Source organism: Nonomuraea sp. NPDC050153 (genome assembly GCF_044460125.1).
Classification (GTDB): Bacteria; Actinomycetota; Actinomycetes; order Streptosporangiales; family Streptosporangiaceae; genus Nonomuraea.
Window position 1 is genome coordinate 278,327 of the sequence record NZ_JBITJQ010000008.1, and the last position, 53,852, is coordinate 332,178.

Annotated in this window: 56 protein-coding genes, 3 tRNA genes and 1 riboswitch (2 of these 60 running past the window's edge); of the genes, 32 read left to right on the forward strand and 27 right to left on the reverse strand. The window is 70.6% G+C overall.

Annotated features, from left to right (window positions below):
- The 5 genes in view from ACIBQ1_RS22525 to ACIBQ1_RS22545 are tightly spaced (at most 4 nt apart) and all read right to left on the reverse strand, a layout consistent with a single transcriptional unit that may run on beyond the window.
- Nucleotides 1-73, reverse strand: partial view of a class I SAM-dependent methyltransferase gene (locus tag ACIBQ1_RS22525; protein ID WP_397280196.1) — the beginning only. It extends 743 nt beyond the left edge of the window; the window shows 73 of its 816 coding nt (coding positions 1-73); the start codon lies at nucleotides 71-73; its stop codon lies beyond the left edge, outside the window.
- 4 nt (nucleotides 74-77) lie between these two features.
- Nucleotides 78-929: an ROK family protein gene (locus ACIBQ1_RS22530; protein ID WP_397280198.1), complete on the reverse strand. Its 852-nt coding sequence runs from the start codon at nucleotides 927-929 to the stop codon at nucleotides 78-80.
- Nucleotides 926-2,110 carry a sugar ABC transporter permease gene (locus tag ACIBQ1_RS22535; protein WP_397280200.1) on the reverse strand — a complete coding sequence of 395 codons (1,185 nt, stop codon included), beginning with the start codon at nucleotides 2,108-2,110 and terminating at the stop codon, nucleotides 926-928. Before ACIBQ1_RS22535 ends, ACIBQ1_RS22530 begins: the two co-directional genes overlap by 4 nt.
- Entirely contained in the window at nucleotides 2,107-2,826 is a 720-nt protein-coding gene (locus tag ACIBQ1_RS22540; protein ID WP_397280201.1) for an ATP-binding cassette domain-containing protein, read from the reverse strand. Before ACIBQ1_RS22540 ends, ACIBQ1_RS22535 begins: the two co-directional genes overlap by 4 nt.
- A complete protein-coding gene (locus tag ACIBQ1_RS22545; protein WP_397280203.1) occupies nucleotides 2,827-3,930 on the reverse strand; it encodes a sugar ABC transporter substrate-binding protein in 1,104 nt (367 codons plus the stop codon).
- 101 nt (nucleotides 3,931-4,031) lie between these two features.
- Between ACIBQ1_RS22545 and ACIBQ1_RS22550 the strand changes: the two genes are divergently transcribed.
- Entirely contained in the window at nucleotides 4,032-5,198 is a 1,167-nt protein-coding gene (locus tag ACIBQ1_RS22550) for an ROK family protein (RefSeq protein WP_397280204.1), read from the forward strand.
- Between the two features lie 31 nt (nucleotides 5,199-5,229).
- Here the strand turns inward: ACIBQ1_RS22550 and ACIBQ1_RS22555 are convergent, their stop codons facing one another.
- Nucleotides 5,230-5,631 carry a C40 family peptidase gene (locus tag ACIBQ1_RS22555; RefSeq protein ID WP_397280205.1) on the reverse strand — a complete coding sequence of 134 codons (402 nt, stop codon included), beginning with the start codon at nucleotides 5,629-5,631 and terminating at the stop codon, nucleotides 5,230-5,232.
- A gap of 177 nt (nucleotides 5,632-5,808) precedes the next feature.
- A riboswitch (cyclic di-AMP (ydaO/yuaA leader) is annotated at nucleotides 5,809-5,952 on the reverse strand.
- A gap of 100 nt (nucleotides 5,953-6,052) precedes the next feature.
- Between ACIBQ1_RS22555 and ACIBQ1_RS22560 the strand changes: the two genes are divergently transcribed.
- Entirely contained in the window at nucleotides 6,053-7,099 is a 1,047-nt protein-coding gene (locus ACIBQ1_RS22560; RefSeq protein WP_397280206.1) for a 3-isopropylmalate dehydrogenase, read from the forward strand.
- A 214-nt stretch (nucleotides 7,100-7,313) separates the two neighbouring features.
- A complete protein-coding gene (locus ACIBQ1_RS22565) occupies nucleotides 7,314-8,411 on the forward strand; it encodes a branched-chain amino acid aminotransferase (protein ID WP_397280208.1) in 1,098 nt (365 codons plus the stop codon).
- Between the two features lie 38 nt (nucleotides 8,412-8,449).
- Here the strand turns inward: ACIBQ1_RS22565 and ACIBQ1_RS22570 are convergent, their stop codons facing one another.
- Nucleotides 8,450-9,094 carry an O-methyltransferase gene (locus ACIBQ1_RS22570; protein ID WP_397280210.1) on the reverse strand — a complete coding sequence of 215 codons (645 nt, stop codon included), beginning with the start codon at nucleotides 9,092-9,094 and terminating at the stop codon, nucleotides 8,450-8,452.
- Nucleotides 9,095-9,153: 59 nt separating this feature from the next.
- Here ACIBQ1_RS22570 and ACIBQ1_RS22575 point away from each other — a divergent pair, with 59 nt between their 5' ends.
- Nucleotides 9,154-9,798: a DsbA family protein gene (locus tag ACIBQ1_RS22575; RefSeq protein ID WP_397280212.1), complete on the forward strand. Its 645-nt coding sequence runs from the start codon at nucleotides 9,154-9,156 to the stop codon at nucleotides 9,796-9,798.
- Between the two features lie 193 nt (nucleotides 9,799-9,991).
- Nucleotides 9,992-11,569, forward strand: coding sequence for a citramalate synthase (gene cimA / locus ACIBQ1_RS22580; RefSeq protein ID WP_397280214.1), 1,578 nt, complete (start codon nucleotides 9,992-9,994; stop codon nucleotides 11,567-11,569).
- Nucleotides 11,570-11,701: 132 nt separating this feature from the next.
- On the opposite strand, the gene ACIBQ1_RS22585 is transcribed toward cimA, so the two are convergent.
- The 7 genes from ACIBQ1_RS22585 to ACIBQ1_RS22615 all read right to left on the reverse strand — a co-directional run bounded on the left by ACIBQ1_RS22585 (nucleotide 11,702) and on the right by ACIBQ1_RS22615 (nucleotide 17,747).
- Nucleotides 11,702-12,154, reverse strand: a complete 453-nt coding sequence (locus ACIBQ1_RS22585) for a hypothetical protein (RefSeq protein ID WP_397280216.1) — start codon at nucleotides 12,152-12,154, stop codon at nucleotides 11,702-11,704.
- A gap of 31 nt (nucleotides 12,155-12,185) precedes the next feature.
- On the reverse strand, nucleotides 12,186-12,728 hold the full coding sequence (locus ACIBQ1_RS22590) for a helix-turn-helix domain-containing protein (RefSeq protein ID WP_397280217.1): 543 nt from the start codon (nucleotides 12,726-12,728) through the stop codon (nucleotides 12,186-12,188).
- 96 nt (nucleotides 12,729-12,824) lie between these two features.
- Nucleotides 12,825-13,979, reverse strand: coding sequence for an alpha/beta hydrolase family protein (locus ACIBQ1_RS22595; RefSeq protein ID WP_397280218.1), 1,155 nt, complete (start codon nucleotides 13,977-13,979; stop codon nucleotides 12,825-12,827).
- 12 nt (nucleotides 13,980-13,991) lie between these two features.
- On the reverse strand, nucleotides 13,992-15,410 hold the full coding sequence (locus tag ACIBQ1_RS22600; RefSeq protein WP_397280219.1) for a S41 family peptidase: 1,419 nt from the start codon (nucleotides 15,408-15,410) through the stop codon (nucleotides 13,992-13,994).
- Complete coding sequence (locus ACIBQ1_RS22605) at nucleotides 15,407-16,459, reverse strand: ABC transporter permease (protein ID WP_397280220.1); 1,053 nt, start codon at nucleotides 16,457-16,459, stop codon at nucleotides 15,407-15,409. The genes ACIBQ1_RS22600 and ACIBQ1_RS22605 overlap by 4 nt, the downstream gene beginning before the upstream one ends.
- A complete protein-coding gene (locus tag ACIBQ1_RS22610; protein WP_397280222.1) occupies nucleotides 16,456-17,346 on the reverse strand; it encodes an ABC transporter ATP-binding protein in 891 nt (296 codons plus the stop codon). Before ACIBQ1_RS22610 ends, ACIBQ1_RS22605 begins: the two co-directional genes overlap by 4 nt.
- Nucleotides 17,343-17,747, reverse strand: coding sequence for a GntR family transcriptional regulator (locus ACIBQ1_RS22615; protein WP_397280224.1), 405 nt, complete (start codon nucleotides 17,745-17,747; stop codon nucleotides 17,343-17,345). The genes ACIBQ1_RS22610 and ACIBQ1_RS22615 overlap by 4 nt, the downstream gene beginning before the upstream one ends.
- A gap of 292 nt (nucleotides 17,748-18,039) precedes the next feature.
- On the opposite strand from ACIBQ1_RS22615, the gene ACIBQ1_RS22620 reads away from it, so the two are divergent.
- The 4 genes from ACIBQ1_RS22620 to ACIBQ1_RS22635 all read left to right on the forward strand — a co-directional run bounded on the left by ACIBQ1_RS22620 (nucleotide 18,040) and on the right by ACIBQ1_RS22635 (nucleotide 22,343).
- Complete coding sequence (locus ACIBQ1_RS22620; protein ID WP_397280226.1) at nucleotides 18,040-19,629, forward strand: DHA2 family efflux MFS transporter permease subunit; 1,590 nt, start codon at nucleotides 18,040-18,042, stop codon at nucleotides 19,627-19,629.
- A gap of 100 nt (nucleotides 19,630-19,729) precedes the next feature.
- Nucleotides 19,730-20,863 (forward strand): sensor histidine kinase, encoded by a 1,134-nt coding sequence (locus ACIBQ1_RS22625; RefSeq protein ID WP_397280228.1) that lies wholly within the window; start codon nucleotides 19,730-19,732, stop codon nucleotides 20,861-20,863.
- Nucleotides 20,864-20,891: 28 nt separating this feature from the next.
- Nucleotides 20,892-21,587 carry a response regulator gene (locus tag ACIBQ1_RS22630; RefSeq protein WP_397280229.1) on the forward strand — a complete coding sequence of 232 codons (696 nt, stop codon included), beginning with the start codon at nucleotides 20,892-20,894 and terminating at the stop codon, nucleotides 21,585-21,587.
- A gap of 42 nt (nucleotides 21,588-21,629) precedes the next feature.
- Complete coding sequence (locus tag ACIBQ1_RS22635) at nucleotides 21,630-22,343, forward strand: FkbM family methyltransferase (protein WP_397280231.1); 714 nt, start codon at nucleotides 21,630-21,632, stop codon at nucleotides 22,341-22,343.
- Here ACIBQ1_RS22635 and ACIBQ1_RS22640 read toward each other — a convergent pair.
- Entirely contained in the window at nucleotides 22,325-23,131 is an 807-nt protein-coding gene (locus ACIBQ1_RS22640) for a helix-turn-helix domain-containing protein (RefSeq protein WP_397280233.1), read from the reverse strand. The genes ACIBQ1_RS22635 and ACIBQ1_RS22640 overlap by 19 nt on opposite strands.
- Nucleotides 23,132-23,206: 75 nt before the next feature.
- On the opposite strand from ACIBQ1_RS22640, the gene ACIBQ1_RS22645 reads away from it, so the two are divergent.
- Both ACIBQ1_RS22645 and ACIBQ1_RS22650 read left to right on the forward strand, forming a co-directional pair.
- Entirely contained in the window at nucleotides 23,207-23,587 is a 381-nt protein-coding gene (locus ACIBQ1_RS22645; RefSeq protein ID WP_397280237.1) for a nuclear transport factor 2 family protein, read from the forward strand.
- A gap of 42 nt (nucleotides 23,588-23,629) precedes the next feature.
- On the forward strand, nucleotides 23,630-24,154 hold the full coding sequence (locus ACIBQ1_RS22650) for a hypothetical protein (protein WP_397280239.1): 525 nt from the start codon (nucleotides 23,630-23,632) through the stop codon (nucleotides 24,152-24,154).
- Between the two features lie 13 nt (nucleotides 24,155-24,167).
- Here the strand turns inward: ACIBQ1_RS22650 and ACIBQ1_RS22655 are convergent, their stop codons facing one another.
- A complete protein-coding gene (locus ACIBQ1_RS22655; RefSeq protein ID WP_397280241.1) occupies nucleotides 24,168-24,788 on the reverse strand; it encodes a TetR-like C-terminal domain-containing protein in 621 nt (206 codons plus the stop codon).
- A 71-nt stretch (nucleotides 24,789-24,859) separates the two neighbouring features.
- On the opposite strand from ACIBQ1_RS22655, the gene ACIBQ1_RS22660 reads away from it, so the two are divergent.
- Nucleotides 24,860-25,615, forward strand: coding sequence for an SDR family NAD(P)-dependent oxidoreductase (locus ACIBQ1_RS22660; RefSeq protein ID WP_397280242.1), 756 nt, complete (start codon nucleotides 24,860-24,862; stop codon nucleotides 25,613-25,615).
- 64 nt (nucleotides 25,616-25,679) lie between these two features.
- On the opposite strand, the gene ACIBQ1_RS22665 is transcribed toward ACIBQ1_RS22660, so the two are convergent.
- Complete coding sequence (locus tag ACIBQ1_RS22665) at nucleotides 25,680-27,236, reverse strand: heparinase II/III family protein (RefSeq protein ID WP_397280244.1); 1,557 nt, start codon at nucleotides 27,234-27,236, stop codon at nucleotides 25,680-25,682.
- Nucleotides 27,237-27,461: 225 nt separating this feature from the next.
- Here ACIBQ1_RS22665 and ACIBQ1_RS22670 point away from each other — a divergent pair, with 225 nt between their 5' ends.
- Complete coding sequence (locus ACIBQ1_RS22670) at nucleotides 27,462-28,058, forward strand: HD domain-containing protein (protein WP_397280246.1); 597 nt, start codon at nucleotides 27,462-27,464, stop codon at nucleotides 28,056-28,058.
- A gap of 105 nt (nucleotides 28,059-28,163) precedes the next feature.
- On the opposite strand, the gene ACIBQ1_RS22675 is transcribed toward ACIBQ1_RS22670, so the two are convergent.
- Entirely contained in the window at nucleotides 28,164-28,508 is a 345-nt protein-coding gene (locus ACIBQ1_RS22675) for an antibiotic biosynthesis monooxygenase family protein (protein ID WP_397280248.1), read from the reverse strand.
- Nucleotides 28,509-28,643: 135 nt separating this feature from the next.
- Here ACIBQ1_RS22675 and ACIBQ1_RS22680 point away from each other — a divergent pair, with 135 nt between their 5' ends.
- Both ACIBQ1_RS22680 and gltX read left to right on the forward strand, forming a co-directional pair.
- Nucleotides 28,644-29,420, forward strand: a complete 777-nt coding sequence (locus ACIBQ1_RS22680) for a fumarylacetoacetate hydrolase family protein (protein ID WP_397280250.1) — start codon at nucleotides 28,644-28,646, stop codon at nucleotides 29,418-29,420.
- The gene (gene gltX / locus ACIBQ1_RS22685; RefSeq protein ID WP_397280252.1) at nucleotides 29,413-30,786 is read left to right on the forward strand and encodes a glutamate--tRNA ligase; all 1,374 of its coding nucleotides are present in this window, start codon (nucleotides 29,413-29,415) and stop codon (nucleotides 30,784-30,786) included. Before ACIBQ1_RS22680 ends, gltX begins: the two co-directional genes overlap by 8 nt.
- A gap of 44 nt (nucleotides 30,787-30,830) precedes the next feature.
- Here the strand turns inward: gltX and ACIBQ1_RS22690 are convergent, their stop codons facing one another.
- Nucleotides 30,831-32,798, reverse strand: coding sequence for a M3 family metallopeptidase (locus ACIBQ1_RS22690; RefSeq protein ID WP_397280254.1), 1,968 nt, complete (start codon nucleotides 32,796-32,798; stop codon nucleotides 30,831-30,833).
- A gap of 166 nt (nucleotides 32,799-32,964) precedes the next feature.
- Here ACIBQ1_RS22690 and ACIBQ1_RS22695 point away from each other — a divergent pair.
- Nucleotides 32,965-33,036, forward strand: a tRNA-Gln gene (locus ACIBQ1_RS22695).
- Between the two features lie 5 nt (nucleotides 33,037-33,041).
- Here ACIBQ1_RS22695 and ACIBQ1_RS22700 read toward each other — a convergent pair.
- On the reverse strand, nucleotides 33,042-33,968 hold the full coding sequence (locus ACIBQ1_RS22700; RefSeq protein WP_397280256.1) for an alpha/beta fold hydrolase: 927 nt from the start codon (nucleotides 33,966-33,968) through the stop codon (nucleotides 33,042-33,044).
- A 110-nt stretch (nucleotides 33,969-34,078) separates the two neighbouring features.
- On the opposite strand from ACIBQ1_RS22700, the gene ACIBQ1_RS22705 reads away from it, so the two are divergent.
- The 4 genes from ACIBQ1_RS22705 (at nucleotide 34,079) to ACIBQ1_RS22720 (ending at nucleotide 37,091) form a co-directional block, all read left to right on the forward strand.
- On the forward strand, nucleotides 34,079-35,512 hold the full coding sequence (locus ACIBQ1_RS22705; protein ID WP_397280258.1) for a histidine kinase: 1,434 nt from the start codon (nucleotides 34,079-34,081) through the stop codon (nucleotides 35,510-35,512).
- 138 nt (nucleotides 35,513-35,650) lie between these two features.
- Nucleotides 35,651-36,316, forward strand: coding sequence for a response regulator (locus tag ACIBQ1_RS22710; protein ID WP_397280260.1), 666 nt, complete (start codon nucleotides 35,651-35,653; stop codon nucleotides 36,314-36,316).
- 608 nt (nucleotides 36,317-36,924) lie between these two features.
- Nucleotides 36,925-37,000, forward strand: a tRNA-Glu gene (locus ACIBQ1_RS22715).
- An 18-nt stretch (nucleotides 37,001-37,018) separates the two neighbouring features.
- Nucleotides 37,019-37,091, forward strand: a tRNA-Glu gene (locus ACIBQ1_RS22720).
- Between the two features lie 622 nt (nucleotides 37,092-37,713).
- On the opposite strand, the gene ACIBQ1_RS22725 is transcribed toward ACIBQ1_RS22720, so the two are convergent.
- Both ACIBQ1_RS22725 and ACIBQ1_RS22730 read right to left on the reverse strand, forming a co-directional pair.
- The gene (locus ACIBQ1_RS22725; RefSeq protein ID WP_397280262.1) at nucleotides 37,714-39,423 is read right to left on the reverse strand and encodes a hypothetical protein; all 1,710 of its coding nucleotides are present in this window, start codon (nucleotides 39,421-39,423) and stop codon (nucleotides 37,714-37,716) included.
- 58 nt (nucleotides 39,424-39,481) lie between these two features.
- Nucleotides 39,482-40,198, reverse strand: a complete 717-nt coding sequence (locus ACIBQ1_RS22730; protein WP_139632184.1) for an IclR family transcriptional regulator — start codon at nucleotides 40,196-40,198, stop codon at nucleotides 39,482-39,484.
- A 209-nt stretch (nucleotides 40,199-40,407) separates the two neighbouring features.
- On the opposite strand from ACIBQ1_RS22730, the gene leuC reads away from it, so the two are divergent.
- From leuC to ACIBQ1_RS22750, 4 genes are all read left to right on the forward strand, one after another.
- Entirely contained in the window at nucleotides 40,408-41,793 is a 1,386-nt protein-coding gene (leuC, locus tag ACIBQ1_RS22735; protein ID WP_397280264.1) for a 3-isopropylmalate dehydratase large subunit, read from the forward strand.
- Nucleotides 41,794-41,807: 14 nt separating this feature from the next.
- Complete coding sequence (gene leuD, locus ACIBQ1_RS22740; protein WP_397280266.1) at nucleotides 41,808-42,395, forward strand: 3-isopropylmalate dehydratase small subunit; 588 nt, start codon at nucleotides 41,808-41,810, stop codon at nucleotides 42,393-42,395.
- Complete coding sequence (locus tag ACIBQ1_RS22745) at nucleotides 42,374-42,601, forward strand: hypothetical protein (protein WP_355380484.1); 228 nt, start codon at nucleotides 42,374-42,376, stop codon at nucleotides 42,599-42,601. The genes leuD and ACIBQ1_RS22745 overlap by 22 nt, the downstream gene beginning before the upstream one ends.
- 100 nt (nucleotides 42,602-42,701) lie before the next feature.
- Nucleotides 42,702-43,001 (forward strand): HU family DNA-binding protein, encoded by a 300-nt coding sequence (locus ACIBQ1_RS22750; RefSeq protein WP_397280268.1) that lies wholly within the window; start codon nucleotides 42,702-42,704, stop codon nucleotides 42,999-43,001.
- A gap of 65 nt (nucleotides 43,002-43,066) precedes the next feature.
- Here ACIBQ1_RS22750 and ACIBQ1_RS22755 read toward each other — a convergent pair whose 3' ends face one another.
- On the reverse strand, nucleotides 43,067-43,357 hold the full coding sequence (locus tag ACIBQ1_RS22755; RefSeq protein ID WP_397280271.1) for a hypothetical protein: 291 nt from the start codon (nucleotides 43,355-43,357) through the stop codon (nucleotides 43,067-43,069).
- A 42-nt stretch (nucleotides 43,358-43,399) separates the two neighbouring features.
- Nucleotides 43,400-44,035: a 2-phospho-L-lactate guanylyltransferase gene (gene cofC, locus ACIBQ1_RS22760; protein ID WP_397280272.1), complete on the reverse strand. Its 636-nt coding sequence runs from the start codon at nucleotides 44,033-44,035 to the stop codon at nucleotides 43,400-43,402.
- 80 nt (nucleotides 44,036-44,115) lie between these two features.
- Here cofC and ACIBQ1_RS22765 point away from each other — a divergent pair, with 80 nt between their 5' ends.
- The 3 genes from ACIBQ1_RS22765 (at nucleotide 44,116) to ACIBQ1_RS22775 (ending at nucleotide 47,011) form a co-directional block, all read left to right on the forward strand.
- Nucleotides 44,116-44,826, forward strand: a complete 711-nt coding sequence (locus tag ACIBQ1_RS22765) for a lysophospholipid acyltransferase family protein (protein ID WP_397280274.1) — start codon at nucleotides 44,116-44,118, stop codon at nucleotides 44,824-44,826.
- Nucleotides 44,827-44,830: 4 nt separating this feature from the next.
- Complete coding sequence (locus tag ACIBQ1_RS22770; RefSeq protein ID WP_397280276.1) at nucleotides 44,831-45,841, forward strand: NAD(P)H-dependent glycerol-3-phosphate dehydrogenase; 1,011 nt, start codon at nucleotides 44,831-44,833, stop codon at nucleotides 45,839-45,841.
- Nucleotides 45,842-45,916: 75 nt separating this feature from the next.
- Entirely contained in the window at nucleotides 45,917-47,011 is a 1,095-nt protein-coding gene (locus tag ACIBQ1_RS22775; protein WP_397280278.1) for a D-alanine--D-alanine ligase family protein, read from the forward strand.
- Between the two features lie 7 nt (nucleotides 47,012-47,018).
- Here ACIBQ1_RS22775 and ACIBQ1_RS22780 read toward each other — a convergent pair whose 3' ends face one another.
- Both ACIBQ1_RS22780 and ACIBQ1_RS22785 read right to left on the reverse strand, forming a co-directional pair.
- Nucleotides 47,019-47,450, reverse strand: coding sequence for a DUF3515 family protein (locus ACIBQ1_RS22780; RefSeq protein ID WP_397280279.1), 432 nt, complete (start codon nucleotides 47,448-47,450; stop codon nucleotides 47,019-47,021).
- A gap of 13 nt (nucleotides 47,451-47,463) precedes the next feature.
- Nucleotides 47,464-47,697: an Lrp/AsnC family transcriptional regulator gene (locus tag ACIBQ1_RS22785; protein WP_106249262.1), complete on the reverse strand. Its 234-nt coding sequence runs from the start codon at nucleotides 47,695-47,697 to the stop codon at nucleotides 47,464-47,466.
- 47 nt (nucleotides 47,698-47,744) lie between these two features.
- Here ACIBQ1_RS22785 and ACIBQ1_RS22790 point away from each other — a divergent pair, with 47 nt between their 5' ends.
- The 3 genes from ACIBQ1_RS22790 (at nucleotide 47,745) to thiD (ending at nucleotide 51,440) form a co-directional block, all read left to right on the forward strand.
- Complete coding sequence (locus ACIBQ1_RS22790; RefSeq protein ID WP_397280280.1) at nucleotides 47,745-48,710, forward strand: thiamine-phosphate kinase; 966 nt, start codon at nucleotides 47,745-47,747, stop codon at nucleotides 48,708-48,710.
- A 269-nt stretch (nucleotides 48,711-48,979) separates the two neighbouring features.
- Nucleotides 48,980-50,638 carry a hypothetical protein gene (locus tag ACIBQ1_RS22795; protein ID WP_397280282.1) on the forward strand — a complete coding sequence of 553 codons (1,659 nt, stop codon included), beginning with the start codon at nucleotides 48,980-48,982 and terminating at the stop codon, nucleotides 50,636-50,638.
- A 16-nt stretch (nucleotides 50,639-50,654) separates the two neighbouring features.
- On the forward strand, nucleotides 50,655-51,440 hold the full coding sequence (thiD, locus tag ACIBQ1_RS22800; protein ID WP_397280283.1) for a bifunctional hydroxymethylpyrimidine kinase/phosphomethylpyrimidine kinase: 786 nt from the start codon (nucleotides 50,655-50,657) through the stop codon (nucleotides 51,438-51,440).
- Nucleotides 51,441-51,528: 88 nt separating this feature from the next.
- Here thiD and rpmB read toward each other — a convergent pair whose 3' ends face one another.
- Entirely contained in the window at nucleotides 51,529-51,714 is a 186-nt protein-coding gene (gene rpmB, locus ACIBQ1_RS22805; protein ID WP_043618345.1) for a 50S ribosomal protein L28, read from the reverse strand.
- A gap of 282 nt (nucleotides 51,715-51,996) precedes the next feature.
- Here rpmB and ACIBQ1_RS22810 point away from each other — a divergent pair, with 282 nt between their 5' ends.
- Together ACIBQ1_RS22810 and recG are read left to right on the forward strand one after the other, a co-directional pair.
- Entirely contained in the window at nucleotides 51,997-53,544 is a 1,548-nt protein-coding gene (locus ACIBQ1_RS22810; RefSeq protein ID WP_397280360.1) for a DAK2 domain-containing protein, read from the forward strand.
- Nucleotides 53,545-53,595: 51 nt separating this feature from the next.
- Nucleotides 53,596-53,852, forward strand: partial view of an ATP-dependent DNA helicase RecG gene (recG, locus tag ACIBQ1_RS22815; protein WP_397280284.1) — the 5' portion only. The gene runs 1,918 nt beyond the window's last position; the window shows 257 of its 2,175 coding nt (coding positions 1-257); it begins with the start codon at nucleotides 53,596-53,598; the stop codon falls past the right edge of the window.

Genomic DNA, 53,852 nt, shown 5'->3' on the forward strand with positions numbered 1-53,852 from the left:
CCAGCGCCCGCCCGTACAGGGTGGCGAGCAGCGTGGCCCTCTCCCCGGTGAGGTGCACCTTCTCCGGTGCCATACCCCTACGCTACCGCCGCGCGGGCCAGCGCCAGCGCCCCCAGCAGCGGCGCGTCGGCCGCGAAGTGGGCCGGGCGCACCTCCGGCGGGAACGGCACCGCCCGGCCGACCTCGGCCGCCAGCCTCGGCAGGATCAGGTCCGCCGCGCCCATCATGCCGCCGCCGACCACCAGGCGCTCGGGGTCGAGCATCACGCACAGGTTCGCCACGCTCATGGCCAGCGTCCGCAGTGCCTCGTCCACCAGTTCCCGTGCCTGGCCCTCGCCCAGGAGCTCGGCCGCCGTGACGGGGCGACCCAGGGCGGCGGCGCCGCGGGCGGCCAGCGCGCCGCCCGAGACGCGCTCCTCCAGGGGCACCCGGCCGTCGGCGAAGGCGGGCTCACCCGGCGTCACCTGCAGGTAACCGATCTCCCCGGCCGCGCCGTGGGCGCCCGGCACCACCCGGCCGTCCACCACCAGGGCCGCCGCCAGGCCGGTGCCCAGGTTCAGGTAGACGCCCGTGGTGACCCCGCGCAGGGCGCCCCAGCGCAGCTCGGCCGCCGCCGCCGCGTTCACGTCGTTGTCGATGGCCACCGGAGTGGCGCCGTACGCCTCCTCCAGCAGCCGCGGCAGTTCGAGGCCCTCCCAGCCGGGGACGTTCGGTGCGAGCCTGACCACGCCGTCGCGGATCACCCCGCACGTCGAGAAGCCCACCGCGGCGGGCGCGCCGTCCAGGGCCCGCGCCGCCGCGAGCGCCCGCGCCAGCGTGTCGGGACCGGTGTCCAGGCGGAGGTGGGCGGACAGCGAGGGGCCGTCGGCCGTGGACACCCCGATGGCCACCTTCGTCCCACCCACGTCGATGCCCAGGACCCGGGTCATCGGGCCGCGCCCCTGCGGGCGAGCGAGTCGATGGCCACGGCCAGCGCCAGCACCGCGGCGGTCACCATGAACCGCACCGAGGAGTCCACGCTGAGCAGGTACATGCCGTTGGAGATGGCCTGGATGACCAGGACGCCGAGCAGCGCGTCGTAGGCCCGGCCGCGCCCGCCGAACAGCGAGGTGCCGCCGATGACCGCGGTGGCGATTGCCAGGAGGAGGATGTCGCTGCCGCCCGAGCCCTGGTTGACGGCGGACAGGCGGCTGGCGGCCAGGATGCCCCCGGCCGTCGCCAGCGTGGAGGCCAGCATGAACGCGAGGATCCTGATCCTGGTGACGTTGATGCCGGCGCGCCTGGCGGCCTCGGCGTTGCCGCCGACGGCGTACAGGTGCCGGCCGAACGTGGTGTGCCTCAGCATGAGGTCGAGCAGCACCACCAGCGCCCCGAAGATGATCAGCAGGAGCGGCACGCCGCGGTCCGCCGACATGACGAGCACCGCCGCGGCGAGCAGCACCGCCAGCCCGCCGGCCTTCGCCAGCGACCACCACAGCGGCGTCACCGGCAGCCCGGCCGCCAGCCGCAGCCTCCTGACCGCGAGGGACGCGCCCGCCGACCCGGCCACCAGGCCCGCCGCGACCGTCCACGCGAGCCAGCCCGGCAGCCAGGTGTCGCTCAGCTTCGAGATGAACCCGGTGAACGGCAGGTTGATCGTCCCGCCCTGCCGCAGCAGGTAGAGCAGCAGGCCGAGCCAGCCCATCAGCCCGGCCAGCGTCACGACGAACGACGGCATCCGCAGCTTGGTCAGCATCACGCCGTGCAGGAACCCGATCGCCGCCCCGACGGCCAGCGCCAGGAGGATGGCCGGCAGCGGGTTCCAGCCCTGCTTGACATGGACGATCGTCATGATCGTGGCGCACAGGCCGCTGACCGAGCCCGCCGACAGGTCGATCTCGCCGAGCAGCAGCACCATGATGATGCCGAGCGCGATCGTGCCGGTGGCGGCCATCTGGAGCACGAGGTTGGTGAGGTTCTCGGGGGACAGGAAGCGGTCGTTGAGCGTGCTGAACACGATCGCGATCGCGATCAGCCCGCCGACGACCGGCCACGCGCCGACGTCCCCCTGCCGCAGCCGCTCGACCGCGACCTTCGGCGTGTACGGCCTGCGTACCAGTGTGTCGGTCATGCCCCTGCCCCCGTGATCGCGGCCACGATCTCCTCCTGGGAGGAGGTGGCCGTACGGAACTCACCGGCGTTGCGGCCCAGCCGCAGCACCACCACGCGGTCGCTCACCGCGCGCACGTCGGCGAGGTTGTGCGAGATGACCAGCACCGCGAGCCCGCGCTCGCGCAGCCGCCCGATCAGCGCCAGCACCTGCGCCGTCTGCTCGACCCCCAGGGCCGCCGTGGGCTCGTCGAGGATGACCAGCCGGGGCTCGCCGATGAGCGCTCTCGCGATGGCCACCGACTGCCGCTGGCCGCCCGACAGCATGGCGACCGGCACCCTGATGTCCCTGATGCGCACGTCGAGCTGGCCGAGGAGGTCGCGGGTCGCGCGTTCCATGGCGATGTGGCGCAGCAGCGAGCCGCGCCGGCGCTCGGTGCCCAGGAAGAGGTTGGCCACGACGTCGAGGTTCTCGCAGAGCGCGAGGTCCTGGTAGACGGTCGAGACGCCGAGGGCCTGCGCGTCGTGCGGGTTGGCGATCCTGACCGGCGAGCCGTCCACGGCGATCGTGCCGGTGTCCGGCGTCACGACTCCCGAGATGGTCTTGACCAGCGTGGACTTGCCGGCGCCGTTGTCGCCCATGAGGGCCACGACCTCGCCGGCGCGCAGGTCCAGGCCGGCCCCGTCGAGGGCCTGGACCGCGCCGTACCGTTTGGAGATCCCTGTTGCCGAGAGCATCTACTGGATGCCCTGCTTCTCGCAGGCGGCCTTGACCTCGCCCGTGCAGAGCTGGGCGGCGGTGTAGAAGCCGTCCTTCACGATCGTGTCCTTCACCTTGTCCGCCGTGACGGGGATGGGGTCGAGGAGGAACGCCGGGATCTCGGCCGCGCCGTTGTTGACCTTGGCGGGGGCAACGGGCTGCTCGCCATTGGCGAGGGCGACGGCGAGCTCGGCGGACTTCTCCGCCTCCGCCCTGATGTCCAGATATATGGTCATGTACTGTTCGCCGGTGAGGATGCGCTGGACGGCGGCCAGCTCGGCGTCCTGGCCGGTGATCGGCGGGAGCTGCTTGTAGCCCGCGCGCTTCATGGCCGCGATCGCGCCGCCCGCCATGCCGTCGTTCGCGGACAGCACGCCCGTGATGCTGTCCTTGCCCAGCGCGGTGATGGCCTGCTCCATCTCCTGCTGCGCCTTGTCGGGGCTCCAGTCCGGCGTGTCGAACTCCCTGCCGACCTTCACCTTTCCGTCCAGCACGCTCTTGGCGCCCTTCTTGTAGTCGGCGGAGCTGGGGTCGGTGGGGGAGCCGTGGATCATCACGATCTGGCCCTTGGCCGCCGTGCCCCTGGCGGTCATGGCGTCGAGCAGCGCCTGGCCCTGCATCTCGCCCACCCGTACGTTGTTGAACGAGACGTAGTACGCGTAGTCGATGCCCGAGATCAGCCGGTCGTAGGCGATGACCGGGACCTTCTTCTGCTTGGCCTGGTTCACCAGCGGGGCCACGGCGTTGGCGTCCACGGCGTCGAGCACGAGCACGTCGGCCTGCTGGGTGAGCGCGGCCTCGACCTGTTGCTGCTGTTTGGGGGCGTCCTGCTCGGCGTTGCTGTAGAGGATCTTGCAATCGGGGCAGAGCGACTTGACCTTCGCCTCGAACAGCGGGCGGTCGAACGCCTCGTACCGGGTGGTCTTGGACTCGGGCAGGAACAGCGCGATCGTCTTGCCGCCCTGGCCCTGGCTCTGCGTGGTCGTGGTGGTGGTGGTGGCGCCGGTGTTGTTGCCGGTGTTTCCGCAGGCGGCGGTCAGCAGGACCGCCGCGACAGGGATTGATCGCCATGCTCGGTGCATCGCACTTCGTCCTTCCGGATGTGCCGCCCCTGTGCTTGGTAAGAAAGGTAATTTACTATCAGGCGAGTTGGCTAGGGTTTGTTTCTTCAAGGGAGGGTGAGATGCGGGGCGACCTGGGTAATCCGCGGCTGCTGCGAGTGCTGAACGAGCGCCGCCTGCTCGACCATCTTCAGGAGCACGGCCCCGCCTCGCGCGCCGACCTCGCCAAGATCACCGGCCTGTCGAAGCCCACGGTGTCCGCGGCCCTGGCAGGGCTGGAGGAGGACGGGCTGGTCCACCTCGTCGGCGAGGTCTCCGGCCGCCCCGGGCCGGTCACGTCCCTGTACGACGTCAACGCCGCCGCCACCCACGTCGCCGGCGTCGACATCGGGCGCGACTGGATCCGGGTCGCCGTCGCCGACCTGCGCGGGACCTTCGCCGGCCGCAGAGACCTGCGCAACACCGCCCGCACCTCCGCCGAGCTGGCCGTCCTGGTCGGGGAGCTGTGCCGGGCCGCCGCCCGCGAGGCCGAGGCCGACTGGCCCGCCATCGCCTGCGCCGTCGTCGGATCGCCCGGCGTGTACGACCCGGCGCTCGGCCGCCTGGAGTTCGCCCCCAACCTGCCCGGCCCCGACCTGGCCGAGCGCCTGCGCGCCGCGTTGGAGGTCGAGCTCGTCATCGAGAACGACATCAACCTGGCCGCCGTCGGCGAGCACGTGCACGGGGAGGGGCGCGGCAAGTCGAACTTCGCGCTGGTGTCCATCGGGACCGGCGTCGGGATGGGCATCGTGATCAACGGCGAGCTGTACGTGGGCGCCAAAGGAGCGGCGGGGGAGGTCTCGTACGTGCCCGCGGCCGAGGACCCGGCGCCACCGGCCGACCACGCCCTGGCGCACGGCGCCACGGAGGCGGTGGCCGCCGCGCCCGGCGTGGTCCGCGCCGCCCGTGCCGCCGGCCTGACCCTGGACACGGCCAAGGAGGTCTTCGCCGCGGCGGCAGCCGGCGACGGCGTGGCCCGCTCGGTGGTGGAGGCCGAGGGGCGCCGCATCGGCGGCCTGCTGGTGGCGGTCGCGGCCGTGCTGGACCCGGAGGTGATCGTGCTCAGCGGCGGCGTGGGCCGCAACCTCGACCTCCTGGGAGCGGCCATCAAGAGCCGCATCGCCGAGCTCGGCCCGCTGCGGCCGTCGGTGGTGGCCAGCACGCTGGGCGACAGCGGCGTCCTGCTGGGCGCGGTGGCCCACGCCAGGACCCGCGCCTGGGACCTCATCTTCGACGCCCGCCTCCCCTGACCGCACGCGGGGAGGCGGACGCCGGTGCCTTCTACAGGGTGGCCGTGAGCGTGGTGGGCGTGTCCTCGCGCTGCTTCTGGAGCTTGGACCAGAGCCGTACGCCCTTGGGGTCGGGGCGGACGCCACCCACGAAGGAGTCGCGGCGCCATTGGCTCAGGCGCTCTTCCTTGACCACGTCGCCCGTGCGCGGCGAGTGGACCATGTAGCCGGGCCGGGAGATCATCCCGACATGCCCGAGGCCGTGGAAGAAGACGAGATCGCCGGGTTTGAGGTGCTCCCAGGAGATCTTCCTGCCGAACGCGGAGTACTGTTCGGCCGCGGTGCGGGGCAGTTCGATCCCGGCGTGCTCGTAGGCCCTGAGCATGAGCCCGGAGCAGTCGTATCCGCTCGGGCTGGTGCCGCCCCACACGTACGGTGTGCCGCGCTTGCTCATGGCGAACTTGAGGGCGATCTTCCAGGCGGGTTTCGGCCCCTGCTTCTCCTGGATTTTCTTGATCTGGGCGCCGGTCAGGGTGGTGGGGTTTTCGGGGGTGGTCGCGGCGTGGGCTGGGGTGGCCAGAATGAGCCCGGCGGCGCCCGCCGCCAGGACGATGGCGATTCGAGACAGGGGTCTGTCCTTCCAAGTGGCCGGCCGGGTTAGCTGACGGGCTCGGGCCTGGAAGTAGCCCTACGGCATGGGGATGCCGACTCGCCCCAGGGGGAAGTGGGTCCCCGACTCCACGCAACGGCTGCGCGGATTAGGCTGGTCGCCGACTTTAACGAAACGGTCAAAAAACCGCAATACGGACAAAGTGGGCGTCCGAAAAATGAGATGACGTGTTCGTCAGGCGAGACGACGCGGTAAGGTACCGCCCATGGAGTCGCGTAACATCCGTCTGGCCGTCATCCCCGGCGATGGGATCGGCACCGAGGTCGTGGCCGAAGGGCTCAAGGTCCTGGAGGCAGTTGGCACGAAGTTCGAGCCCACCCACTACGACCTGGGGGCCGCCCGCTATCACCGTACCGGTGAGACGCTGCCCGACAGCGTGCTCGAAGAGCTGCGCGGCTACGACGCGATCCTGCTCGGCGCGGTGGGCGACCCCAGTGTGCCGCCGGGCATCCTTGAGCGCGACCTGCTGCTCCGGATCCGCTTCGAGTTCGACCACTACGTCAACCTGCGCCCGGTCAAGCTGTTCCCCGGCGTGACCACCCCGCTGGCCGACACCACGGCGGACGACATCGACATGATCGTCGTCCGCGAGGGCACCGAGGGCCTCTACGCGGGCACCGGCGGCGCCATGCGGCGCGGCACCCCGTACGAGATCGCCACCCAGGAGTCGCTCAACACCGCCTACGGCGTCGAGCGCGTGGTGCGGTACGCGTTCGAGAAGGCCGCCACGCGGCCGCGCAAGAAGCTGACGCTCGTCCACAAGACTAACGTCCTCACCTTCGCCGGTGACCTGTGGCAGCGCACGGTCAACCGCCTCGCGGCGGAATACCCCGACGTCACGACCGACTACTGCCACATCGACGCGGCCTCGATGTTCTTCGTGTCCCAGCCGGAGCGGTTCGACGTGGTCGTCACCGACAACCTGTTCGGGGACATCATCACCGACCTGGGCGCCGCCATCGCCGGCGGCATCGGCCTGGCCGCCAGCGGCAACATCAACCCCGAGCGGTCCGCGCCGAGCATGTTCGAGCCGGTGCACGGCAGCGCGCCCGACATCGCCGGCCAGGGCAAGGCCGACCCGACCGCGACCATCCTGTCCGTCGCCATGCTCCTCGACCACCTCGGCCTGCACGCCGAGTCGGCCAAGGTCGAGCAGGCGGTCGCCGAGGACATCCTTGAGCGGCTGGCCGGCTGGGCGGGTCGCACCACTCACGAGATCGGTGACGACATCACCGCGCGAGTATCCGGCTAGGACCGCCTAGCCTCCAACGCGCCTGGTGGTCCGAAGAGGGCCGCCAGGCGCTTTTTTGCGTCCAAAAGGGGTGACCGCCCCATTGGCCGCTTGCCATCCCATATGGCGAGACAATAGGAAGTACGGGACTGTCCTCCGGGCAGTCCCGCCCATCAGCACCGATCCACAGGTTTCTGTAGATTTGGGCAGATTCGCAGAGAGAAGGACCGACGTCATGACCATCGCTCAAAAGCTCAGCTTCGACGTGCAGCTATCCGACCACGCTCGCACCGCGGCCGAGCGGGAGCAGGTACTGGCGAACCCCGGCTTCGGGCAGACCTTCACGGATCACATGATCTCGATCGACTACACCGAGGGGCAGGGCTGGCACGACGCCGAGCTGGTGCCGTACGGCCCGCTCTCGCTCGACCCGGCCACCTCGGTCTTCCACTACGCGCAGGAACTGTTCGAGGGGCTCAAGGCCTATCGCCAGACCAACGGCTCGATCGTCACGTTCCGCCCGTACGCGAACGCCGCCCGCTTCAACCACTCCGCGGTCCGGATGGCCATGCCGGAGCTGCCGGAGGAGGCGTTCGTCGAGTCGCTCGAACTCCTCGTGGAGACCGACAAGGAATGGGTGCCCACGACCGAGGGCCACAGCCTCTACCTGCGCCCCTTCATGATCGCCACCCAGGCGGGGCTCGGCGTCAACTACCCGTCGAAGTCGTACAAGTACATGGTCATCGCCTCCCCGGCGGCCTCGTACTTCACGGGTGGGCTCAAGCCCGTCTCCGTCTGGCTGTCCACCGAGTACACGCGGGCCGCCCCCGGCGGCACGGGCTTCGCGAAGTGCGGCGGGAACTACGCGGCCGCGTTCGTCGCGCAGCGGCAGGCGGTGGAGAACGGCTGCGACCAGGTGGTGTGGCTGGACGCCCACGAGCACAAGTACGTCGAGGAGATGGGCGGGATGAACCTGTTCTTCGTCTTCGGCGACAAGCTCGTCACCCCCGCGCTGACCGGCACCCTGCTGCCCGGCATCACCAGGGACTCCATCCTGGCGCTGGCCGCTGACCTGGGCCTGGAGGCCGAGGAGCGCCTCATCTCGGTCGACGAGTGGCAGGCCGGGTGCGAGTCCGGGGAGCTCACCGAGGTGTTCGCGTGCGGGACGGCGGCCGTGGTCACGCCGGTGGGCACGGTGAAGGGCGCCGACCGCGCCTGGAGCGTCGCCGACGGCAACCCCGGCCCGGTGACGCTGCGGGTGCGCGAGGAACTGGTGGGCATCCAGTACGGCGCCCGCCCCGACACGCACAACTGGATCCACAAGATCGTCTAGTTGGGCCGGCCGGGTCCGCGAGGGCCCGGCCGCCCCGCCTAGTTCTTCCTGATCAGGGTCATCCCGTCCGCGACCGGCATCATGAGCACGGTCACCCGCGGATCCTCGATCACCAGGTCGTTGAACCGCCGGATCTCCACGGTTGTCGGCTCCTCGCGCGCCGGGTCCGCCACGTGCCCCCTGCGCAGGGTGTTGTCCGCCACGATCAGCCCGCCGGGCCGCAGGCGCTCCATGAGCAGCTCGTAGTAGCCGGGGTAGTTGCCCTTGTCGGCGTCGAGGAAGGCCAGGTCGACGGTCTGGTCGAAGGAGGCGAGCGTCTCCAGCGCGGGCCCGAGCGTGAGCGTCACGCGGTCGTCCACCCCGGCCTCGCGCCAGTAGCGGCGGGCGATGGAGGTCCACTCCTCGCTCACGTCGAAGCAGTGCAGCCGCCCGCCGGACAGGCCCCTGGCGATGCACACGGACGAGTAGCCGGTGAACGTCCCCACCTCGACGACCACCCGCGGCGCCACGAGCTGGGTGATCATGGTCAGGAAGGTGCCCTGGTCGGGGGAGATCTGCATGCCGGCGGCGTCCCCGGTGGCCCGGGCCGTCTCCTTCGCCAGCTCGTCCAGCAGCGGGTCGGGCGGCGTCGTGTGGGCAACGACGTATCGTGCTACAGCGGGATCGAGGAGGTATGCCTTCATACGTCCATTCTTTCGGCATCGGGTAAGGTCTGCGCGATCAACGAGGTGAGAGTGGGCTGATGATGAAGCGGTTGCTGGCGGTGGCGCTCGCGTGCGTGGCCATCGCCGTACTCGGGGTGCTGTCGTTCTCGGAGCCTGGCCGGTCGTCCGAGGGGGTGCGGCTGACCCGGCAGATGGACGGTTCGATGGTCCTCGCCGACCGGGGCGGCGAGGCTCCCGTGCTGGACCTGTACGAGGACTTCGACTGCCCGATCTGCAAGGACATGCACGCCAAGGTAGACGGCACCATCAGGAAACTCGCCATGGAGGGCAAGGTCAAGGTCGTCTTCCACCCGGTGACGATCTTCCAGGACGAGCCCATGCGCTCGAACTCCATCCGCGCCGCCGCTGCCGCCCGCTGCGTCCCCGAGGAGAACTGGCTCACCTTCAGGGACGAGCTGTACGCCATGCAGCCCGTGCCGCACGGCGAGGCGTCCGGGTTCGCCGTCGAGGATCTGGTCAAGGCCGCCCGGCGGGCGGGGGCGTCGGTGGACGAGTGCGTCAGGTCGCAGTCGTACGCGCAGGCCCATCTGGCGGAGACCGCGAAGGTACGGCTCCAGGGCACGCCCACGGTGCTGCTCGACGGGCAGTTGCTGGGCGACGAGGTGTTCGATCCGGCCACGCTCGAGCGCGTCATCACAGGTGGCGACGGTGTCACCGTGTAAAGGCTTGTCCCAGAAGCTGAGATCGATGTGCCACATGGTGAATGCATGTGGCAGACTGGGCGGCACCATGTTCTACGGTCTGCTCATTATCGGCAGGCGCGCTGGCTGACAAAGGACACCGCCAGCGCGCAGACCTCTCACGTCCGTGAGGGGTCTTTTTGCTTTCCAGAGGACTTCCAGAGAAGAGAGACTCATGGCCGACGACCGCTTCCACGTATACGACACGACGCTGCGTGACGGCGCCCAACAGGAGGGGCTCAACCTCACCGTCGCCGACAAGCTCGCCGTCGCGCGCCACTTGGACGGTCTGGGCGTCGGTTTCATCGAGGGGGGCTGGCCGGGCGCCAACCCCAAGGACACAGAGTTCTTCAGGCGGGCTCGAACAGAGCTCGACCTGAAGCATGCGCAACTCGCCGCGTTCGGTGCGACCCGCCGGGCCGGTGTGAAGGCAGCCGACGACCCATTGGTGGCCGCGTTGCGCGAATCCGGCGCGCCGGTCGTGACCCTTGTCGCCAAGAGTCACGACCGGCACGTGGAGCTGGCCCTCCGCACGACTCTCCAGGAGAACCTCGCGATGATCCGCGACACGGTCTCTCACCTTCGTGCGGGGGGACAGCGAGTCTTCCTCGACGCCGAGCACTTCTTCGACGGCTACAAGTCCAACCCAGCCTACGCGCTCGAAGTCCTGCGGACCGCCGCCGAAGCCGGGGCCGACGTCATCGCCCTGTGCGACACGAACGGCGGCATGCTCCCCGACGAACTCGCCGAGATCGTCCACGAGGCCGTCCAGACCAGCGCCCGCGTCGGCATCCACTGCCACGACGACACCGGCTGCGCCGTCGCCAACACCCTGGCCGCCGTCAAGGCCGGGGCCACGCACGTCCAGGGCTGCGCGAACGGCTACGGCGAGCGTTCCGGCAACGCCAACCTCTTCACCGTCGTGGCGAACCTCCAGCTCAAGCGCGGCTTCGACCTCGTCCCCGAGGCGGCGCTGGCCGACATGACCCGCATCGCCCACGCGATCACCGAGGTCACCAACGTCACCCCCAACTCCCACGCCCCGTACGTCGGCACCTCCGCCTTCGCCCACAAGGCCGGCCTGCACGCCAGCGCCATCAAGGTCGACCCCAACCTCTACCAGCACATCGACCCCGCCGCCGTCGGCAACGACATGCGCATGCTCGTCTCCGACATGGCCGGCCGCGCCTCGGTCGAGCTCAAGGGCCGCGAACTCGGCTACGACCTCACCCCCGACCACACCAAGACCCTGGTCGAACGGGTCAAGGACCTGGAGTCGCGCGGATTCACCTTCGAGGCCGCGGACGCGTCGTTCGAGCTGCTGCTGCGCGACACCGTGCACGGGGAGCGCAAGCGCCACTTCGAGGTCGAGTCGTGGCGCGTGATCGTGGAGCGCACGAAGGGCGGCGAACTGGTCAGCGAGGCCACCGTCAAGCTCCACGCCAAGGGCGAGCGCATCGTCGCCACGGGCGAGGGCAACGGCCCCGTCAACGCCCTGGACAAGGCCGTGCGGCTGGCGCTGGAGAAGCTGTACCCCGAGCTGGCGAAGCTGGAGCTGGTGGACTACAAGGTCCGCATACTCGAGGGCACCCACGGGACGGGCGCCATCACCCGCGTCCTCATCACCTCCAGCGACGACACGTCCGAGTGGGCCACGGTCGGGGTGGCGGAGAACATCATCGACGCGTCCTGGCAGGCACTCGAGCAGGCGGTCACGTACGGCCTCCTCCGCGCCGGCCACGAAACCGCCTGAGCGGGATTACCGGGGTTTCCGGGGGGGAACAGCAAGGTCCTCTGCAATGGGGCGCTGCGCGCGAGGGAGCCTCGGGCAGCGCCTTCCAGGGGGCTCACGCCCCCTTCGACCCCCCGTTCGCTCGACGGGGATTCAGGACCTGCTCCTGGGAAACTTCGGCCCTGGGCCGTACTTGACCCCGGTACCTCCTCTCGCATCTCCTATCTTTTCGATGATTTGCCGCTCGCGCAGGCTGTTCAGCAGGTCGCGAGCGGCGTAGACGTGAATATCGAAGAGGCGGCGTATTGTCTGGTTGGTGACGAAACCGTACTCTCTTACATGGTCGACGACCTTCTGATCTGCATCGTCAAAAGACCGGCCTCGATATGAGACCGACCGTGACATTGCCGCGAGCACGTCTGATCGTAGACGATACGTCGGGAAGGGCTTCTTGGCTGTTCTTTTGGATGGCTCCACCAAGTTGTACTCGTCAGTCATGGCAAGCAATACCTCTTGTGCCTCGACCGGAGTTCTCTGGATTGTCCCGGCAAGCTTGTAAGCTTCGATGCTGCTGTTTTGGCGGAGGTGCGACATGGCGAGCAGCACATTCAGGTCTCTACCAGCCTTGGGTGTCAGGTCATTGATGAAGCGTACGAATGCATCGTTTCCTATGCCGCCTGCCAGGGCCGCGCGAACGAGCGTTCCGCTGTCTTCGAAGAGCGATCCCTTTGCGTATGAGATCCACCGAGTAATTTGCCGGTACGCCACGAAGTGCACGCTCGCGGTCGGTCGCGTTGTCATCGACGCCTAGCACTACAGTGCCGCCGCGCGCGTTCACGAAGCAGACGAGGGCATCGGCGAGCAGATTGAGCGTAGCCTTCGGGGAGTCGGCGATGAGCCTGAAATCCAGCATGTCCGTCTCCAGGGAGTCTGCTGTGACCCCTTGACCGAGTATGGCGAGTGCCGCATCCGCTTCAGCGTGATTCACGCTTTGAGGCCAACTGAGAAGTGTCACTTTGGCAACGCTTCTCAGTTGCGGCGACGGACTGACTGAGCGGTGCATGAGGGTGCCGGAACTGGAGATGAGCGCGAACTTCGCCAGCGTCGGCAGGGCCGGCGCGCCGAGGGCGTAACCCGCCGCCGTCACCACGAACGCGTGGATCACGTAAATGGTGAACACGTGCGCGTACAGGTACCGGCGCAGCCGGACAAGTGGGGTGGGGCCAGACCCACTTCCGCGGTGTGCCGAGGTCGCTGCGCGCCCAACAGCGTCGCGTCAGGATTGACCGCAGGTCGTGGAGCAGAATTCGACCTCGGGGTAGCGTGATGACGGCTTGTCCAGGAGGGGCTGCCGCTGCGACTTCAGGTGCTGGTCGAGGAAGGCCGCCACGTACGTGCGGGTGAGCTCGGCGGCGCGTGCCGCGGGCAGGACGCCGTAGGCGGGCTTGATGCCGAAGGCGTCCCCTATCAGCGGGCCGTCGGTGAAGGACTGGTGTTCCGCGCCCGTCAGCACGAGCCAGCGCTTCCACCCGGTCAGGAGCTTCCAGTCGCGGTCCCACGAAGTGTCGCGGCCTCCGGGGACGTGCTGCGGCGAGCCCAGGAACATGAACGGCTTGGAGAACCCGCTCTTGGGAATGCGGGCGTAGGCGGTGCCGTCCATGTCGATCCCGGCCCGTACCCGGGAGTCTTTCACCATGGCCGCCATGGCGCTGGCCCCGCCGATCGACTGGCCGACCATCGCGATGCGGGAGCGGTCGATCCGGTCGGAACCATCCCATTTCGACGGCAACTGGTCGAGGACGAAGGAGACGTCGGCCGCCCGGCCCGCGACCACCCCCGTGCCGAAGCCCGGGTCGGTGTCGCTGTCGCAGGCGAGGCATTCGGCGACCCGCCCGTCGGGGAAGGTCGTGGCGTAGCTTTCGTAGGTGTGGTCGATCCCGGCCACGACGTACCCGCGGCTGGCCAGCTCCTCGGCCAGGGAGGTGAGCGTGCTCATCGGATTGGTGAAGCCGGGGGACAGCACCACCAGCGGCAGCTTCCGCCCCGTGGGTTCGGCGTCTTTGACGGCGTTCGTGCGCGTCCTGCTCAGCGTGTCGTCCGGGACGCCCGCGATCCCATAGCGCTTCATGGCGAGCCCCGATTCCTTCGGTGTCATGTACGGCGCACGCTCTCCCTCACGCTGTTCGGCCGGATACCACAGGGTGACCTTGAGCTCCCTGGCGTCGACGTCGAGGTTCCACGGATCGGGGCGGGAGGTGTCCTTCAGATACAGGGCGGTGGTGCCGACCGGATGGGTGCCGGTGGGGGCGGGCAGGGTCGCGGGGCCGGTCGGCGTGGCCGACGGGACAGCGGACCGGGGCGGCGTGGGGGCGGAGCAGGCGGACGCGGCGAGGACGACCAGTCCCGCGGCGACGGCCAGGAGGTGTCTCATCGAGAGGTCCATTCACTTGTGCAGCAAGGTCAGGGCCTTGGCCAGGGCGGGGTCGCGCCCGGCGGCCGCGTCCTTCGGGGTCAGGGGCACGTGGTGGTCGGGGGCCACGCCGATCCGGTCGATCACCTCGCGATCGGGCCCCAGGTGGTGCCTGGCGGGGAAGCCGAGCGTGGTGTTGTTGCCGAGCAGGTACGCCTGCGCAGGGCCGGAGATGACCCCGGCGGTCCTGGTGCCGACCAGCCGGCCGGCGCGCAGGTCCTTGACCGCGGAGCTGAAGTGCTCGCACGCCGAGGCGCAGCTGCGGTCGGTGAGCACCATCAGCGGCAGGTCGACCAGCTCGACGGTGTCGTCGGTCCGCAAGGCTTCGCACTTGCCGTCCACGGTGCACAGGTAGGCGGTGACCTTGCCGTGGACGAACGCGCTCACCAGGCGGGTCGCCTCCGCGGGGCTGCCGCCGCCGTTGCCGCGCAGGTCCAGCGCGACGCCGGACAGCGTCCGGCCCTTGCGCAGCCGGGAGATCGCCTTGAGCACCCGGTCGGCGGAATCGGGGGCGAACCCGCGCATCCGTACGTAGGCGATGTCGTCGTCCAGCAGCTTCGACTGCACCACTTGCAGGGCGGCCAGGTCCCGCTGGTAGAGGCCGGGCTTGAGCGTCACGCTCCAGCGGCGGCCGGTGCTCTGCCGCAGGAGCCGCAGCCGGACCGGGCGCGCCTCCGGATAGCGCGGGTAGAGGGCGGCGATCGAGGGGGCGGCCTTCCCGTCGACGAAGGGCGCCGATCCGTTGACCGCTTCGATGATGTCGCCCGGCCGCAGCCCGGCGGCCTGCGCCGCGCCACCCAGCACGGTGGTGACGAACAGCGGAGGGAGGGCGACGCCGGGGTTGCCCTCCACCTGCGGGCCTTCGACGTTCGCCAGCAGGCCCAGGCCGTAGCCGTCGCCGTCGTAGTAGTCGGGCGGCCGCTTGCTGCCCTGCGCCCAGCGGGCGTGGTTGTCGCCGAGGGCGGCCACCATCGCTTCGAGGGTGACGACGGCCAGCTTGTCGCGCAGGTCGGGGACCTGGTCCGTGGTCTTGCGGTAGGTGGTCTCGAAGACGGCCCAGTCGGCTTTGCGGTCGCCGGTCAGCGCCGGCATGGTGGCCTCGGGCACGTCGCGCCCGTCGCGGTTGAGCTCCTGGGTCAGCGCGACGAATCCGGCGGTCAGCAGCGCGCGGGCGTCCAGCGTGGCGCCGCTGTAGTAGTTGCCGAGGATGCAGAAGTACGCCTGCTCGATCACGTCGATCGTGGTGGGCGTCTCCGCCCCGGGGGGCCCCTGGGGCTGCGAGCAGGCCGTACTGGCCGCCGCGCTCGCCTGGCTGCGCGGCGGCGCCGGTGCCGTGCAGGCCGCCGCCAGGAGGAGGGCGAGCCCGGCGGTCACGGTCCTGAGAACGGTCATGACAGGCGCCTCCGGATCCACCAGAAGGCGAACCAGGTGAGGCCGAGGGTGAGCAGGGCGTAGATCCCGGTCTCGATCCACTGGAAGGGCCAGAAGCGGTCGAGGGGCTGGTAGGTCGCCTGCTGCCGGTAGCCGAGCCGGTTGATCTCAGTCGGGCACGCGCCCATGCCCTGCTGTCCCGACGGTGAGCAGGGTCCCGACGTCGTCGAGACCTGGACGACCCCGACTCCGGGTTCGGGGCCGGCGACCGGACGTCCGGACGAATCGACGAGATTGCTGGACAGGACCCAGGCGCCCGCGTGGCCGGGAACTGCATTGTTCAGGCGAACCTCCACATATCCGCCTCGGTCCCGGTTGATGCCGAAGCCGTCCACGTTCACCTCGCTGAGCTCGAAGGTCGAGGTGACCGGGGTCATCAGGTGGGGCCGGACCAGCAGCGGCATGGCGAGCTGGATCGCGGCGAAGACGGCCAGGGTGAGGGCCATGGCGGGCAGGGTGCGGCGCACCAGCATGCCCACGGTCACGCCCAGGACGAAGGCGAAGGCCGCGTACCCCAACGGGGCGATGCCGCGCGCGCCGAACACCAGGGGAGCCATCAGGGCCAGGTCGCCCGGGGCCGACTTGTCCAGGGGATCGGACCACCAGGTCACCATGAGGCCGCACAGTCCGGCGGCGGCCGCGGCGACCAGGCCGGTGAGCCCGAGCTTGACCGCCAGCCAGCGGCCGCGGGTGATGCTCTGGTTCCACACCAGCAGGTGTGTGCCCGACTCCAGCTCACGGGTGATCAGCGGTGCTCCCCAGAAGAGCCCGGCGAGGGCGGGCAGGAGCAGCACGACCAGGGACAGAGCCATGAAGGGCGTGTCGTACGCGCCGAAGAAGCGGTCGTAGAAGCGACCGCAGGTGTTGTCCTGGACACAGCCGGCGATCCCGGTGGAATAGTCGGAGACCAGTTTCGGGCCGGTCAGGGCCAGGGCGACGGCGAGGATGACGAGTACGGCGGCCATCATCACGGCCGCGCCACGGAACTGGCGCCAGGTCAGCCAGATCATCGCTGCACCTCCAGGGCGATTCGCCGGTCCTCGGCGGTGCGTTTGTCCATGTAGGCCAGGACGAGGTCCTCCAGGCTGAGCCGGCTGACCGTCCAGGCGGGGTCGTGGATCGGGCCGTCGGTGCGGACCACGTACGTGCTCTGCCGCTCGGTGTGCCGCGCGGAGACCACCTGCTGGTCGGCGGGCAGCCGGTCGGGATCGCGGCGCGGGCCGGTGAGCCGGTGATGGGTGGCCAGCAGCGTGTCGACCTCCCCGGCCACCTGCACGCGGGAGTCGACCAGGACGATCAGGAAGTCGCAGACCCGTTCCAGGTCGGAGACCAGGTGCGAGGAGAGCACCACGCTGAACTCGTGCTCGACCGTGGCCTCCATCAGCCCCTGCAGGAACTCGCGGCGGGCCAGCGGGTCGAGCGAGGCCACGGGTTCGTCCAGGATCAGCAGCTCGGGCCGCTTGGCCAGGCCCAGGGTGAGGGCGAGCTGGGCGCGCTGGCCGCCGGACAGCTTGCCCGCCCGCTGCGCGGGGAGGAGCCCGAGTCGCGCGATGCGTTCCCGCGCCAGGGTGGTGTCCCAGCGGGGGTTGAGCCGGGCTCCCAGGCGCAGGTGTTCGGCGACGGTGAGGCCCGCGTAGACGGGGGTGTCCTGGGCGACGAACCCGACCCTGGCCAGCTGCGCGGGCGTGCCCCCCGGCCGGCCGCCGAGCACGGTGATGCCGCCCGCCGTGGGTTCGAGCTGGCCGCCGGCCAGTTTCAGCAGCGTGGTCTTGCCGGCTCCGTTGGGGCCCACCAGCCCCACGACGTGGCCCGCCGGGATGTCGATGGTGCACTCGCGCAGCGCCCAGCGTTTGCCGTACTTCTTGCCCAGTCCCTGGGCCTCTAAGACAGAGCTCACGCTATGTCCTCCTGAGCGATGGTCCGAAAGGTGGTCATGAACAGGGCCTCGATGCTTTCGTCGTCGAGACCGGCTCGGCGGGCCTTGGCCAGCCAGCGCTGCAGTTCCATCCGCAGCGGGCCGTGCGCGGCCAGCGAGGTGTCGGTGAGCGTCGCCGTCACGAACGTCCCCACCCCTGGCCGGGCGGCGACCAGGCCCTCGTGCTCGAGCTCCCGGTAGGCCTTCAGGACGGTGTTGGCGTTGATCGCCAAATGCGCCACGACCTCCTTGACCGTCGGCAGCTGATCGCCCTCGCGCAGGAGGCCGAGCCGTAGCGCGTGCCGTACCTGCTGGACCAGCTGCTGGTACGGCGAGAGGCCGGACTTGGCGTCCAGATGGAACTCGATCACCAGCTTCTCCATTTATCTAGCTTGCTAGCACTATAGGTTCCTACATGTTAGAGGATCATAAGGATCGCCGGCGTGCCGTGCCGGACGTGCTGTGTTAATCTCCGATTCGGCTTCTCACCGTTGGGCTTTCCGCCTCGCCAACCAGCTTCACCCGGGTCCAGATGACGCGGGGAAGGTGGAAGCCACTCAACGCATCCTGGGAAAAGGGTGTTCTGTTGTGGTGGCGAAGCGTGTTCTCTCCGAGCCCCGAGGATCTGCCCGGGACCGCGCAACAGAGCCGGATTCCCTCAGGGAGGTCTCCGGAGTGCCGGAAGTCAAATCCGCCGAACAACTGGCCGCACGACGTCCGTGGCCGGTTCTCGCGATCATGTGCATCGGCTTCTTCATGTCGTTGCTCGACGGATCCATCGTCAACGTCGCCGTCCCCACGCTGATCCACAGCATCGGCGCCTCCTACGACCAGGTGCTGTGGGTCATCGACGGCTACCTGCTCGTCTTCTCGGTGCTGCTGATCACCACGGGACGGCTGGGGGACATCTACGGATACCGCCGGCTGTACGTGATCGGCATCATCGTCTTCACCGTCGCCTCGGCGCTGTGCGGGCTGGCCGGCTCGGCGACCCAGCTGCTGGCCGCCCGGGCGCTGCAGGGGCTGGGCGGGGCGCTGCTGTTCCCGCAGGTCATCTCGTCGATCCTGACGATCTTCCCGCCGCGGCTGCGCGGCCGCGCGTTCGGTCTGTTCGGCGCGATCGTCGGTTTCGCGCCGGTCGTCGGCCCGGTCGTCGGCGGTTTCCTGCTCGCCCATCTCAGCTGGCGCTGGATCTTCTTCGTCAACGTCCCGATCGGGATCGTCGCCGCCGTGCTGGCGCTGACCTTCGTGCCGCCCATGCGCTCGGGCCGTACCCACCGGCTCGACCTGGTCGGCGTCGCGCTGGCCACCGCCGGGCTGAGCGGCGTCGTGTTCGGCCTGATCGAGGGCGAACGCTACGACTGGGGCACGGTCGCCGGCCCGATCGACATCATCTCGGTCATCGTGGCGGGCGTCGCGCTGCTGGTCGTGTTCGTCCTCTGGCAGCACCGGCGGCGCGACGAGCCCCTGATGCCGCCGGCCCTGTTCCGCGCGCGCAACTTCGCGGTCGGCAACTGGGTCGGGTTCGTCTTCCAGCTCGGCATGATCGGCATCATGTTCGTGGTCGTGCTGTACCTGCAGCTGGCGCGCGGCTACTCGGCGCTGGAGACCGGCCTGGTGGTGCTGCCGGGCGCCGTGCTCACCGCGGTCGCCTCGGCGTACGCCGGACGGCTGTCGGACAGGTTCGGCGGCAAGTACGTGATGGCAGGCAGCCTGACGTCGCTGGCCGCCGGCCTGCTGGTGCTCGTGGCCATGGTCGGTCCCGACGGCAGCGCGTGGAGCCTGCTGCCCGGCCTGACCATCGTCGGGATCGCCGGTGGCGCCACGTTCGCGCCGCTGCAACAGGCCACCATGGACGGCGTCGACCCACGGCTGGCCGGGGCGGCCTCCGGCGTCTCCGGCACCATCCGGCAGATCGGCGGGGTCCTCGGCACCGCCGTGCTGGGCGCCCTGCTGTCGGCCCGCCTGTCGTCGACCCTGCGGACCGAGGCCGAGCGGCGCGCCGGTCAGCTGCCGGAGAGCCTGCGCGGGCAGTTCATCGACGGCAGCGCCGCCGCCGCGCGACACTACAGCCCGCCCGCTCCGCCTGACGGCCTGGACCTCGCCACGGCCGGCCTGTACGAACGCGTCACCGCCGACACGTTCGCCACCGGCTTCGTCCAGGCCATGCACACCACCCTCGTGGCGTGCGCCGTGGTCCTGGTGGCCGCCGCCCTGTTCTGCTTCCTGTTCAGCCCGCGCGGGAAGCCGGCGTCGCAGGACTGACGGGCCACGGCCCCCGATACCTCATAAGGTGGGATTCATGGGGGTGCTCCGGGACGCATGGTACGCCCGGGTGCCCCCATCACCGGGTACGAACCGGCCGATGCTCCGCCGCCTGCCGTTCATCGTGCTGGCCGGGGCGCTGCTGATCTTCAGTTTGCTGTTCTTCGTCGTGAGCGCCGGGTTCGGGGTGCTCGCCGTCCCGGCCGCCGTCCTGCTCGCCGGACCGGTGTTCATGGCGTGGTACCGGCCGCTGCCCGCCTGGACGGCCATGGTGGCGGCCATACCGGTGCTCACCGGCCTCGGGCTCGCGCTGCACAGCTCGATCGTGCCGCAGCCGTGGCTGCTCGATCAGACGCTGGCCCAGCTCCCCGTCATGTACGTGCTGGCGTTGTCGTCCTCCCGGCGCGTGACGATCGTCGCCGTCGTCGTCACGCTCGCGGCCGGGGTCGCCATGACCGTGCCGCAGGACATGGCGCCGGACCGCGCGTCCAGAGCGCTGCTGGCCTGGACGCTGGCATTGCTGCTGGCCGTGGTCCTCGGCCGCGCGAGGCAGATGAGGCGGCTGGCCACCTTACGCGTCGCCGACGAGCTCGGGCGGCGCCGGATCCTCGAGGAGCGGGCGCGGATCGCCAGGGAACTGCACGACGTGGTGGCCCACCACATGTCGGTGATCGCCGTACAGGCCGCCAGCGCGCCCTACCGGGTCGGCGGCGGGGTGAGCGAGGAGGTCGCGGAGGAGTTCGCGGCCATCAACGCGGCCGCCCGCGAGTCCCTGCGCGACATGCGGCACCTGCTCGGCGCGCTGCGGGGCTCGGACGACGAACCGGGGACCGCACCGCAACCCGGGCTGGAGGACCTCGGCGCGCTCGCCGAGTCGGTGCGCCGGGCGGGCGTGCCCGTCGAGCTCACCGTCTCCGATCCCGCCCCGTCGCTTTCTCCCGTGGAGTCCGTCACCGTCTACCGGATCGTCCAGGAGGCGCTGAGCAATGTCGTACGGCACGCGCCGGGAGCCAGGACCACCGTGTCCGTCCGCGCCGGGGCGGACGAGGTGTCGCTCGCCGTGGACAACGAGCCCTCCGCGCGCGCGTCCGGCGCGATGCAGCCGGGCTCGCGACTCGGGCTGATCGGGATGCGCGAGCGCGTGGCGGTGCTCGGCGGCGACCTCACGGCGGCGGCGACGGACGCGGGCGGCTTCGCCGTACGGGCGCGGCTGCCGCGGCGGGCGGACGAGTGACCCACGACCTTGCCGAAGGAGGAGCTGGATGATCACAGTGCTGGTCGCCGACGACCAGGCGATGATCAGGGCCGGGTTCGCGGCCCTGCTCGCCGCGCAGCCCGACCTGCAGGTGGTGGGAGAGGCCGCGGACGGCCTGGAGGCGGTGGTGGCGGCGCGCGACCTGCGACCGGACGTCGTCCTCATGGACGTGCGCATGCCCAACCTCGACGGCCTGGAGGCCACCCGGCGCATCACCGGAGCGGGCGGCGACTCGAAGGTGATCATCCTCACCACCTTCGACATCGACGACTACGTCTACGCCGCCCTGCGCGGCGGGGCCAGCGGCTTCCTGCTCAAGGACGCGCCGCCGGCCGACCTCATCACCGCCGTACGCGTGATCGCCGCCGGCGAGGCACTGCTCGCGCCCTCGGTCACCCGCAGGCTCATCGAGGAGTTCGCGGCCCGGCTGCCCATCGACGAGCGGGAGGCGCTACGGCTGAACGCGCTGACCCCGCGCGAGCTGGACGTGCTCAGGCTGGTGGCGTCCGGGCTGGCCAACACCGAGATCGCCGGAGAGCTGACGATCGCGGAGGAGACCGTGAAGTCGCACGTCGGCCGGATCTTCACCAAACTGGGCCTGCGCGATCGGGCGCAGGCAGTCGTGCTCGCCTACGAGAGCGGCCTGGTCGTGCCCGGCAATCCCGCTCCAGGGGCACGCCGGGGCCCGCGACTGCGCTCCTGAGAGGGATTCGCCGCTCCCCGTACGGTCCCTACCGTCACCGGCATGAGGAGAGTGGAAGCCGTGGCCACGATGCTGCGGGCGGGGGCGGCGGTGTCGCTCGGCGAGCCGGAGCTGCTGGGCCTGGCCGAGTTCGTCCGGCCGGGTGCGGTCTGCTTCGACGTCGGGGCCGCCTACGGGATGTACACCTACCCGCTGGCCAGGCTCGCCGGGCCGGCCGGGCAGGTGCACAGCTTCGAGCCGCTGCCGGTGCCGTACCGGATCCTGGAGGCCGGGTGGCGGGCGACCGGGGCGAGCAACGTGCGGGTGACCAACGCCGCGCTGAGCTCGTCCACCGGATACCAGCGGCTGCGGCTGCCGTACCGGTTCGGCCTGCCCATCCACGGCTGGGCACACCTGGAGGAGGGGCTGAAGCATCCCGGCCGCTTCGCCGGCACCAGGACGTTCGAGGTCCCCGTGTACACCCTGGACCGCGTGTGCGAGCTGCGGGAGCTCCCGCGCGTCGACTTCGTCAAGATGGACGTCGAGGGGTGCGAGGCGGAGGTGCTGAAGGGCGCGGAGCGGACCATCGAGCAGCACCGGCCCGCGCTGCTGCTGGAGATCGAGGACCGCCACCTCGGCAAGTACGGCAGGGACTCCGCCGAGGTGGCGGGCTCGCTGATCGCGCGGGGCTACCGCATGCACGTCTGGCGCCACGGCCGCTGGAACCGGGTCGACCGGGTGAGCACGCTCCGGCGCAACTACCTGTTCGTCGGCTGAGTCACTTCGGGCGGAGCCGAGCGCCTCAGGTAGGCCGTGGTCGTGGCGTCGGCGGGGAAGAGGGTCTCGATGGCGATCTCTTCGAGCGTGATGTCGAAGGCCGCGCCGAACGTCGTGATCGTGCTGAAGAAGGACAGTTCGACCCCGTCGTGCCGGAGCCGGATGGGCATGGCGATGTCGGTGGGCCCGGCGGTGGGCGGATCGTCCTCGGCGCCGTAGGCCCGCAGCTCCTCATACAGCGAACTCAGCTCGGGATCTCCCGTGCGGGCGGCCTGGCGGGCGAGGCGGGGCAGCAGGTACGCCCGCACCTGCCCCAGATTCCGCAGCCGGGGCGCGAACCCGCGCGGGTCCAGGCCCAGCCGCATCATGTTGACCGGCGACCTCAGGAGCGCCGGGTCGACGCCGTCCAGGAAGATCTCCATGGCCGAGTTGCTGAGCAGCACGTTCCAGTGGTGGTCCACGGCGACGGCGGGAAACGGCTCGTGCCCGCGCAGCACCCCCTGGATGGCCTCGTACGCCTGAGCCAGCTCGGGGTCCTCCAGCGGACGCCGCCGGTAGGCGGGGGCATACCCGGCGGCGACCAGCAGCCGGTTGCGCTCACGCAGGGGGACGTCCAGGTGCTGGGCCAGGTGCAGGAGCATCCGGCGGCTGGGGATCGTACGCCCCGTCTCGACGAAGCTGATGTGCCGGCTGGACACGTCCGCCTGGATGGCCAGGTCGAGCTGGCTCAGTCGGCGACGCCGGCGCCATTCCCGCAACAACTCGCCGACGGCGCGATCCCGATGCATCCCCCAGTTCTATCGGGTCGCAATTACCCGGGATGTAATCGACGGTCCTGGCCGGGTGCCGGGATGGTGGTTCGCATGAGTGAGAACGACATCGTCGAACGCAACAAGGAAATCGTCCTGCGCGGCTTCTCGGAGTTCGCGGCGGGCAACGTGGAGATACTTCGCGGCTTGCTCCGGGAGGACTTCGTCGAGCACAGCCCGGGGAACCCCTCAGGCAGGGACGCGTTCATCGAGTTCATCGCCTCTTCCCCGGTAGCCGGGGCGAGGCTCGACCTCAAGCGGGTCGTCGCCGAGGGCGAGCATGTGGTGCTTCACTATCACATGGTCCCGCCCGGAGAGGAGCGCGGGATCGCGGTCGTGGACATCTGGCGGATGGTGGACGGGCAGGTCGCCGAGCACTGGGACGTGGTGCAGCCGGTGCCCGACCCCGGTGAGATCCCGAACGGGATGTTCTGACACCGAAGGCCCGGGAAGTCCGCGGGCTGCTACCGTCGCGTGGTGGCGGAGGGAGCGCGGCGCTATCGCTATGTCGGCCCGGCCGAGGTGCTGACGGCGGTCCGGGCGGAGGTCGTCGGCCGGGTGATCAGGACGCGGGAGGACCTCGCCGCCTGGCTGGGCGAACGCGGTCGCGCCGAACGGGGAGAGCCTTTCACGTTCGTCGTCGACCTGGAGGGCGACCTCAGACTCGCGCCGCGCCGGAGCGAGCACGTGGCGTGCGCCGGTGGTGAGCCGGTCCTGAGCGCGGGGGAGATCCTTTTCGCCGAGGTGCCGACCGGTTGGGCGGCCGAGGAGGTCAGCAACCAGTCGACGGGCTACTGCCCGGAGGATGGCTCCTGGCCGGTGGTCGGCGCCGCGCTGGACCGGGCCGGTGTGGGCCATCCAGGCCGGTTCACGGTCGAGATCGTGTTCCGTCGCTGTCCGCGGTGCGGGGAGCGCAACGTGGTCAAGGACGGCCACTTCTTCTGCGCCATATGCGACGGGGAGCTCCCCGAACGCTGGAACTTCGACGCGAGCCCACCCTGATCCGGGGTACGGCTCACGACGAGGCGCGGACCATCAGGGGCCAGACCGTCGCCGCGAGCTCCTCGGGCGTGCCCGGGCAACCTCGCCGCACCCAGTCCGCGGCCACCGACAGCAGCGCTCCCGCGATGAACGCCGCCGGAACGTCATGAGGGATGTCCGCGGGATCGTCGGCGTGGGTGGGGCTGCCGTCGTCCGGTGAGGTGTGCTGTCCGCTGACGTGGATGGCGACGGTCATGCGGTGCCGCAGGTGGTCATGGAGCCGGGCGCTGCCGTCGGGGCCCAGCAGCGATCGGTAGAGCCGCGCGTGCTCGGCGACGTGCGCGAACAGTCGCGTGGTCTCGGCGGGCGGGTCGCTCTGGGCCACCACGTACCGGCCCAGCTTGGGAGCGGCGGCGACCAGGCCGTCGAACATCGCCGCGCAGGCCGACGCGGCCAGGGCGTGGACGTCGGGAAAGTGATCGTAGAAGGTCGAGCGGTTCAGGCCGGCCCGCTTGGTGACGTCGGCGACCGTGATCTGCCCCAGCTCCCTGTCCAGGACCAGGTCCAGCAGCGCCTGCTCCAGCGCTGCCTGGGATCGCCGCGCGCGGGGGTCGGCGTCGGCGCGGCTGGTCGGCGGGGGCTTCTCTTCGGGCACAGGTTTAGCGTACTTTGACGGCACCTGTTGTTTAGCCAACAGGTGTCGGAAAGTATGGGAAGGGAGCGGTCATGGGCTCGTTGGAGGGCAAGGTCGCCATAGTGACGGGCGCCGGGCAGGGGATCGGGCGCGGCATCGCGACGGCCATGGCGAAGGAGGGCGCCTCGGTCGCCGTCGTCGACCTCGACGGCGCGGCGGCGGCCGAGACGGCCGGCGCGATCGAGCGTCTCGGCACGGCGGCGATCCCGCTGACCTGCGACATCCGCGACTCAGCCGCCGTCGCCGGGGCGGTGGCCGCGGTGGTCGAGCGGTTCGGCACCGTGGACATCCTGGTCAACAACGCGATGGCCGCACGCGTCGGGGTGCCGCTGGAGGAGATCACCGACGAGGATCTCGAGCTGGCGTTCCGCACCGGCCCCATGGCCTCCGTGTACTTCATGCGGGCCTGCTTCCCCCACCTCAAGGGCGGGGGCCGGGTCATCAACCTGCGTTCGGGCTCCGAGATCCAGGGGCTGGTCGGCTACGGCGCGTACGTCTCGGCGAAGGCCGCCGTCGGCGGGCTCACCAGGACCGCGGCCCGAGAGTGGGGAGCCCACGACATCACGGTGAACGCGATCTGCCCCTTCGCGCTCAGCGAAGGGGCAAAAGCCTATTTCGACACGCGGCCGGACGAGCTGGACGCGGCGCTGTCCGGTCTGTCGCTGCGGCGCACCGGCGACGCGGAGGCCGACATCGGCCGCGCGGCCGTCTTCCTGGCCGGGCCGGACGCCTCGTTCGTCACCGGCTGCTCGATCATGGTGGACGGCGGCGGTTCTTTCCTGGGCTGACGGGGCTGATGGGGTTGACGGGGCTGATCAGGGACGGGCGCCGGCCGGTGCCCGTCCCTCATCGCTAGAACGCCTTGGCGGAGAAGGAGACTCCGTCCACCGTGACCTTGCCGCCCGAGCAGGACACCTTGGGCGAGTCCGTCCCCGGCACGATCACCGTCAGCAGCGACCGCGCCGCCGGTGACACCACCACGTTGGCCGGGAGCTTCGACAGGTACGTGGGCGAGACCCAGCCCACCTTCCCCCCGCGCTCGACCTTCTGCCCGCCGACCCGGTCGCACGACGACGAGAACTGCAGCAGGGTGACCTTGAACTTGCCGTCCCCGAGCACGACCTTGCCCCCGCCGCTGGACACCAGCTTGAGCGACGGGTCGAACCGCCAGAGGTTTCTGATCTTCTTGCCGCCCGACGCCGTGTCCAGCACCGCCATCAGGTCCTCGCCGTGGTTCACCAGGACCGACCTGGTGCGGCTGACCCCGTACGCCTTGTCGGTCAGCTTGAACGACTGCCGGTCCTTGCCGTACTTCGCCGCCACGAGCCTGGAGGAGGTGCGCGGCTTGAAGCGGGCGCCGACCACCGTCGGCACGTTGTGCGCCTCGGGCGAGAGCGTCCAGTAGCGGTAGGCGCTCTTCTCGTAGGAGTGGAAGCCGCCGTCCACCAGCAGGTTGCGGCCCTGGGCGTAGTACGTGACGCCCAGGTGGTCCTCGTGGCCGTGGAACTTCAGCCCGGGCCCGTACCTGATCGAGTAGTACGCCGACTCGGGCTTGCCCCAGGCCGTGCGGCCGAAGACGTAGCCGGCCCGGTACGCCTTGACCTCCTGCTTGGGCGTCCCCGTCTCCATCTTCGGCTCGGTCTCGGCGGTGCCGTCGCCGATGGGCACCATGTAGCCGGTCGGCATGGTGGCGTGGGCGATGAAGTCCTTCATCGCGTCGGCCCGCTTGCCGATCTCGCCGGGCACCTTCCTGCCGCACGCCTTCATGTTGGTCATCGCGACCTGCAGCCGGTTGTAGACGTACACCGCGTAGCGGGGCGCCTGCTCCATCAGCGCGCCCTGCGCGTCGACGTCGAGCTTCACCGTGCCGGTCAGCCGGCGGGAGGCCAGGTCCGCCCAGTCCTTGCGGCCGTACCTGCAGCCGATGCCCATGAGCGCGATGTCCTGGTCGATGCCGTGGTTGTGGCCCTTCTTGTAGAGCCGCGAGTCCGACAGGAGCTTGGCGTGGTCGGCCAGGCTGTCCTTCAGCCAGCTCTCCTTGACGTGCATGCTCAGGCAGAGCAGCGGCTGCGTGCGCAGCGAGACGGGATGGTCCTTCCACACGTACGGCTTGGTAGCGCGTGCCCCGGGCTTGTTGTTCGCGGCCCAGTCCTTGGCGATCTCGGTGGCCCGGTCCAGGTAGTCCTTGTCACCGCTGTTCTCGTACGCGACGACCAGCGTGCCCATCCAGCGCAGCGACTGGAACACGAACTCCCACGAACGGTTCCGGTACGGGCTCGCGGCCCAGTTGATCTTCTTGCCGAGCTTGTACGCGGGCAGCCCGACCAGCGAGATCTCGCCCTTCATGACGTCGTCGGCCGTGGGCGTGCCGGGCAGCCAGTCGCCCTGGCACTCCGCGGTCCTGGTCACCTTGTCGGCATGCGCGGGGCTCGCTAACCCGCCGAGCGCCAGAAAAAGAGCAAGAGGTATCGCGAGGCGGCGCACGCCAGTTCCTTTCGGGACAAAAAGTGAGGGCGGGACATGCTTTCCGAATCGCGATCAATGGGTCAAGTTGAGTGGCGGATTCGTTAGATGCTCGATGCGCCCCCGGTGTCCTGGATGGCGTAGCCGTACCTGGCGCGACATGCTGGTGCGGTGACATTCGACGACCTCGTGATCCCGGACACGCCCGCCTGCCGCGGGGCGCTTGAGGTGGCCACCCGCTACCACACGCCCTCGCTGCTCAACCACTCGATCCGGGCCTACCTGTGGGCGGCCGCGTACGCGCGCGGGCACGGCATCGCGTTCGACGCGGAGCTGCTCTACGTGTCGGCCATGCTGCACGACCTCGGGCTGGTGGCCGAGTTCGACAGTCACTCGGTGCCGTTCGAGGAGGCGGGCGGCGAGGTGGCCTGGGTCTTCTGCGCCGGCGCCGGCTGGTCGCCCGAGCGGCGGACACGCGCCCGCGAGGTGATCATCCGGCACATGTGGGACGAGGTGCCGGTGGAGGAGGATCCGGAGGGTCACCTGCTGGAGCTCTCGACCGGCATGGACATCTCGGGCCGCCGTACGGAGGAGATCCCCGAGGCGATCAGGCGGGAGGTACTGGAGCGCCACCCGAGGCTGGAGATCGCCAAGGAGTTCGGGGCGTGCGTCTCGGAGCAGGGCGCGCGCAAGCCGTCCAGCCTCGCCGGCCAGTTCGTCCCCGCCGGCATCGTGGACCGCATCGCCCGCAACCCGCTGGACGCCTGACGGCCCCGCCCGGTCCCCGGTCCGACAGCCGGGCCGGCAACGCGGCCCGAAGGCCCGGTCCACAAGGCCCGGCCCCGAAGAGCCGGGCCGTGGGGGCCGGTGCCGCTACGACTTGGGGCCGGTGCTCTCGGCGACCTCGAAGGTCCACACCTCCGAGCCGGTCGCCGCGGGCCCCTGCCCGTGGCCGTGGCCCTGCCCCTGGGCGGCCTGCGCCGCCTGGGCGTGCCCGCGCCGGAAGGCCTCACCCTGCTGCCAGTTCTGGAAGTCCTCCTCGCTGCGCCAGCGCGTGTAGACGAGGTAACGCTCGGTGCCCTCCACCGGCCTGAGCAACTCGAACCACTCGAATCCGTCGGCCGACTCCACCATCCCCGCCCGGTTGGCGAAGCGCCGTTCGAGCTCCTCGCGCATGTCGGCGGGCACGTTCAGGACGTTGATCTTCACGACGGACAACGGGACCCCTCTCGTCAGCGCACCACCCGGTGCGGAGCAGGTGCGAGGTCCAGGCTAACGCGGGCATGATCCCGGCGGCGCGGCACGGGGCACGTGTTGGGCGGAGCCTGGCGGCGGCGGCGTTAGCCTTGTCAGGTGCGTATAGCGAGGTTCTCCACAGGCGAAGGCGTGTCGTTCGGCGTGGTCGAGGGCGGCCCGGGCGAGGAGTTCGTCTCCGCGGTCGCCGGGCACCCGTTCGGCCAGGTGCAGTTCACCGGCGAGCGTCACCCGCTGTCCCAGGTGAAGCTGCTGGCCCCGATGCTGCCGAGCAAGGTGGTCGCCATCGGCAGAAACTACGCCGAGCACGCGGCCGAGCTGGGCAACGAGGTGCCCGAGGAGCCGCTCATCTTCATGAAGCCGTCGACGTCGGTGATCGGCCACGGCGAGAACATCGCATACCCCACGACGCTGTCCGACCGCGTCGACTACGAGGGGGAGCTGGCCGTGGTGATCGGCCGGCTGTGCCGCGAGGTGCCGGTCGAGCGGGTCAAGGACGTCATCTTCGGCTACACCTGCGCCAACGACGTCACCGCCCGCGACCTGCAGAAGAAGGACGTGCAGTTCACCCGGGCCAAGGGGTTCGACACGTTCTGCCCGCTGGGGCCGTGGATCCAGACCGACCTCGACGCGAGCGACCTGGCGCTGACGACCACGGTCAACGGCGAGATCCGGCAGAGCGGCCGCACCAGCCAGCTCATCAACGACATCCCCGCGCTGGTGGCCTACGTCAGCGCGGTCATGACCCTGATCCCCGGCGACGTCATCCTGACCGGCACCCCCGCGGGCGTCGGCCCGCTCGAGATCGGCGACGAGGTCAGCATCGGCATCGAAGGCATCGGCACACTCACGAACAAGGTGGTCTCCCGTGACTGAAGTACGGGTGCGGTTCGCCCCGTCCCCAACCGGCATGTTCCATGTGGGCGGCGCCCGCACGGCGCTGTTCAACTGGGCGCTGGCCGAGCAGTCCGGCGGCCGCTTCGTGCTGCGCATCGAGGACACCGACGCGTCGCGAAACCGTCCGGAGTGGACGGAGGGCATCATCTCCGCCCTCGACTGGATCGGCATCAACGGCGGCAACCCGGCGTTCGAGGGCCCCTACTTCCAGTCGGCGTACGAGGCGCAGCACCGCGAGGCGGTGGCGAAGCTGCTGGCCGACGGCCGGGCCTACTACTGCGACTGCACGCGCGAGTCGCTGGTCGCCCGCACCGGCTCCGAGCACCGGGGCTACGACGGCCACTGCCGCGGCCGGGGCCTGACCGAGGGAGCGGTCCGCTTCCGCACCCCCGACGAGGGCGTCACGGTCGTCGAGGACCTCATCCGGGGCAACGTGGAGTTCCCCAACGAGGCGCAGGAGGACTTCGTCATCGCCCGCACCGACGGCTCGCCGCTCTACGTGCTGGCCAACGCGGTCGACGACATCACCCAGAACATCACCCACGTCGTCCGCGGAGAGGAGCACCTCGGCAACGCGGCCAAGCAGATGCTGCTGTGGCCGGCGCTGGGCGCCACGCCGCCGGTCTGGGCGCACCTGCCGGTGATCGTCAACGAGCAGCGCAAGAAGCTGTCCAAGCGCCGCGACAAGGTGGCCCTGGAGGACTACCGCGCGGAGGGCTACCTCGCGGAGGCCACGGTCAACTACCTGATGCTGCTGGGCTGGGGGCCGGGCGAGGACCGCGAGATCATGCCGTGGGCCGAGATGATGCCGCTGTTCAAGCTGGAGGACGTCAACTCCGCCAGCGCGTTCTTCGACGAGAAGAAGCTGCGCGCGTTCAACGGCGAGTACATCCGGGCGCTGCCGCTGGAGACGTTCGAGGAGCGCTGCGCGCCCTACCTCGACCTCTCCTGGGACCGCGAGCTGTTCAGCAAGGTCGCGGCGCTGGCCCAGACCCGCATCGGGGTGCTGTCGGAGATCCGGCAGAACGTCGACTTCCTCTTCCTGGAGGAGCCGGCCTTCGACCAGGCGTCCTGGGACAAGGCGATGAAGAACTCCCCGGTGGAGATCCTCACCGACTACCTGGCGCGGCTGGAGACGGTCAGCTGGGACCCCGAGTCGCTCAAGGAGGCGCTGGAGGAGGTCGGCACCGCGTACGGGCTCAAGCTCGGCAAGGCGCAGGCGCCGGTCCGCGTGGCGATCACCGGCCGGACGGTGGGCCTGCCGCTGTTCGAGTCGATCGAGGTGCTCGGCCGCGCCCGGGTGCAGGAGCGCCTGCGCGCCGCCCTGGCCCGCCTGAAGGGCTGATCCGGCGGTCGGCGGCCCGCAGGGCGGGCCGCCGGCGCACGGGCTCAGTCGAGGCCGCGGCGGACGAGCAGCGGCTGGATGCTGGGCTCGCGCCCGCGGAAATTGCGGAACGCGGTCAGCGGGTCGAGGCTGCCGCCGCGGGAGAGCAACTCGCGGCGGAAGTGGTCGCCGTTGGCCCGGGTGAGCCCGCCGTTCTCCTTGAACCACTCCACGCTCTCCGCGTCGAGCACCTCGCTCCAGATGTAGGAGTAGTAGCCGGCGCTGTAGCCGCCGGAGAAGATGTGCGCGAAGTAGTTGGTCCGGTAGCGCGGCCCGACCTGTGACAGGGCGATCTGGGCGGACTCCAGGGCCGCGGACTCGAACGCCTCGGCGTCGGCCACCGTCTCCCCGGGCGCCAGCTTGTGCCAGGCCCAGTCGAGCAGGGTGGCGGCGAGATATTCGACGGTCTTGAAGCCCTGGTTGAACTTCTCCGCCGCCGTCAGCTTCTCCACCAGCTCGGCGGGCATCGGCTCGCCCGTCTCGTGGTGCTTGGCGTAGTTGGCCAGCACCTCGGGCCAGGTCGCCCACATCTCGTTGACCTGTGACGGGTACTCGACGAAGTCGCGCGGCACGTGGGTGCCCGACACGCGCGGGAAGCGCACCTGGGAGAACAGCCCGTGCAGCGCGTGCCCGAACTCGTGGAAGGCCGTGTTCACCTCGTCGTACGTCAGCAGCGTCGGCCCCGAGGCCGGCTTGGTGACGTTGAGGTTGTTGATGACCACCGGCAGCTGCCCGAACAGGAACGACTGGTCGACCAGGTTGTTCATCCACGCGCCGCCGCGCTTGGTCGCCCTCGCGTACGGGTCGAGCACGAACAGCCCCAGCCGGCTCCCGTCCTCGTTGAACACCTCGTACACCGTCACGTCGGAGTGGTAGCCGCCCAGGTCGGACCGCTCGGCGAAGGTGAGGCCGTACAGCTTCTCCGCCGCGAAGAAGATGCCGTCACGGTAGACCCGGTCGAGCTCGAAGTACGGCCGCATCTCGGCGGCGTCGAAGTCGTAGCGGGCCTGGCGCACCTTCTCGGAGTAGTACGACCAGTCCCACGGCTCGATGTCGAACCCGGCCTGCTCCGACAGCGCCTCGGCCTCCTTCCGCGCGTTGCGCACGGCGGGGGCGACGAGCTGGCCGAGCATCGCCTCGACCGCCTCGACGGTCTTGGCCGTCTGGTCGGCCACCACGTACGCCGCGTGGCTGGGGAAGCCCAGCAGCGCCGCCCGCTCGGCCCGCAGCCCCGCCATCCTGGCCGCCAGCCCGAAGTTGCCCGGTGCCCGGCCGACGCTCAGCTCGTACAGCCTGCGGCGGACGTCGCGGTCGGTGAGCTGGGCCAGGCCCGGCTGGGCGGTGAAGTTGAGCAGCGGCAGGACGTACTCGCCGTCCTTGAGCAGCGACTCGATCTTGGCCTGGTCGAAGCCGTCGAACTCCTTGGGGTCCGCCACCACCAGCGCCGACTCCGTCGATGCCTTCAGCAGCGTCTGCGCGAACTCCGTCGAGAGCTTCGACAGCTCCTCGTTGAGCTGCCGGAGCCGGTCCTGGTCCGGCTCCGACAGGTCGGCGCCGGCCCTGATGAAGTCCTCCCGGTACTTCTCCAGCAGCCAGGCCTCCTCGGGGTCCTCCGTGGTCACCTGTTTGATGCGCGCCCACAGCGCCCGGTCGAGCCGGATCGCGTCGCCGTGCCTGGTCAGCTGGGGAGAGATCGCCTTCTCGATCTCCATGATGCCGTCGGTGGTGTTGGAGGCGGCGATGCTGAAGAAGACCGTGGCCGTGCGGTCGAGAATCCGTCCCGACCGCTCGAGCGCGGCGATCGTGTTGTCGAACGTCGGCGCCTCGCTGCTGTCTGCGATCGCGCCGACCTCCGCCAGCTGCTCCGCCATGCCGCGCTCGAACGCGGGCAGGTAGTGCTCCTCGCGGACGTCGGCGAAGGGCGGCAGCTCGTACGGCAGGTTGCTAGCGGTGAAGAACGGGTTACCGGCCAACGGTGGGGCTCCTCCACGTGGTGTTTTGTCCTCTTCAGCTTGGCACGTGAGGGCCGGTGCTGTGGGCCGTGGAGAGCACGTCGGCTATTCGTTTTGGTCTTAACCCCGGAGCTGGGCTATTCTTTCGGACGTCGCCGAAGCGCACCTCACAGAGGTTCGCGAGCGGTGGGGTATGGTGTAATTGGCAGCACGACTGATTCTGGTTCAGTTAGTCTAGGTTCGAGTCCTGGTACCCCAGCATTATCATTTCGCCAGCTTGTGCAGGATTTCGGTAATCAGCCGATACGTTCTGGCCGTCGGCGCATGCGAAGTCTCCACCGAGTAAACCTTGAACTTGTTGCCTGGCGTGGCCGCGTTCGCTTCCTTGATCATCCGGTCCTGCAGTGCGAGCGGGATCACCTTGTCCCGCGTGTGCCTGATGTAGACGCGCGGCACCCGTCCCCACGCTTCCTTGCGCCCCCGGGCGTCGGCGCTCCCCACCTGGAGACTCTCATCCGGCAGCAACGTGTTCAGCATGGCCAGGAGCTCGCCCTCGCTCGCCTCGGCCATGAACGCCGCCTTGACCGCCTCCAAGAACTTCCTGTCGTTCGTGCGCCAGTTCATGCGGATCGCGCCGATCACCCTCGGGTCGGCGATGATCCCCGACGCCACGCCGGCCGCCAGGCTCTCCTTGCCCTCCGGAGTCTCCAGATAGTCGTTGGGCGAGCGCAGGTTAGTGCAGCAGAACGCGGTGTCGTAGACGAGCAGGTCGATCAGGTCGGGCACCGCGTCGGCCGCCTTCGTGATGGTCGCGCCGCCCAGGCTGCCGCCCACCAGGATCACCGGGCCGTGCTTGGCGGCCCGGCGCACGACGTTCACCGTGGCCTCGACATAGTCGTCCAGCGTGACCCCGGCCACCGGCGACGGCAGCGTGGCCAGCTTCTCCAGGTCCTGCGGGCTCTGGTAGGCGAGGTGAAACTGCTCCTCGGGGCCGTGCCCCGGCAGGTTCACGCCGACGGTGCGGTGGCCGCGCAGCGCCAGCTCGGAGTCGCCGCTGGCCACGCCGTTCGAGCCGGTCACGAAGACGTACGTGGTCACTTCCCTCTTGCGCCCGGCGGCCGAGGCGCCCACGGCGCCCGCACCCGCGACGGCGGCGTACTGGAACATGTCCCTACGGGTCGGAATACTCATGCCTCGATGTTCGCCCAGCTCAGGGCGGGTGCGCATCGCCTGGCCGGCTCGTCGTGCGGTGGACGCCCGGCATCCACCGATCGGTTGACGACGTGCCCGGGCTGGATCTCATGAGCTGGCTCGACGGGCGCGAGCGCTGGGCCTTCCTGTGCCTGGCCTACGGGCTGCTCGGGATCTCCTCGACCGCGGCCGCCCTCGCGGACGCGCCGTCCGGTGGCGCGCCCTGGCCGCTCCTGCGCTGGCTGGCCGGTCCCTTCGCGGTCTGGCTCGCCGAAACGGCGGGCCCGGGATGGGCGGCGACCGGCGGCACTCTCGCGACGGCCGGTTCGTGGGCCGGTGGCGGTCTTGTGGCGGCCGGTCCGTGGTTCGACGGCGGCTTCGCGGCGGCCGGTCCGTTGTTCGGCAGTGGCCTTGCGGCGGCCGGTTCGTGGGCCGGTGGGTCGGCCGCGTACTTCGGTTCCGGTCCGGGGTCGTTCGCGCCGTGGTGGCCCGGGGTCGCGCTGGCCGCCGCGGTGTGGCTGGCGCCGATCGGCTGGCTCCACCCCCGCCGCGACACGCGCCGCGCGCTCGTCGTGGGCCACTACCTCGTGCTGATCGCCCTCGCCTGCGCGCTGACGGCCGCGAGCCCCGTCTTCGTCGTCTTCGCCTCGATCGGCTACCCGCTGGCCATCGCCCTGCTCCCGGCCCGGCTGATCATGGCGGGCGTGACGCTCACCGCCGCCGTCGTCGTGACCGCCCAGGCGGGTCCTGGCGCCCAGGGCACCCTGTTCACCGTGATCGCGGGCGTGGCGCTGCCGCTGGTCGCGGCCGGCTGGTACGTCTCCGGCGAGCACGACAAGCGCCGCCGCCTGGTCGAGCGCCTGCGGGCCGCGATGGCCGAGAACGCCTCCCTCAACACCCTGCTCCTCGACCAGGCCAGGCGGGCGGGCGTACGCGACGAGCGGCACCGCGTGGCGGGCGAGATCCATGACACGGTCGCCCAGGACCTCGTCGCCCTGATCGGCCAGCTCAACGCCGCCGACCGCGCCTCCCCGGCCGAGGCCCGCCGCCACCTCGACCAGGCCGCCGAGCTGGCCCGCCGCAGCCTCTCCGAGGCCCGCCGGTCCGTACGCGCCCTGCGCCCGGAGCCGCTGGAGACCTCAAGGCTCCCTGACGCGATCACGGACCTGGCCGAGTCGTGGTCGCGTTCGGCCGGAGTGCATCTGACCCTGGAGATCACCGGCACCCCGGTCGCCCTGGCCGCCCCCATCGAGGACACCCTGTACCGCGTGACCCAGGAGGCGCTGGCGAACGTCGCCAAGCACGCCAGAGCCACCAGGACGGGCCTGACTCTGTCGTACACGGACGAAACCATCCTCCTCGACATTCGCGACGACGGCGCCGGTTTCGACCCGCAGAAGCCCGCTGACGGCTTCGGCCTGGACGGCATGCGCCAGCGCACCCACGCCGTCGGCGGCACCCTCCACCTCGAATCCGCCCCGAACCAGGGCACCACCGTCGCCGCCGAAATCCCCGCCATGCCCGCCGAAGGCGACCCCGGGTGACCCGCGAGACGTCGGCATGGGACGGCTGGGCCGGTCTCCCTACGGGGGAGTGGGCGGGGAAGCGGCGGCGGGGTCTCGGGTGGGGGCGAGCCTGACACCTGGTCGATCGGCCTTGGACCGGGCCGACTTGGAGGGGCGATGGATGAGACGCTGACGGGGGAGGGACAAGCGTTGGCCGGAGGGGGAGAGATGCGGCTGAGGCTGCTGATAGCGGACGATCACCCCATCGTGCGCGACGGCCTGCGCGCCGCACTCGGTGGCGAGCCCGACCTGGAGGTCGTCGGCGAGGCGGCCGACGGCGCGGAGGCCGTACGCCTGGCCGCCGAGCTCGGGCCCGACATCGTCCTCATGGACCTGCGCATGCCGGGGATGGACGGCGTCACCGCGATCCGCCGCCTCAGCGGCACGGGCCCGCGGGTGCTGGTCCTGACCACGTTCGACACCGACGTCCTGCCCGCCCTCGAAGCGGGCGCCGCCGGCTACCTGCTGAAGGACGCCCCGCCGGAGGAGCTCGTACGCGCTGTCCGCGCCACCCACCGAGGCGAGACCGTCCTCGCCCCCGCTGTGGCCGGACGCCTCGCGGAGGCCCTTCGCAGACCCGCCAGGGGGAAGCTCAGCCCACGCGAACTGGAGGTGCTGCGCCTGGTGGCGGGAGGAGCGACGAACAAGGAGGCGGCGGCGAGCCTGTTCATCAGCGAGGCCAGCGTCAAGACCCACCTCCTGCACATCTACGCCAAACTCGACGTCCGCGACCGCGCCTCAGCCGTGGCCGAGGCCTACCGCCGCGGTCTCCTCACCGGCTGACCCGCCCGCCTCACTCGGGTTGGTGGGTGTGGGTGTGTGGTGGTGATGGGGGTGGAGTCACCGGTTGACCCACCGATCTCACTCGGGTCGGTGGGTGAGGGGCGTGTGGTGGTGATGAGGGTGGAGTCGTGGCAGTGGTTTGGGTAGAGTCCGCCCGACTTATGGATGAGTTTCGCATTCGCGCGGGCAACTTCCCACGCTTCGTCGCCCCGCCTCCGCCGGCCCGACCTCACCAGGATCGACGTCGTGGACACCCAGCCGGCCGGCCCCAGGTGGATCGGACGCCTGGGCGGTGTGCGGGTGCGCGTGGAGCCGTTGCGTTCGGTGGGGCTCGTCGGGTGGGGCGAGCGGACGCTGCCGCCGCGGGCGCCGGGCTGGATGCGCGAGCGGCCGGCCCAGGTCCCGTGGACCCGGTCACCGGTCGGCCGGAGGTGGCCATCCCGCTCGGGGAGTTCGACCCGCTGTGGGAAGGCGGGGCGATGGGGGACTGGGTTCGCCGCCACAGGCCCGATCTGATGGGCCGTTAAGCAGTTTGGAGTGGTCTCCGGGGTGCGGTAGAGTTACCTGCGTTGCCGGGGGAGATCCCGGCACCAGCAGCTTGTGGACAGGGTCCCGTCGTCTAGTGGCCCAGGACGCCGCCCTCTCAAGGCGGTAGCGCCGGTTCGAATCCGGTCGGGACTACCACTGTTACAAGCCAGCGAAGGTCCCGTCGTCTAGTGGCCCAGGACGCCGCCCTCTCAAGGCGGTAGCGCCGGTTCGAATCCGGTCGGGACTACGTCTACTACACTCGCTCCGGAGCGCACAGCCCCGGAGCGTTTTGCTTTTTCGGCGGGTTGGCGGGTGCTCGTACCGGCGGCCGACCACACCTCACGGCCGTCTCTCCGCTCAGAGCCCCGCCACGTGTGACGGGTCGGGCCCGAGGCATGAAGGACGCAAGAGACCCGAGACGTCCGGCCCCGGGCGGAGGGCTGCCCGTCGTGAGCGGGCGAGACTCAACAGGCCCGGCCACAAGCGCTGAGGCGCCGGCCCGAGGTCTGCTGGTTCCGAGGTGTCGGACCCTCTGCGGCGGTGGGCGCTCGCTGTGTGGTGTGTGGGTGTTCCTGGGGTGTCCGGCGTGCTGCGTGGCGTCGTGAGGCCCCAAGATGTCTGGCGCTGTGTGGTGTGTGCGGGCCTCCGAGACGTCTGGCTTGGCGCGGTGTGTGCGGGGACCCTGAGGTGTTCGGCTCTGTGCGGTGGGTGGGTCGCTCGCTGTGAGTGCGCACGACCCGAGGAGCTTGGTCGCCGTGAGTCGGTGGCTCGTGGCGTGGCAGGTCCCGGGACGCCCAGGTGCCGGGCGGGTCAGGAAAGACGGAGGCCCCCGCCGTGGTTCGCGGCGGGGGCCTCCGAAGAGCGGGATGTCACACCGAGCGGGCCTTGAAGAGGGCGCGGCGGGCCGCCTTGGCGACCTGCTTGTCCGGGTGGACCTGGGAGATCAGGTCCAGCAGCTCCTCCACGTGCGCGTGCGGAATCCGCCAGATCACCTCGAGCAGGCTGTTGACCATCTCGGGCCCGATGTCCCGCAGGCTGCTGACGAACTCGGAGCGCCCCAGCCCGGCCGAGATCGTCCACATGTCCAGGATCAGCCAGTGGGTGTCGTCCTGCGTGGGCTCGGGTGCCCCCGGGACCTCCAGCTGGCTCAGGTGGGTGGCCGCGTACGGCCGGAGCGAGGGCTGTTTGAGCGCCGCCTGCCAGGCCGGGATGGCGGCCTCGCCGAGGGTGCCGACCACGCTGGCCGCCTGCACCCTGATCAGCGCGTCGCTCTCGTCCTCGGCCGCCGCGTCCAGCAGCTCCTCGGCCGCCTTGCCCGGCTCCCGGAGCCGCATCCAGGCCGCGAACTCCGCGTCCGCCTCGTCCTCGGGCAGCTCGGCGCTGAGGGCCAGCAGCTCGTGGGCGCTCATGGACTCGATCGCGGGCCGCGCGTCCACCTCGATGTCGGCGTCGTCCACCAGGTGGACCACGCCCTCGGTGCCGAGCGGCGTGAGGCGGAGGGTGCTGCCGTCGACCTCGACCATGCCGTACCCGACGAGCCAGTCGATCGCGGGGGCCAGCGGTTCGCCGGCCGCCTCCCACGCGTCCGAGCCCAGCTCGTCGAGGTCGGCGGCCGACTCGGACAGGTCCTGCGCCAGCTCGTCGAGGTCGCGCGAGCCGCCCGCCAGCAGCAGCCTGACCAGCAGGCCCCGGGTCAGGCCCGCCAGCGCCATCGTGAGGTCTTCGTCACTCAGCTCCGGGTCGCCGTAGTCGACGGAGTGGAGCCCGAGCATCCAGGCGTCGAGCACGTCCTCGTCGTCGTCGAACGGCCACTCCGAGGTGTCGTCCTGCACCGCGACCGTGTTGCCCTCGCCGGGCTGGAGGAACTCCAGGTCCACGGCCAGGTTCCAGATGTTCCAGAGCTGCGGGACGGCCTCGGCGATGGGGCCGTCGGCGTCGGGCTTGGGCAGCCCGACGGCGGCCAGCGCCTCCTCCACCTCGGTGTCGGTGAGCAGGGTGTCCTCGCCCACCCGGCGGCCGGACCCCACCCAGAGGGCGAGGTCGCGGGCCTTGGCCACCAGTGGCGCCTGCCGGGCCGCTTCGGCCAGCTCCGAGTCGGGCCGCAGCCGGATCGTGTCGAGCTCGGCGAGGTCGTCCGCGAACGGCTCGAAATCGCCCAGATCGCCGACCTCGTCGTCCCCGTCGTCGCCCTCGGCGTCGTCGAGCAGCTCTTCCATGAGGTCGACGAACTCGTCTTCGACGTCGTCGAGCTCCTCCTGCAGATCGGCGAGGGAGTCGGAGTCCTTGCCCAGCCTGCCGGTCTGAGAGAGGAACGTCAGGTACGCGTCCACGGCCGGGAGCATCCCGTCGGCGGCTGCGTCGGGATCCTCCACGACCTTGGGCATGCGGTCGAGCAGCAGGTTGCGCAGGTCGGCGCGCTTCCACGTGCCGAGGTCCTGCGAGAAGGCGAGACGGTGCCACAGTGCGGCGGGCCCCACGAGCTCGGGGTCGCTTCCGGGGGCGTTCGCACGCGCCCACATGATGAACTCTTCGAGCAGGGGTCGCAGCTCAGTGGCGGCTACCTCGATGCGATCTGTCACGCACTCAGGCTAGTGCGCCCACGAGGCACTCGGCTCCCCAAATACCTGCTTTCGCCGATCATGACGTGCGACGCATTGCCTCTGTTATACGTTCGGCCGCGGCCATGACGGGCACCGCGTGGAGCCGTCCCGGTGCCCTCGTGAGCCGTTCGATGGGGCCGGAGACCGACACGGCCGCGATCACCTTGCCGCCGCTGCCCCTTATGGGCGCCGACACGCTGGCCACCCCCTGCTCGCGCTCGCCGACGCTGTGGGCCCAGCCGCGGCGCCGTACGGAGGCGAGCGTGGCGGCGCTGAACTTGGCGCCGCGCAGGCCACGGTGCAGCCGGTCCGGCTCCTCCCACGCCAGCAGTATCTGCGCCGCCGAGCCCGCCGTCATGGGCAGCGCGGAGCCCACCGGTACGGTGTCCCGCAGGCCGCTGGCGCGTTCGGCGGCGGCGACGCAGACGCGCTCATCGCCCTGGCGGCGGTAGAGTTGCGCGCTCTCCCCGGTGAGATCCCTGAGTTGCATGAGTACGGGGGCGGCCACCGCCAGCAGCCGGTCCTCGCCGGCTGCTGTGGACAACTCGGAAAGCCGGGGGCCCAATACGAACCTGCCCTGTGTGTCACGACTCACAATGCGGTGATGCTCAAGTGCGACGGCCAGCCGGTGGGCCGTGGGGCGGGCCAGACCGGTGGCCTGGACGAGCTGCGCCAGTGAAGCGGGTCCCGCTTCGAGGGCATTGAGTACAAGAACTGCCTTGTCGAGTACTCCGACTCCGCTAGAGTTGTCCATACACCGATACTGCCGTCTCGACATATGAGAAGGCAAGTCGGAGGCAAACTCCCGCCGCCGCGAGGAGCGCCGGTCTCCGGACCGAGGAAGGAAGAGGCCGGACCCGAGCGACAGGCAGGTGGGAGCGCTGGTCCCCCGGAGCGGCGACCGGCGGGACCGGGCCTGAGCAAGCGGTGCGATGGCGCATCGCGAACAAACAGGAGGAGATCATGGGCCGCACACTGGCCGAGAAGGTCTGGGAGCAACACGTAGTCCGGCGTGCCGAGGGCGAACCGGACCTGCTCTACATCGACCTGCACCTCATTCACGAGGTGACCAGCCCGCAGGCGTTCGACGGGCTCCGTCTCGCCGGCCGGAAGGTGCGGCGGCCCGATCTCACGATCGCCACCGAGGACCACAACGTGCCGACCGTGCTCGGCCCGATCTCCGACCCGGTGTCCAAGACGCAGGTCGAGACGCTGCGCAAGAACGCCGCCGAGTTCGGCATCAGGCTCCATCCGATGGGCGACGCCGGCCAGGGCGTGGTGCACATCATCGGCCCGCAGTTCGGGCTGACGCAGCCGGGCATGACGATCGTGTGCGGCGACTCGCACACCTCGACGCACGGCGCGTTCGGCGGCATCGCGTTCGGCATCGGCACCTCCGAGGTCGAGCACGTGCTGGCCACGCAGACGCTGCCCGCCTACCGGCCGAAGACGATGGCGATCGAGGTCTCCGGCGAGCTGCCCGCGGGTGTGACCGCCAAGGACCTGATCCTGGCCATCATCGCCAAGATCGGCACCGGTGGCGGCCAGGGCTACATCGTCGAGTACCGCGGCGAGGCCGTCCGCAAGCTCTCCATGGAGGGCCGCATGACGGTCTGCAACATGTCCATCGAGGCAGGCGCCCGCGCCGGCATGATCGCGCCGGACGAGACCACGTTCGAGTACCTGAAGGGCCGCCCGCACGCGCCCGAGGGTGAGGCGTGGGACCAGGCCGTCGAATACTGGAAGACGCTGCGCACCGACGACGACGCCGTGTTCGACAAGGTCGTGGAGATCGACGCCTCGACGCTGACCCCGTACGTCACGTGGGGCACCAACCCGGGCCAGGGCCTGCCGTTGGGCGAGGCCGTCCCGTCCCCGGAGAGCTTCTCCGACCCCGTCGAGCGCTCGGCCGCCGAGCGGGCGCTGGAGTACATGGGCCTGGCCGCCGGCACGCCGCTGCGTGAGATCGAGGTCGACACGGTCTTCGTCGGCTCGTGCACCAACGGCCGCATCGAGGACCTGCGTTCGGCTGCCGAGATCCTGCGCGGCCGCCAGGTGAAGACTCGCACGCTGATCGTCCCCGGCTCGATGCTGGTCAAGCTGCAGGCCGAGCAGGAGGGCCTGCACGAGGTGTTCAAGGCCGCCGGCGCCGAGTGGCGCGAGGCCGGCTGCTCGATGTGCCTGGGCATGAACCCCGACACGCTCAAGCCCGGCGAGCGCAGCGCCTCCACCTCCAACCGCAACTTCGAGGGCCGCCAGGGCAAGGGCGGCCGCACCCACCTGGTGTCGCCGCAGGTCGCCGCCGCGACCGCCGTCACCGGCCGGCTGACCGCGCCCGCCGACCTGTAAGGAGACCTGGACCGATGGAAGCATTCACCACCCACACCGGTACGGCGGTGCCGCTGCGCCGCAGCAACGTCGACACCGACCAGATCATCCCGGCCGTCTGGCTCAAGCAGGTCAGCCGCACGGGCTTCGAGAAGGGCCTGTTCGCGGCCTGGCGCGAGGACCCGACGTTCGTGCTGAACGACCCGTCCTACGAGGGCGGCTCGATCCTCGTCTCCGGCCCCGACTTCGGCACCGGCTCCTCGCGCGAGCACGCGGTCTGGGCGCTGCAGCAGTACGGGTTCCGCGTCGTGATCGCCGCCCGCTTCGGCGACATCTTCCGCAACAACTCCACGAAGATGGGCCTGCTGCCGGTCATCCTGCCGGGCGACAAGGTCGAGGCGCTGCAGGCGGCCGTCGAGGCGGACCCGAAGCTCGAGGTCACCGTCGACCTGGCCGAGCGCCAGGTCCGCTGGGCCGATGAGGTCGTCGCGTTCGAGATCGACGACTACACCCGCTGGCGGCTGATGGAGGGCCTCGACGACATCGGGCTGACCCTGCGTCACGCCGACGATGTGGCGGCGTACGAGAATGGTCGGCAGCCATGGCTGCCGACGACCGTCTAGAAGACGACGAACTGGCGCGGCGGTTGCGCGAGGCGCACCGCCGCGTCCGCATGCTCCCCGCCGCCGAGAAGGACCGGCTGGCCCGCCGCTACCTCGCGATTTGCGACCTGGCGAAGCGGGATCCGGAAAGGGCCGCCGCCCGGCTCGACGCCTTTCTGGCCTCTCTCGACACGCCACGTAGTGAGGAAAACGCGCTAGGTGATTGAGTTCATCCGCGATCCCGCCTACTTTCAAAGCCCGTAAGGGGTTTCTACGGCGAACTCGTGAGCTGGAACCCCGAGCCGTAACTGGGGGAGCAGGACTTTCATGAACAAGCGAGAACTCGTCGAGGCCATCGCTGATCGGGTGGGCGACAGGAAGACGGCCACCGAGGCCGTTAACGCGGTCATCGACACCATCCAGAAGGCCGTGGCCAGCGGCGACAAGGTCTCGATCACGGGCTTCGGCGCATTCGAGATGGTGAACAAGCCCGCCCGCACGGCCAGGAATCCGTCGACGGGCGCGGAAATCAACGTCGCCGAGAGCTGGGGACCGAAGTTCCGTCCGGGCTCCGACTTCAAGGAGCTGGTCAACCAGGGCGGCAAGAAAATCGGCAAGAAGAGGTAAACCCAGAGCACGAGCGCGCCCGGGCCGTCGGCCCGGGCGTTTGCATTTTCAGCCGGCAATCCTCGTTACTCGGAATCGCCCGCCGGCGGCCGGCCGCCGAAGGCGTCGGGGACCGGGAAGGTCGAGAGCGTGATGTAGGCGATCTGCCCGCCGGACATCCCCAGATTGACCCGCTGCCCCGTGCGCAACAACCGCAGTGGCCCCGCGTCGAAGGCGGGCGTGCCGAACTCCAGCACGGTTCCGTCGTCGAGGAACACCGTCCCCGAGCGCGTGGTCTCGTCGAAGCTGCGTACCGTCCCCTGCACGCAGACCAGCGTAATTCGTTCGCCCCCGCCCGGCGAGGCCACCAGGGTCATGACGGCGGCATGAGCCCCGCCCATCAGCGCCGCCGCGTGATCTCATGAGCCGGGCCACAGCTCGGCGACCACCGCAGCCGTGTGGCGGCCCAGGCCCAGCGTGACGGCCGCGCGCAGGTCGTCGGGCGTGTCCACGTCCCGCCGCACCGAGTCGATCCCCGGCACGCACAGCTCCTTCGCCCCGCCCGCCAGGTGCTTGGCCCGCGACTCCCCGCCGAACCTCGGCGTGAACGGCATCCCTGGCCGCACCCCGTAGAAGGTCGTCCCGACGTCGAGCGCGTCCGGCACGAAGGACTGGTCGAACTCGGCGGCGGCCGCCAGCGCCGTCCCCAGCTCCGCCGGCCGCAGGGCAGGCAGGTCCGCCTGGAGCGCCCCCACCGCGTCGCCGGGCGCGACGCGTACGGCATGGGCGGCCCCGGTGCGCAGGGCGGTGTTCAGGCCGCGGTCCGGGTCGGGCACCACCTCGGCCCCCAGCGCGCCCAGGGGTCCGGCGGCGGCGGGGTCGGCCGTCACCACGATCACCCGGGCGACCCGCGCGCACGCGAGCGCCGCCGACACCGTGTCGCTGGCCACCGCCACGGCCAGCCTGGTCCGGTGCGGGCCCGTGGCCGCCGCCAGCCTCGTCTTCGCCGCGACCAGCGTCTTCACCGGGACCACCAGCGACCAGCGGATGCTCATAGTCTTAAGCATCCCGCCTCGACATCCCGCGCGGCCAACCGGGAGACTTGGGGCGCATCCCGCACGTGTTGGAGGAGACCATGAGCCGCCCCGCGCGACCGTCGCGTTTCTGGGAAACCCTGGCAGTCGTCGTCGTGAAACCGCTGTCCTGGCTCCTGGTCAAGAGGGACTGGCGTCGTGGGGAGCGCATCCCGCGCACCGGCGGAGTGATCATCGCGACCAACCATCTCTCCTGGACTGATCCGGTCCTGCTTTCGCACTTCCTCTACAACAACGGGCGCTGGCCGGTAATCCTGGCCAAGGCCGCTCTGTTCAAAGTGCCGTTCCTGGGGAAGGCGGTGACGGGGCTGCTGGCCGTCCCCGTCGACAGGGGCAGCGCCGAGGCGGCCAAGTCTCTGCACCTTTCGGCTCAGCGGCTCAAGGACGGTGGCGCGATCCTGTTCTACCCCGAGGGCACCTGCACCCGCGATCCCGACCTGTGGCCGATGGTGGGCAAGACGGGCGCGGCCCGGCTGGCGCTGGAGAGCGGCGCGCCGGTCATCCCGGTGGCCCACTGGGGCGCGCACGAGCTGCTGCCGTACGGGGAGAAGAAGCCCCGGCTGTTCCCGCGCAAGACGTTCCACGTGGCGGTGGGCCCGCCGGTGGACCTGTCGAAGTACGCGGGCCGGCCGATCCAGGCCGACGTGTTGCGTGAGGCGACGGCCGACATCACGGCCGCGATCACCCAGCAGCTCGCCGAGCTGCGCGGCGAGAAGGCCCCCGAGACCCCATACGATCCGACCAGGCGGTGATGGCATGACAAAGGTGGCCGTTTTCGGGACGGGCTCATGGGGCACCACGTTCGCGATGATCCTGGCTGAGGCCGGCAACGAGGTCACGCTCTGGGGGCGCAGGCGGGAGCTGGTCGAGACGATCGACCGCGACCACGCCAACCCCGACTACCTGCCGGGCATCCCCCTCCCGGAGAAGCTGCGCGCCACGACCGACCCGGCTCAGGCGCTCGACGGGGCCGAGTTCGTGGTGCTGGCCGTTCCGTCGCAGCAGCTGCGGCCCAACCTGGCCGCCTGGCGCGAGCACATCCCCCCGAACGCGGTCCTGGTGAGCCTGATGAAGGGCATCGAGCTGGGCACGGCCAAGCGCATGAGCGAGGTGATCCGCGAGGTCGCCGAGGTGCCCGAGGAGCGGGTCGCGGTCGTCTCCGGGCCCAACCTGGCCAGGGAGATCGCCGAACGCCAGCCCGCCGCCACCGTCGTCGCCTGCTCCGACGAGTCGGTCGCCGCCCGGCTGCAGTCGATCTGCCACCTGCCGCCGTGGTTCCGCCCGTACACCAACACCGACGTGGTCGGCGTCGAGCTGGGCGGCGCGGTGAAGAACGTGATCGCGCTGGCCGTGGGCGTCTCCGCGGGCATGGGCATGGGCGACAACGTCAGCGCCATGCTCATCACCAGGGGGCTGGCCGAGATCTCCCGCCTGGGCGCGGCCCTGGGGGCCGACCAGCACACGTTCGCGGGGCTCGCGGGCATGGGAGACCTCGTGGCGACCTGCACGTCGCCGCTGTCGCGCAACCGCACCTTCGGCGAGAACCTGGGCAGGGGCATGACCTTCGCCGAGGTCGTGGCCGCCACCAAGCAGACCGCCGAGGGCGTGAAGTCCTGCGAGTCGGTGCTGGAGCTGGCCAGGAAGCACGACGTCGAGATGCCGATCACCGAGGTCGTGGTCGGAGTGGTGCACGACGGCATGTCACCGGCCGAGGCGGGCACGCTGCTCATGTCACGTTCCCCCAAACCGGAACGTTACGGCGTGTAAGCCGTGAGTGAGAAAGACCTGATTACGGCGTGCTTGGCTCGCTGTGCCCCGGACACCCCGGTAGATTCGGACACCATGAGCAAGCCACGCGTCGCCGTTGTTTTCGGAGGCCGCAATTCTGAGCACGCCGTGTCCCTGATGGGCGCGGGCAGTGTCCTGGATGCGATCGACAGGAGCAAGTACGAGGTGATCCCCATCGGGATCGCCCAGGACGGCCGGTGGGTGCTGGCGGCTTCCGACCAGCGGTTCGCCATCGAATCGGGCGAGCTGCCGGTCGTCGACACCTCGGGCGCGGCGCTGGCGCTGCCGTCCGGCGGGAGCTCTCTGGTGGCGTTCGACCCCGGCAGCATCCCCGTGGAGCTCGGCGCGGTGGACGTGGTGTTCCCCGTGATGCACGGGCCGTTCGCCGAGGACGGCACCATCCAGGGCCTGCTGGAGATGGCCGGGGTGCGCTATGTCGGCTCTGGCGTGCTGGCCAGCGCCGTGGGCATGGACAAGGCCCATATGAAGACCGTGATGGCCGCCGCCGGGCTGCCGATCGGCCGCCACGTCGTCGTACGCGACCGCGACTGGCGGCTCGACCGCGACCGCGTGCTGAAGGAGGCCGAGGCGCTCGGCTGGCCGGTGTTCGTCAAGCCCGCCAGGGCCGGGTCCTCGCAGGGCATCTCCAAGGCCCACGATCCGGGCGAGCTGGAGTCGGCCGTGGAGGTCGCCAGGCAGCACGACCCCAAGGTGCTCATCGAGGCCGCGATCGTGGGCCGCGAGATCGAGTGCGCGGTGCTGGAGTCGCTCGGCGACGAGCCCGCGGTCGCGTCTCAGCCCGGAGAGGTGAAGGTCGAGGGCGGCCAGGAGTTCTTCGACTTCGAGGCGAAGTACTACCCGGACCAGATGTCGCTCACCGTGCCCGCCGACCTCCCCGAGGAGGCGGCCGAGCAGCTGCGGGCCATGGCGGTGCGCGCGTTCGAGGCGCTCGACTGCGAGGGGCTCGCGCGGGTCGACTTCTTCTACACGCCCGACGGCGAGCTGATCTTCAACGAGATCAACACCATGCCCGGGTTCACGTCCCTGTCGGTGGCGCCGCAGCTCTGGGCCGCCTCGGGGCTGGACTACCCGGCGCTGGTCGACCGGCTCATCCAGCTCGCGCTGGCGCGGTCCACGGGCCTGCGTTGAGAAAGGGTCATTGGGACGAGGGCGCGACCTGGTCGATCGGCTTCGACAGGTCCGCGAGCACCTCGGCGGCCACGTGCTCGCCGCCGACCGTGACCTCCACGTAGGCCAGGTCCGTGACCGCCGTGAACAGGGTGGGCCGGTCCGGATCGGCGAACCAGCCCACCCCGCCGATCACCTGGAGCTGGTCCGTGGCCGCCATCCTGACGGGCCTGGGCACGCCGCAGCGCAGCGCGACGGTCCCCTCGCCCCAGACGGCCACGTACGGCGACTCGGGCGTGGACGTGCCACGCCGGTCGCCGTCGAGCGTTTCGGGCAGCAGCGTCGCCAGCTTGCCGCAGGCCGCGACCGCCTCACCCGTCGGCTTGGGCGGCTCGACCTGTACGGTGCCGCCGCAACCGGCGAGCGCGAGGAGAACGAGCAGGACGGCGGCGGCACGCATGCGACGACTACCTTCAGATGTGGACGATCGGACACGTAAGGGTACGCGTGATCCCTTCCACCGCCTGAATCTGTGCCACGACGAGCTTGCCCAGTTCGTCGACGTTGTTGGCCTCCGCGCGCACGATCACGTCGTAAGGCCCCGTCACGTCTTCCGCCTGAGTGACCCCGGGAATCCCGGAAATCTCGCGAGCCACGGCAGCGGCCTTGCCGACCTCGGTCTGAATAAGGATGTAGGCCTGCACCATCACGTCCTCCCGGGCGATTGGATCACGCCGAAGAGCCACCGTACCCTGTGTGCGTCAGGAGGTGCGTCATCACAGTCGGAGATCTCGGCGAATTCGGAGTGATAAATCGGATTACCGGACGTCTGCCCCAGGGTGCGGCGGTAATGCTCGGTCCGGGTGACGACGCCGCAGTGGTCGGCGCGCCCGACGGCCGGGTCGTGGTTTCTACGGATTTGCTGATCGAGGGTAGACATTTTCGCCGGGATTGGTCCACCGGTTACGACGTGGGCCGTAAAGCCGCGGCCCAGAACCTGGCCGACGTGGCCGCCATGGGCGCCGAGCCGACGGCCCTGGTGGTCGGTCTGGGCGTGCCCGCCGATCTGCCTCTGGTGTGGCTGGACGCGCTGACGGACGGGTTCCGCGACGAGTGCGCGGTGGTCGGGGCGAGCGTCGCCGGGGGCGACATCACCAGGTGCGACCTGGTGGTCATCGGCGTGACCGCGCTGGGCGACCTGGGCGGGCGGGCTCCCGTGACGCGTGCGGGCGCCCGGCCGGGGCAGGTGGTGGCGGTGGCCGGGCGGCTGGGATACGCCGCCGCCGGGTGGGCGCTGCTGGAGGCGGGCGTGCCGGAGAACCCCGTCCTGGAGGAGGTCGTGGTCGCGCATCGGCGGCCCAGCCCTCCGTACGCGATGGGGCCGCTCGCGGCCGAGTTGGGCGCCGGCGCCATGCTGGACGTCAGCGACGGGCTGCTGCAGGACCTCGGCCACGTCGCCGAGGCCAGCGGCGTGCGCATCGAGCTGGACCCGCGGGCGTTCGCCGTGGGGGAGCCGGTGGCGGTCGCGGCCAAGGAGCTGGGGGTCGATCCGCTGGAGTGGGTGCTCACGGGTGGCGAGGATCACGCGCTCGCCGCGGTCTTTCCCCCAGAGGTGGGTTTGCCGCCGTCGTGGCAGGTCGTGGGCCGGGCGACGGCGGGTGAAGGCGTGCTGGTGCACGGGCGCGAGATCGGCCGGCGCGGCTGGGATCACTTTCGGTGATGACTTGTCCCGATTTGAGTGACATTTTCCGGATTTGTGGTGGGACTCCGGGGATTGCTGTGACAAGGGTGTCGCGAAGGTGTTATGAAGATTGGCGGCCACTGTAACCGCGAGAAAGGGCAGCCATGGGCCGCCACGGCACAGGTGGATCCGACGACGGGGATGAACGGGGGAACAACAGCGCATTCTGGGGTCCTGACGAGCAGGCCGAGCCGCCGGGCTGGCCTTCGCTGCCGGACGAACCCGAGGTGACAGGCCAGTGGGCTCCCATGCCGCGGCGCACTGACGGACCGCTTCCGCGCGGGCCGCAGTCCGAGCCGTTCGAGACCACCGGTGCCTTCGCGCTGCCCAACGACCCCGCCGCCGGCTTCCCCCCGGCCAACGACCCCGCGCGTGGCTTCCCGCAGCCGGGTCCGGGGGAGGAGGCCGGGCCGTTCGAGACGACGGGCGCCTTCGCCCGGCCGGCGGAGTGGGGCCCGGCGGGCGACCGCCCTTTTGACGCCGATCGTCCCGGCCCCTTCGACGGGCCCGCCGATCGTCCTGGCCCCTTCGACGGGCCCGCTGACCGGACGGCGGTCTTCGGTGGTCCTGGGCCCTCCGACGGGTTCGGCGGCCCCGGCAACCCGGGCCCGCCCCCCGGGCGGGGCCCTTTCGACGCGCCGGGTCCCGCCGAGCGCACGGCTTTCTTCGGCGGCCCTGACGGGCCGCTCGGCCCCGGAGGTCCGGGTCCGGGCCCGGCCGCCGGGCGAGGCCCCTTCGAGACGCCTGGGCCCTTTGACGGGCCCATGGAGCGCACGGCCTTCTTCGACGGCCCCGACGTGCCGGGTGGCGCCTTCGGCGGACCGCCTGCCGGAGACGGGCCCGGGCCGTTCGACGGCACCGGCAGACCGCCCGTGCCGTCCGTTCCGCCCGAGCCCGGGGACGTCAAGGTGGCCGGCGAGCCCACAGTCGTCGCGCAGGCGCCCGCCTGGGCGAACGCCGAGACCGGGTTCCTCGCCTCCGACTGGGCCGCCGACCCCGGCCTCGACGGGCCGGACGAGCCCAAGGGCCGCCGCGGGCGCCGGAAGGGCGGACGCGGCGGTGGCGGTCGCGACGACATGCTCGCCCCGGCTCCGTCGGGCGCAGGCAAGGGCCGGGTCGCGCTGTTGTCGGTCGCGGCGGTCGCCGTCGTGCTCGGCGGCACCGTGGCGGGCGTCAAGTTCATGAGCTCGGGTGAGCCCGACAAGTGCTCGGGCGCGACCTGCGCCGCCGTCCAGGCGTCGACCAACCAGCCAGGCCCGGCGGCCTCCCAGCCGACCGAGGAGGAGACCACGCCGGAGGAGGAGCCGTCCGAGGAGGAGTCGGCGGACGAGCCGACGACGTCCTCGACCCCGTCGCCGACGGCCTCCTACAGCGCCCGTACGCCGCGACGTACCGCGTCCGCGACGCCGACGCCCACCAAGACCAAGGTGAAGACGTCGGCGAAGCCGACGAAGGAGCCGACGCCGCCCGTCGAGGAGCTCGCCTCCGAGACGCCGACCCCGGAGGAGGAGCCCTCGACGCTGGACGACTCCGACACCGGCGGTGCGCCGACCAGCGGCGGCAGCACCCCGCTCCCGACCGGCACGGGAACCCTCGGGTCCGGACAGGGCGGCGCGATGAACATCAAGCAGACCATCAAGCAGCGCGTGCTCAGCTACCAGGCCGACATGACGCTCTCGAACGCCTCCCAGGAGACGCTGGAGAACCCGACGGTCTCCGTCCCCGTCGAGGGCGAGGTCATGACCGTGACCGGCGCCCAGTGGACGCAGGACGGCGACCTGCTGATCCTCGACCTGTCGGCGTCGCTGTCGGCCGGTGACGCGGTGAACGTCTCGTTCACCGCCACGGGCAAGGGTGCGAAGGCCGCGAACTGCGGGCTGGTCAGCGGGGATTGCGCCGTCACCTGAGTGGTTGGATGGGGCTATGACCCCTCCACGCGTCCTGACCGTCGCCGGCTCCGACTCCGGGGGCGGCGCGGGCATTCAGGCCGACCTGAAGACCATGCTGGCCATGGGCGTCCACGGCATGAGCGTCATCGCGGCGGTGACGGCCCAGAACTCCCTGGGCGTCCAGGGCTACTGGGAGCTGCCGCCCGAGGCCGTGCGCGCGCAGCTCGACTCGGTCCTGGGCGACATCGGCGCCCAGGCGGTGAAGACCGGCATGCTGGCCTCGCCCGCGCTGGTCGAGGTCGTGGCGGACGCGCTCGGCTCGTACGCCGCGCCGGTGATCGTGGATCCCGTGGGGGTCTCGAAGCACGGTGACCCCCTGCTCGCGCCCGAGGCCGTCGACACGCTGCGGACGCGGCTGCTGCCCGTGGCCACCGTGGTGACGCCCAACCTGTGGGAGGTGGAGCAGCTCACCTCCGTCAAGGTGGAGGACGAGGACGGGCTGCGGGCGGCGGCCGAGGCCGTTCTGGAGCTCGGGCCCACCTGGGCGCTGATCAAGGGCGGCCATCTGCCGGGCGCGCCCGTCGACCTGCTCACGAACGGCACGGACGAATATCGTTTCGCCGCCGAGCGCCTCGACAACCGCCACACCCACGGCACGGGCTGCACGCTGGCCTCGGCCATCGCCTCGCGGCTCGCGCTGGGCGACGACGTGCCGGAGGCGGTGGGGAAGGCGAAGGAGTACGTGACGGGCGCGATAGCCCGTGGCTTCCCCCTGGGCAGCGGCATCGGCCCGGTGGACCACGCCTGGCGCTGGCGCTGACGCCCGCTCCCTGATCCGGGATCAGGGGACGAAAACGCGCAAGCCCGCGGCTCCCTCGGGAGCGACGGGCTTGCGCGAAAGTGTGGGACTAGCGGGTGACCTTGCCCGCCTTGATGCACGAGGTGCACACGTTCAGCTTCTTCGGCGTGCCGCCGACGACCGCGCGCACCGTCTGGATGTTGGGGTTCCAACGACGACGGGTACGGCGGTGGGAGTGGGACACGTTGTTGCCGAAGGTCGGGCCCTTGCGGCAGACATCGCAGACGGAAGCCACGGTTCGCTCCTTAAAACAGTCGATGTAGCCCTGTCCGCGGATGCTTTCCGGGCGGAGGGCATGCCGGGACAACCGGCCAGCCAGACGAGAATATCCGATCCACACCGATGGGCGCGAACTGGAGCACTGGACCAAAGGCCCGGCGGCGATATTCTCCTTCGACAACCGTAGCGCATTCGGGCCCCCTCGGGAGCCGGGAGCCGGGAGGTCGGTCGGGGTCGGTTGGTCGGGGATACAGGTCGGGGTCGGTTGGTTGGGGGGATACAGAGTCGGAGGGTGCAGATGAAGATCCTCGACCCGCCCGCGGTGCGCCGCTGGGCCCGCCTGGCCGCCGACGCGCTCGGCCGGGCCAGGACGGAGATCGACGCGCTGAACGTGTTCCCCGTGGCAGACGGCGACACCGGCACGAACCTGCACCTGACCATGCTGTCCGCGGCCGAGGCCGTCGAGTCGCTGCCCGACGACGTGGACGCGGCCGTGGTGTGGCAGACGCTCTCGTACGGCGCGCTCGTCGGGGCCCGGGGCAACTCGGGGGTGATCGTCAGCCAGGCGTTACGCGGCCTCGCCGAGGTGCTGAAGGACGGCCCCGACCTGCGGGCCGGGCTGCTCAGGGCCGCCGTGCTCGCCAGGGAGGCGGTGGCCAGGCCGGTGGAGGGCACGGTGCTGAGCGTGCTGGAGTCCGCCGCGCGGGCCGTGCAGGAGGTCGACGGGGGCGATCTGCGGGAGGTGGCCCGGCAGGCGGCGGGTGAGGCCCGTGCGGCGCTGCGCCGTACGCCGTCCCAGCTGGACGTGCTGGCCCGCAGCGGCGTGGTGGACGCGGGCGGCGCGGGCGCGGCGATCGTGCTGGAGACGCTGGCCTCCGTGATCACCGGCTCCTACAGCGACCACTACGACGTGCCCGCGCCGACCTCGCGGGTCGCGCCGATGGCCGAGGTGGGGGCGGGGTACGAGGTGATGTACCTGCTGGACGCCGACGACGACGCGGTGGCCGCGCTGCGCGAGGAGCTCGACGCCATGGGCGACTCGCTGGTCGTGGTCGGCGGCGGCGGGTTGTGGAACGTGCACGTCCACGTGGCCGAGGCCGGTCCCGCCGTCGAGGCCGGGCTGCGGGCCGGGCGGCCGCACCGGATCAGGATCACGTACCTGGCCGAGCGCACCCACCGCGGCAGCGCGGGCCGGGGCGTGGTGGCGGTGGCCGCGGGGGACGGGATCGCGGCGCTGTTCGAGGAGTGCGGCGCGGTCGTGGTGCGGCGCGAGCCCGGCACCCGCCCCACCCTTCCCGCGATGCTGGCCGCGATCAGGCAGGCGGGTGGCGAGGTCGCGGTCCTGCCCAACGACGAGGGCGTCAGGTCGGTCGCCGCGGCGGCCGCGGAGATCGCCCGCGAGGACGGGGTCGTGGTCAGCGTGCTGCCGACGAAGGCGACCGTGCAGGGCCTGGCGGCGCTGGCCGTGCACGATCCGCTGCGCCGCTTCGACGACGACGTGGTGGCGATGACGGACGCGGCGGGGCACACGCGGTACGGACATGTCACGATGGCGGACCGGGAGGCGATGACGAGCGCGGGGTTGTGCCGCCCCGGCGACGTGCTCGGCATGATCGACGGGGACATCGCCGTGATCGGCGGCTCGCTCGACCGCGTGGCCACGCTGGTCGTGGACCGGATGGTGGCGGGCGGCGGCGAGCTGGTGACCCTGGTCACGGGCGCGGAGGCGCCGCCGGGGCTCGCCGCGCGGCTGGAGGAGCAGCTGCGGGGTACGCGGCCCGACGTGGACCTGGTCGTGTACGACGGCGAGCAGGGCGGCTACCCGCTCCTGATCGGTGTGGAGTGACCTGGCGTCAGACGGGATTCTTGTCGGGCGGAAGCGGTAGAACTTAATGCCGTGAGCCGTTTCGACGAGCCCCTGACGAAGGCGCTCGACCCGAAGACCGCCAAGTTGCTGCACAGCGTGCTCGACCTGGAGACGGTCGGCGACCTGCTGCGCCACTATCCCCGGCGTTACGCCGAGCGCGGCGAGCTGACCACGCTCGACGCGCTGGAGGTCGACGAGCACGTCACCGTGGTCGGCGAGGTGACCAGGCTGATGCGCAAGCCCATGCGCAACCGCGGCGGCACCTGGCTGGAGGTCGAGGTCGTCGA

Bases quoted from the DNA above. Each gene is read 5' to 3' on its own strand.
- ACIBQ1_RS22600 (WP_397280219.1), bottom strand. From the start codon at position 15,410: ATGACCGTTCTCAGGACCGTGACCGCCGGGCTCGCCCTCCTCCTGGCG.
- ACIBQ1_RS22545 (WP_397280203.1), bottom strand. From the start codon at position 3,930: ATGCACCGAGCATGGCGATCAATCCCTGTCGCGGCGGTCCTGCTGACC.
- ACIBQ1_RS22635 (WP_397280231.1), top strand. From the start codon at position 21,630: ATGAGGAGAGTGGAAGCCGTGGCCACGATGCTGCGGGCGGGGGCGGCG.
- cimA (WP_397280214.1), top strand. From the start codon at position 9,992: ATGGCCGACGACCGCTTCCACGTATACGACACGACGCTGCGTGACGGC.
- ACIBQ1_RS22730 (WP_139632184.1), bottom strand. From the start codon at position 40,198: ATGGACAACTCTAGCGGAGTCGGAGTACTCGACAAGGCAGTTCTTGTA.
- ACIBQ1_RS22540 (WP_397280201.1), bottom strand. From the start codon at position 2,826: ATGCTCTCGGCAACAGGGATCTCCAAACGGTACGGCGCGGTCCAGGCC.
- ACIBQ1_RS22780 (WP_397280279.1), bottom strand. From the start codon at position 47,450: ATGCGTGCCGCCGCCGTCCTGCTCGTTCTCCTCGCGCTCGCCGGTTGC.
- ACIBQ1_RS22565 (WP_397280208.1), top strand. From the start codon at position 7,314: ATGACCATCGCTCAAAAGCTCAGCTTCGACGTGCAGCTATCCGACCAC.
- ACIBQ1_RS22550 (WP_397280204.1), top strand. From the start codon at position 4,032: ATGCGGGGCGACCTGGGTAATCCGCGGCTGCTGCGAGTGCTGAACGAG.
- ACIBQ1_RS22530 (WP_397280198.1), bottom strand. From the start codon at position 929: ATGACCCGGGTCCTGGGCATCGACGTGGGTGGGACGAAGGTGGCCATC.
- ACIBQ1_RS22795 (WP_397280282.1), top strand. From the start codon at position 48,980: ATGCCGCGGCGCACTGACGGACCGCTTCCGCGCGGGCCGCAGTCCGAG.
- ACIBQ1_RS22710 (WP_397280260.1), top strand. From the start codon at position 35,651: ATGGATGAGACGCTGACGGGGGAGGGACAAGCGTTGGCCGGAGGGGGA.
- ACIBQ1_RS22660 (WP_397280242.1), top strand. From the start codon at position 24,860: ATGGGCTCGTTGGAGGGCAAGGTCGCCATAGTGACGGGCGCCGGGCAG.
- ACIBQ1_RS22605 (WP_397280220.1), bottom strand. From the start codon at position 16,459: ATGATCTGGCTGACCTGGCGCCAGTTCCGTGGCGCGGCCGTGATGATG.
- ACIBQ1_RS22775 (WP_397280278.1), top strand. From the start codon at position 45,917: ATGAGCAAGCCACGCGTCGCCGTTGTTTTCGGAGGCCGCAATTCTGAG.
- ACIBQ1_RS22570 (WP_397280210.1), bottom strand. From the start codon at position 9,094: ATGAAGGCATACCTCCTCGATCCCGCTGTAGCACGATACGTCGTTGCC.
- thiD (WP_397280283.1), top strand. From the start codon at position 50,655: ATGACCCCTCCACGCGTCCTGACCGTCGCCGGCTCCGACTCCGGGGGC.
- cofC (WP_397280272.1), bottom strand. From the start codon at position 44,035: ATGAGCATCCGCTGGTCGCTGGTGGTCCCGGTGAAGACGCTGGTCGCG.
- ACIBQ1_RS22630 (WP_397280229.1), top strand. From the start codon at position 20,892: ATGATCACAGTGCTGGTCGCCGACGACCAGGCGATGATCAGGGCCGGG.
- ACIBQ1_RS22575 (WP_397280212.1), top strand. From the start codon at position 9,154: ATGATGAAGCGGTTGCTGGCGGTGGCGCTCGCGTGCGTGGCCATCGCC.
- ACIBQ1_RS22535 (WP_397280200.1), bottom strand. From the start codon at position 2,110: ATGACCGACACACTGGTACGCAGGCCGTACACGCCGAAGGTCGCGGTC.
- ACIBQ1_RS22770 (WP_397280276.1), top strand. From the start codon at position 44,831: ATGACAAAGGTGGCCGTTTTCGGGACGGGCTCATGGGGCACCACGTTC.
- ACIBQ1_RS22625 (WP_397280228.1), top strand. From the start codon at position 19,730: ATGCTCCGCCGCCTGCCGTTCATCGTGCTGGCCGGGGCGCTGCTGATC.
- ACIBQ1_RS22645 (WP_397280237.1), top strand. From the start codon at position 23,207: ATGAGTGAGAACGACATCGTCGAACGCAACAAGGAAATCGTCCTGCGC.
- ACIBQ1_RS22810 (WP_397280360.1), top strand. From the start codon at position 51,997: ATGAAGATCCTCGACCCGCCCGCGGTGCGCCGCTGGGCCCGCCTGGCC.
- ACIBQ1_RS22615 (WP_397280224.1), bottom strand. From the start codon at position 17,747: ATGGAGAAGCTGGTGATCGAGTTCCATCTGGACGCCAAGTCCGGCCTC.
- ACIBQ1_RS22745 (WP_355380484.1), top strand. From the start codon at position 42,374: ATGGCTGCCGACGACCGTCTAGAAGACGACGAACTGGCGCGGCGGTTG.
- ACIBQ1_RS22785 (WP_106249262.1), bottom strand. From the start codon at position 47,697: ATGGTGCAGGCCTACATCCTTATTCAGACCGAGGTCGGCAAGGCCGCT.
- ACIBQ1_RS22700 (WP_397280256.1), bottom strand. From the start codon at position 33,968: ATGAGTATTCCGACCCGTAGGGACATGTTCCAGTACGCCGCCGTCGCG.
- ACIBQ1_RS22705 (WP_397280258.1), top strand. From the start codon at position 34,079: ATGAGCTGGCTCGACGGGCGCGAGCGCTGGGCCTTCCTGTGCCTGGCC.
- ACIBQ1_RS22640 (WP_397280233.1), bottom strand. From the start codon at position 23,131: ATGCATCGGGATCGCGCCGTCGGCGAGTTGTTGCGGGAATGGCGCCGG.
- ACIBQ1_RS22560 (WP_397280206.1), top strand. From the start codon at position 6,053: ATGGAGTCGCGTAACATCCGTCTGGCCGTCATCCCCGGCGATGGGATC.
- ACIBQ1_RS22750 (WP_397280268.1), top strand. From the start codon at position 42,702: ATGAACAAGCGAGAACTCGTCGAGGCCATCGCTGATCGGGTGGGCGAC.
- ACIBQ1_RS22755 (WP_397280271.1), bottom strand. From the start codon at position 43,357: ATGACCCTGGTGGCCTCGCCGGGCGGGGGCGAACGAATTACGCTGGTC.
- leuC (WP_397280264.1), top strand. From the start codon at position 40,408: ATGGGCCGCACACTGGCCGAGAAGGTCTGGGAGCAACACGTAGTCCGG.
- ACIBQ1_RS22765 (WP_397280274.1), top strand. From the start codon at position 44,116: ATGAGCCGCCCCGCGCGACCGTCGCGTTTCTGGGAAACCCTGGCAGTC.
- leuD (WP_397280266.1), top strand. From the start codon at position 41,808: ATGGAAGCATTCACCACCCACACCGGTACGGCGGTGCCGCTGCGCCGC.
- ACIBQ1_RS22555 (WP_397280205.1), bottom strand. From the start codon at position 5,631: ATGAGCAAGCGCGGCACACCGTACGTGTGGGGCGGCACCAGCCCGAGC.
- ACIBQ1_RS22595 (WP_397280218.1), bottom strand. From the start codon at position 13,979: ATGAGACACCTCCTGGCCGTCGCCGCGGGACTGGTCGTCCTCGCCGCG.